Annotated in this window: 46 protein-coding genes, 1 tRNA gene and 2 pseudogenes (2 of these 49 cut by a window edge); 6 read left to right on the forward strand and 43 right to left on the reverse strand. The window is 69.1% G+C overall.

Features of this window, described 5'->3' with window-relative positions; genetic code table 11:
* Window positions 1-630, forward strand: the 3' portion of a protein-coding gene (locus NW198_RS02460; RefSeq protein WP_258339874.1) for a Fic family protein. 420 nt of this gene lie to the left of the window's left edge; 630 of the gene's 1,050 nt are visible here — the last part of the coding sequence; its start codon lies off the left edge, out of view; it ends in the stop codon at window positions 628-630.
* Between the two features lie 159 nt (window positions 631-789).
* Here NW198_RS02460 and NW198_RS02465 read toward each other — a convergent pair whose 3' ends face one another.
* The 5 genes from NW198_RS02465 to lepA form a co-directional block, all read right to left on the reverse strand.
* Window positions 790-1,584 (reverse strand): hypothetical protein, encoded by a 795-nt coding sequence (locus NW198_RS02465; RefSeq protein ID WP_258339875.1) that lies wholly within the window; start codon window positions 1,582-1,584, stop codon window positions 790-792.
* 83 nt (window positions 1,585-1,667) lie between these two features.
* Window positions 1,668-2,843 carry a radical SAM family heme chaperone HemW gene (gene hemW / locus NW198_RS02470; RefSeq protein ID WP_258339876.1) on the reverse strand — a complete coding sequence of 392 codons (1,176 nt, stop codon included), beginning with the start codon at window positions 2,841-2,843 and terminating at the stop codon, window positions 1,668-1,670.
* The gene (locus NW198_RS02475) at window positions 2,840-3,214 is read right to left on the reverse strand and encodes a hypothetical protein (protein ID WP_258339877.1); all 375 of its coding nucleotides are present in this window, start codon (window positions 3,212-3,214) and stop codon (window positions 2,840-2,842) included. Before NW198_RS02475 ends, hemW begins: the two co-directional genes overlap by 4 nt.
* Window positions 3,215-3,600: 386 nt before the next feature.
* Entirely contained in the window at window positions 3,601-4,632 is a 1,032-nt protein-coding gene (locus NW198_RS02480) for a tRNA-dihydrouridine synthase (protein ID WP_258339878.1), read from the reverse strand.
* On the reverse strand, window positions 4,629-6,440 hold the full coding sequence (lepA, locus tag NW198_RS02485) for a translation elongation factor 4 (RefSeq protein ID WP_087315956.1): 1,812 nt from the start codon (window positions 6,438-6,440) through the stop codon (window positions 4,629-4,631). The genes NW198_RS02480 and lepA overlap by 4 nt, the downstream gene beginning before the upstream one ends.
* Before the next feature lie 109 nt (window positions 6,441-6,549).
* Between lepA and rpsT the strand changes: the two genes are divergently transcribed.
* Window positions 6,550-6,813, forward strand: a complete 264-nt coding sequence (gene rpsT / locus NW198_RS02490) for a 30S ribosomal protein S20 (RefSeq protein WP_087315954.1) — start codon at window positions 6,550-6,552, stop codon at window positions 6,811-6,813.
* A 96-nt stretch (window positions 6,814-6,909) separates the two neighbouring features.
* Here rpsT and holA read toward each other — a convergent pair whose 3' ends face one another.
* The 18 genes and pseudogenes from holA to NW198_RS02580 all read right to left on the reverse strand — a co-directional run bounded on the left by holA (window position 6,910) and on the right by NW198_RS02580 (window position 22,793).
* Window positions 6,910-7,872 carry a DNA polymerase III subunit delta gene (holA, locus tag NW198_RS02495; RefSeq protein ID WP_258339879.1) on the reverse strand — a complete coding sequence of 321 codons (963 nt, stop codon included), beginning with the start codon at window positions 7,870-7,872 and terminating at the stop codon, window positions 6,910-6,912.
* A gap of 18 nt (window positions 7,873-7,890) precedes the next feature.
* Window positions 7,891-8,196: a type II toxin-antitoxin system RelE/ParE family toxin gene (locus NW198_RS02500; protein WP_258339880.1), complete on the reverse strand. Its 306-nt coding sequence runs from the start codon at window positions 8,194-8,196 to the stop codon at window positions 7,891-7,893.
* Window positions 8,186-8,455 (reverse strand): type II toxin-antitoxin system prevent-host-death family antitoxin, encoded by a 270-nt coding sequence (locus NW198_RS02505; protein ID WP_158094581.1) that lies wholly within the window; start codon window positions 8,453-8,455, stop codon window positions 8,186-8,188. The genes NW198_RS02500 and NW198_RS02505 overlap by 11 nt, the downstream gene beginning before the upstream one ends.
* Window positions 8,456-8,508: 53 nt before the next feature.
* Window positions 8,509-10,848 (reverse strand): ComEC/Rec2 family competence protein, encoded by a 2,340-nt coding sequence (locus tag NW198_RS02510; RefSeq protein WP_258339881.1) that lies wholly within the window; start codon window positions 10,846-10,848, stop codon window positions 8,509-8,511.
* Window positions 10,841-11,584: a ComEA family DNA-binding protein gene (locus NW198_RS02515; protein WP_258339882.1), complete on the reverse strand. Its 744-nt coding sequence runs from the start codon at window positions 11,582-11,584 to the stop codon at window positions 10,841-10,843. Before NW198_RS02515 ends, NW198_RS02510 begins: the two co-directional genes overlap by 8 nt.
* Before the next feature lie 231 nt (window positions 11,585-11,815).
* Entirely contained in the window at window positions 11,816-13,063 is a 1,248-nt protein-coding gene (thiI, locus tag NW198_RS02520; protein WP_258339883.1) for a tRNA uracil 4-sulfurtransferase ThiI, read from the reverse strand.
* Between the two features lie 6 nt (window positions 13,064-13,069).
* Window positions 13,070-13,354 (reverse strand): DNA-directed RNA polymerase subunit omega, encoded by a 285-nt coding sequence (locus NW198_RS02525; RefSeq protein ID WP_087315941.1) that lies wholly within the window; start codon window positions 13,352-13,354, stop codon window positions 13,070-13,072.
* Window position 13,355: 1 nt separating this feature from the next.
* Complete coding sequence (gene gmk / locus NW198_RS02530) at window positions 13,356-13,934, reverse strand: guanylate kinase (protein WP_087315939.1); 579 nt, start codon at window positions 13,932-13,934, stop codon at window positions 13,356-13,358.
* Complete coding sequence (mihF, locus tag NW198_RS02535) at window positions 13,935-14,243, reverse strand: integration host factor, actinobacterial type (RefSeq protein WP_087315937.1); 309 nt, start codon at window positions 14,241-14,243, stop codon at window positions 13,935-13,937. It lies immediately after the preceding gene.
* A 464-nt stretch (window positions 14,244-14,707) separates the two neighbouring features.
* Entirely contained in the window at window positions 14,708-15,430 is a 723-nt protein-coding gene (pyrF, locus tag NW198_RS02540) for an orotidine-5'-phosphate decarboxylase (protein WP_204204677.1), read from the reverse strand.
* Complete coding sequence (locus NW198_RS02545; RefSeq protein WP_258339884.1) at window positions 15,424-16,353, reverse strand: dihydroorotate dehydrogenase; 930 nt, start codon at window positions 16,351-16,353, stop codon at window positions 15,424-15,426. Before NW198_RS02545 ends, pyrF begins: the two co-directional genes overlap by 7 nt.
* Entirely contained in the window at window positions 16,353-17,141 is a 789-nt protein-coding gene (locus NW198_RS02550) for a dihydroorotate dehydrogenase electron transfer subunit (RefSeq protein WP_087315935.1), read from the reverse strand. Before NW198_RS02550 ends, NW198_RS02545 begins: the two co-directional genes overlap by 1 nt.
* A complete protein-coding gene (locus NW198_RS02555; protein WP_258339885.1) occupies window positions 17,138-18,451 on the reverse strand; it encodes a dihydroorotase in 1,314 nt (437 codons plus the stop codon). Before NW198_RS02555 ends, NW198_RS02550 begins: the two co-directional genes overlap by 4 nt.
* Window positions 18,435-19,370 carry an aspartate carbamoyltransferase catalytic subunit gene (locus NW198_RS02560; protein ID WP_087315931.1) on the reverse strand — a complete coding sequence of 312 codons (936 nt, stop codon included), beginning with the start codon at window positions 19,368-19,370 and terminating at the stop codon, window positions 18,435-18,437. Before NW198_RS02560 ends, NW198_RS02555 begins: the two co-directional genes overlap by 17 nt.
* Before the next feature lies 1 nt (window position 19,371).
* The gene (gene pyrR / locus NW198_RS02565) at window positions 19,372-19,941 is read right to left on the reverse strand and encodes a bifunctional pyr operon transcriptional regulator/uracil phosphoribosyltransferase PyrR (RefSeq protein WP_258339886.1); all 570 of its coding nucleotides are present in this window, start codon (window positions 19,939-19,941) and stop codon (window positions 19,372-19,374) included.
* Window positions 19,942-20,105: 164 nt separating this feature from the next.
* A complete protein-coding gene (locus NW198_RS02570; RefSeq protein ID WP_258340006.1) occupies window positions 20,106-21,068 on the reverse strand; it encodes an S-layer homology domain-containing protein in 963 nt (320 codons plus the stop codon).
* Window positions 21,069-21,101: 33 nt separating this feature from the next.
* Window positions 21,102-21,800: pseudogene (locus tag NW198_RS02575) on the reverse strand (ABC transporter ATP-binding protein); the annotation flags it as partial.
* A 177-nt stretch (window positions 21,801-21,977) separates the two neighbouring features.
* Entirely contained in the window at window positions 21,978-22,793 is an 816-nt protein-coding gene (locus tag NW198_RS02580; protein WP_087315925.1) for an ABC transporter permease, read from the reverse strand.
* Between the two features lie 528 nt (window positions 22,794-23,321).
* On the opposite strand from NW198_RS02580, the gene NW198_RS02585 reads away from it, so the two are divergent.
* Window positions 23,322-23,396 (forward strand) — tRNA-Asn (locus NW198_RS02585).
* Window positions 23,397-23,595: 199 nt separating this feature from the next.
* On the opposite strand, the gene rpoD is transcribed toward NW198_RS02585, so the two are convergent.
* From rpoD to NW198_RS02650, 14 genes and pseudogenes are all read right to left on the reverse strand, one after another.
* Entirely contained in the window at window positions 23,596-24,954 is a 1,359-nt protein-coding gene (gene rpoD / locus NW198_RS02590; RefSeq protein WP_375378025.1) for an RNA polymerase sigma factor RpoD, read from the reverse strand.
* Window positions 24,955-24,997: 43 nt separating this feature from the next.
* Complete coding sequence (gene dnaG, locus NW198_RS02595; RefSeq protein ID WP_258339887.1) at window positions 24,998-26,950, reverse strand: DNA primase; 1,953 nt, start codon at window positions 26,948-26,950, stop codon at window positions 24,998-25,000.
* The gene (locus NW198_RS02600) at window positions 26,947-28,218 is read right to left on the reverse strand and encodes a riboflavin kinase (RefSeq protein ID WP_309147700.1); all 1,272 of its coding nucleotides are present in this window, start codon (window positions 28,216-28,218) and stop codon (window positions 26,947-26,949) included. The genes dnaG and NW198_RS02600 overlap by 4 nt, the downstream gene beginning before the upstream one ends.
* A complete protein-coding gene (gene truB, locus NW198_RS02605) occupies window positions 28,218-29,135 on the reverse strand; it encodes a tRNA pseudouridine(55) synthase TruB (RefSeq protein ID WP_258339888.1) in 918 nt (305 codons plus the stop codon). Before truB ends, NW198_RS02600 begins: the two co-directional genes overlap by 1 nt.
* A 2-nt stretch (window positions 29,136-29,137) precedes the next feature.
* Complete coding sequence (locus NW198_RS02610; RefSeq protein WP_087315816.1) at window positions 29,138-30,166, reverse strand: bifunctional oligoribonuclease/PAP phosphatase NrnA; 1,029 nt, start codon at window positions 30,164-30,166, stop codon at window positions 29,138-29,140.
* An 8-nt stretch (window positions 30,167-30,174) separates the two neighbouring features.
* On the reverse strand, window positions 30,175-30,603 hold the full coding sequence (gene rbfA / locus NW198_RS02615; RefSeq protein WP_258339889.1) for a 30S ribosome-binding factor RbfA: 429 nt from the start codon (window positions 30,601-30,603) through the stop codon (window positions 30,175-30,177).
* A gap of 78 nt (window positions 30,604-30,681) precedes the next feature.
* Entirely contained in the window at window positions 30,682-33,321 is a 2,640-nt protein-coding gene (gene infB, locus NW198_RS02620; protein WP_258339890.1) for a translation initiation factor IF-2, read from the reverse strand.
* Window positions 33,322-33,387: 66 nt separating this feature from the next.
* Window positions 33,388-34,632, reverse strand: coding sequence for a transcription termination factor NusA (nusA, locus tag NW198_RS02625; RefSeq protein ID WP_087315822.1), 1,245 nt, complete (start codon window positions 34,630-34,632; stop codon window positions 33,388-33,390).
* A 10-nt stretch (window positions 34,633-34,642) separates the two neighbouring features.
* Window positions 34,643-35,140: a ribosome maturation factor RimP gene (gene rimP, locus NW198_RS02630; RefSeq protein WP_258339891.1), complete on the reverse strand. Its 498-nt coding sequence runs from the start codon at window positions 35,138-35,140 to the stop codon at window positions 34,643-34,645.
* Between the two features lie 336 nt (window positions 35,141-35,476).
* A complete protein-coding gene (locus NW198_RS02635) occupies window positions 35,477-38,242 on the reverse strand; it encodes an S-layer homology domain-containing protein (RefSeq protein ID WP_258339892.1) in 2,766 nt (921 codons plus the stop codon).
* A gap of 183 nt (window positions 38,243-38,425) precedes the next feature.
* Window positions 38,426-38,866 (reverse strand): annotated as a pseudogene (locus NW198_RS09655) (carbohydrate-binding domain-containing protein); the annotation flags it as partial.
* A 160-nt stretch (window positions 38,867-39,026) separates the two neighbouring features.
* The gene (locus NW198_RS02640) at window positions 39,027-39,641 is read right to left on the reverse strand and encodes a nucleotidyltransferase domain-containing protein (RefSeq protein WP_258339893.1); all 615 of its coding nucleotides are present in this window, start codon (window positions 39,639-39,641) and stop codon (window positions 39,027-39,029) included.
* 184 nt (window positions 39,642-39,825) lie between these two features.
* Window positions 39,826-42,387: a leucine--tRNA ligase gene (leuS, locus tag NW198_RS02645; RefSeq protein ID WP_258339894.1), complete on the reverse strand. Its 2,562-nt coding sequence runs from the start codon at window positions 42,385-42,387 to the stop codon at window positions 39,826-39,828.
* 224 nt (window positions 42,388-42,611) lie between these two features.
* Entirely contained in the window at window positions 42,612-44,123 is a 1,512-nt protein-coding gene (locus NW198_RS02650; protein ID WP_087315828.1) for an IMP dehydrogenase, read from the reverse strand.
* A 175-nt stretch (window positions 44,124-44,298) separates the two neighbouring features.
* On the opposite strand from NW198_RS02650, the gene NW198_RS02655 reads away from it, so the two are divergent.
* Window positions 44,299-45,165 carry a helix-turn-helix transcriptional regulator gene (locus NW198_RS02655; RefSeq protein ID WP_258339895.1) on the forward strand — a complete coding sequence of 289 codons (867 nt, stop codon included), beginning with the start codon at window positions 44,299-44,301 and terminating at the stop codon, window positions 45,163-45,165.
* A gap of 107 nt (window positions 45,166-45,272) precedes the next feature.
* On the opposite strand, the gene NW198_RS02660 is transcribed toward NW198_RS02655, so the two are convergent.
* From NW198_RS02660 to ileS, 6 genes are all read right to left on the reverse strand, one after another.
* A complete protein-coding gene (locus tag NW198_RS02660; RefSeq protein ID WP_258339896.1) occupies window positions 45,273-46,865 on the reverse strand; it encodes an ABC transporter ATP-binding protein in 1,593 nt (530 codons plus the stop codon).
* Window positions 46,866-46,969: 104 nt separating this feature from the next.
* Window positions 46,970-48,580: an ABC transporter ATP-binding protein gene (locus tag NW198_RS02665; RefSeq protein ID WP_258339897.1), complete on the reverse strand. Its 1,611-nt coding sequence runs from the start codon at window positions 48,578-48,580 to the stop codon at window positions 46,970-46,972.
* A 228-nt stretch (window positions 48,581-48,808) separates the two neighbouring features.
* Window positions 48,809-50,101 carry a glycosyltransferase family 2 protein gene (locus NW198_RS02670; protein WP_087315895.1) on the reverse strand — a complete coding sequence of 431 codons (1,293 nt, stop codon included), beginning with the start codon at window positions 50,099-50,101 and terminating at the stop codon, window positions 48,809-48,811.
* Window positions 50,102-50,214: 113 nt separating this feature from the next.
* A complete protein-coding gene (locus NW198_RS02675) occupies window positions 50,215-51,231 on the reverse strand; it encodes an RluA family pseudouridine synthase (RefSeq protein WP_258339898.1) in 1,017 nt (338 codons plus the stop codon).
* Window positions 51,232-51,236: 5 nt separating this feature from the next.
* On the reverse strand, window positions 51,237-51,809 hold the full coding sequence (lspA, locus tag NW198_RS02680) for a signal peptidase II (protein ID WP_258339899.1): 573 nt from the start codon (window positions 51,807-51,809) through the stop codon (window positions 51,237-51,239).
* A 2-nt stretch (window positions 51,810-51,811) separates the two neighbouring features.
* Complete coding sequence (gene ileS / locus NW198_RS02685) at window positions 51,812-54,595, reverse strand: isoleucine--tRNA ligase (protein WP_258340009.1); 2,784 nt, start codon at window positions 54,593-54,595, stop codon at window positions 51,812-51,814.
* A gap of 766 nt (window positions 54,596-55,361) precedes the next feature.
* On the opposite strand from ileS, the gene NW198_RS02690 reads away from it, so the two are divergent.
* Complete coding sequence (locus NW198_RS02690; RefSeq protein ID WP_258339900.1) at window positions 55,362-57,248, forward strand: fructose-1,6-bisphosphatase; 1,887 nt, start codon at window positions 55,362-55,364, stop codon at window positions 57,246-57,248.
* A 181-nt stretch (window positions 57,249-57,429) separates the two neighbouring features.
* Window positions 57,430-57,671 carry the 5' end (the start) of an ATP-dependent zinc metalloprotease FtsH gene (gene ftsH / locus NW198_RS02695; RefSeq protein ID WP_204204673.1) on the forward strand. The gene runs 1,663 nt beyond the window's last position, so only the first 242 of its 1,905 coding nucleotides appear in the window; it begins with the start codon at window positions 57,430-57,432; its stop codon lies off the right edge, out of view.

Genomic DNA, 57,671 nt, shown 5'->3' on the forward strand with positions numbered 1-57,671 from the left:
ACGCGCAACGCAGACGGCAGCACGTCGTTGCGCTTTCGACCCACTCCGGCCCACCTCACGCCCGACGCCGTGGCGAGGCTCTGCGAGACATACGACGATGCCTTTCGCTCCGAATCGTGTGACCCGGCCCTTCTCGCCGCACGGTTCACGTTTGACTTCGTGAGCATCCACCCGTTCAATGACGGCAACGGGCGTATGAGCCGTCTGATCACGGTTCTTCTTCTTGAGCGGGCAGGCTACCTGGTGCCGCAGTTCATCAGTATCGAGCACCTCATAGAGCGGAGTCGCGACCAGTACTATGAGGCGCTCGCGCAGAGCTCGACGGGCTGGGCGGAGGGGACAAACGACGAGGCTCCCTTCGTGCGCTATCTGCTCGGCATCATCCTCGCAGCTTACCGGGAGCTTGAGGGGCGCATGGGCGCCGCCCGCCCCGGAAGGGAGCGAGCGGTTGACCGAGTCCGAGACGTTTTTAATCGACACGTTGGAAAAGTCACCAAGGCGATGGTCCTCGATGAGTGTCCCGACCTCAGCGAGGTGACCGTCAAGCGATCGCTCTCTGCGCTGCTGGCAGACGGCGTCATCAGGAAGGTCGGCGCCGGCAGGCAGACCGGATACGTGCGCGCGGAATGAGCGTCGCGGCACCGACGGGCGCGACGGCCCGAGAATCGTAAGCAGAAACCCCGCCCGTCGCGCGACGAGCGGGGTTTTGTAAGCAAGTGGCGGTCACCAGGCGCGACGGGCGGGGTTTTGCAAGCAGGAAAAACCCAACGCCCGCCCGCGCGCGGCGCGCTACGAGCAGTTCCTGCAGACGCGGCCCTTGCCGGCGGCGATGGCCTGCTGGATGGAGCCGGACTGGATGTTGTGCGAGCGCTTGAGCGACGGGCAGTCGGGCGTGGTGTGGTACACGCTGCCGCCGGACACCCAGTAGACCACGGCGGGGGTGGGGTTGGTCGCCCCGCCGCCGGAGCCGGACCCGGAGCCGCCGGAGCCGGATCCGCCGGGGTTGGACGGCTGCTGCGCGGGCGGCTTGGGCAGCGACGCGAGCTCGTCGGCCGTCGGTCCGCGGCCGGCGCCCTCGGCGTACCAGCCCACGCCCTCGGCCCTCCAGCCGGCGGCCACGAGCTGGTCGTTCTCGGCCGCGGAGGTGGTGTAGTTGTGGCTGCCGGAGTTGTTGGTGGGCGCCGCGGGGTTCACGTTGGGGTTGAACTGGCGGTAGACCGGGACGTCGCCGCCCGAGTACCAGCCCACGCCCTCGTACTTCCAGCCGGCGGCCACGAGCTGGTCGCGCTCCTCGGCGGAGGCGGTGTAGTGGTGATCGGTCCCGGAGTAGAGGCGGTAGACCGGGACGTCGGACGACTCGGGCGCGACCCAGCCAACGCCCTCGTACTTCCACCCGGCGGCGGCCAGCGAGTTGCGCTCGGCGGCCTCGGCGGTGTAGAAGTGCTCGCCCGAGTTGGGGTTGTACATGCGGTACATGTCCCGCGTGCCGGCAGCGAGCGCCGTGACGGGGAAGAGCGCCCCGGCGAGAAGGACCGTCGCGACAAAGGCGAGCAGCCCTCCCCTACGTGCAGAGATTCTCTTCATGCAAAGCTCCTCTCTCCTTGTGCTGGCCCCATCATAGCCGCGGGCCGACGCGCAGGCGCCAGGGAGCTGGCGGACGGCCGCTATTAATCCGCGGCGAGGTCCCACATGAGGCCGTAGAGCTCGTTGCCGAGCAGCCATCCGCGCTCCGTGGGCGCGAGGCGCCCCTCGGGTGTCCAGGCGGCAAGCCCTCGCGAGAGCGCCCGCCCCACCGCGGCGTCCACGTTCTTCTCGCCCGCCAGGGACCGCGCCCGGCCGAGAAGCGCCGGGGGGACGCCGCGCGTCATGCGCATGCCGAGCATGAGGTCCTCTGCCACGGCCTCGCGCGCGGTGAGGCGCTCCACGTCAAAGCGGGTGGCGGCGTCGTCTGCCTGCACGTAGCGCACGCGCGCCGTGCCCGCGCCCGCCGGCTCGCCGCCCAGGAGCTCCGCGAGGGCGTCCCACTCCCCCGCCGCGAGCATGCCCGCGGCGGACCGGCCGATCCCGAGGTAGCTCTCGCCCGTCCAGTACGCGATGTTGTGACGGCACTCGTGGCCGGGCCGCGCGTAGCTCGCGACCTCGTAGGGCCCGTAGCCCGCCGCCGCGAGCGTGCGGCGCGCCTCCTCCATGCACCAGGCCTGGAGGTCGGGGTCCGGCTCGAGCGCGGGGTCCTCCTCGGCCCGGCGCGCGAGCGGCGTCCCCTCCTCGAGCGTGAGCGGGTAGACCGAGACGTGGTCCGACGCGGCGGCGGCGATGCCGGCGAGCGTGCGCCGCCAGCTATCCTCGGTCTGGCCCGGCAGGCCGCACATGAGGTCGCAGGACGTGTCGAGCCCCGCGGCACGGGCACGCGCCACCGCGGCGAGCGCCTGCCCCGCCGTGTGGATGCGCCCGATGGCGGCGAGCTCGGCGGGCTCGAGCGTCTGCACCCCAAGCGAGACGCGCGTGACGCCGGCGTGGGCCAGCGCGTCCGCCATGACGTCGTCGAAGGACTCCGGGTTGGCCTCGCACGTGAGCTCGATGGGATCGCAGGCGGCGCGAACGCTGGCCACCAGCTCAGCCAGCCGCGGCCCCAGCGCCGTGGGCGTGCCGCCGCCCACGTAGACCGTGCGCACGCCCGCGAGCGCCCCGGCCTCGCCAAAGGCGTCCAGCCGTACGACGAGCGCGTCCACGTAGCGCGCGGCTGCCACGTCGAGTGCCTCGCCGCAGAGCGCCCGCGAGTCGAAGTCGCAGTACGCGCACTTGGCGTGACAAAACGGTATGTGCAGGTAGAGTGCAGAGATCATCGGTGCGTGCCCATCAGCTCAATCGCCCGATCGATGTCCACCGCAAAACGCGGGCGCCCCTCAGCCTCGTATTTCTCCAGATATGCCTGGCACGCACTCACGATATCGCGAGTATGCATATACATCATTATGTAGTGGATGCCATGCCGGTGGCGCGGCTTCGTCGAGGGGCGCGGCGGCAGTGGGAAATACTGATCACGCGGCACGTTCGGCGCGATGTTCGACCTCAGGGGAACGGCAAAGTTGACCTTTCTCCCTCGGAAGCGAAGTCTCAGCACGAGAACACAGGGACGACCGTGCTTGCGCATGAACTCACGGTCATGGGAGGACAGCAAGTCGAGGTAGTCTGGGTCAATTGAAACGAGCCTCATCAAGCCTCCCTACGAAACGGCGGAACCCGCCTCAGCGAGTCCCGCCAACAAGTGGGCGATATTCTACGCTTGCGCGCCCCGTCGCCCGCGGAGGCTATACGTACACGTGAGCCAGTTCTATGCCGTGGCTCTCGGCACCTCTATTGTACCCGGCGTGGAAAACTTCTATCAAGCGGGTTAAGGCGAGGGGCCTTTCAGACACGCAACCCTTGAGGGTATGTACACCGCCCCTCAGGGTATGTACACCGCACGAACTTGGGCGATTTGTGTTTCCGCTGGTAGAAGGGCTGCCGAGAAGAACGGACGGCTCGGGAACGTGTACATACCCTCAGGGGGCGGTGTACATACCCTCAAGGAGCCGCCGGGCCGAGCCGGCGGCCGGCCCCTCACGCGCCCAGCGCGGCGCGCACCTCAGCCGCCACCGCCAGGAACTCCTCGGCCGTCACACAGCTCATCGCCGCGTTTCTCCAGCGCGCCGCGTCGGGCATCCCCTTGAAGTACCAGCCCGCGAGGCTGCGCGCCCGCTTGAGGTGGGCGCCGGTGGCCTCGAGCAGCCGCACGTGGCACTCGAAGGCCGCGATCTTCTCGCCCGCGCTCGGCTCGTGGCCCGAGAAGACCCACGGGTTGCCGTAGGTCCCGCGCGCCACCATCACGGCCGTCGCGCCGGTCTGGGCCAGCGCGCGCTCCGCGGCCTCGTGCGAGAGCACGTCCCCGGAGGCGATCACGGGCACGCCCACGGCGTCCGCCACGCGGTCGATGACGCCCCAGTCGGCCTCGCCGTGGTACATCTGCGTGGCAAAGCGCCCGTGCACGGCCACCGCGGCCGCCCCGGCGGCCTCCATCGCGCGCGCGAACTCCGGCGCCACCTCCTGCCCGGCGTAGCGGCCGCGGCGAATCTTCACCGTCACGGGCACGCCCGGCGCGCCCTCGCGGCAGGCGCGCACGATCTGCGCCGCGAGCGCCGGGTCCTCCAGCAGCGCCGAGCCCTCGCCCTTGCGGGTGACCTTGGGCACGGGGCAGGCCATGTTGATGTCGAGAAGCGCCAGGCGCTCCCCCAGCCGCGCCGCCACGCGCTCGGCGGACTCGCGGAAGAGCTCGGGCTTGGAGCCAAAGAGCTGCACGGCGATCTCCGGCTCGGCCGGATTGGGGTCCACGAGCTCCCAGCTCTTCTCGCCGTAGTGGAGCCCGGCGCAGGAGACCATCTCGGAGTAGGCCAGCGCCGCGCCGCCCGCGCGCGCCATGACGCGGTACGCGGCGTCGGAGACCCCGGCCATCGGCGCCATGAGCAGCGCTCCGGCGAGGCGCTCCGCGAGCGGACGGTCCTTCTCGCCCGCCGCGAACGGCTCCACGCGCGGCGCGAGGCCCGCGACCGGCCCAAACGAGGCCAGGACCTCGCCGGCCGTCATGCGCGGGCTCACTGGTCGTCCACCTTGAGGACGGCGAGAAACGCCTCCTGCGGCACCTCCACGGAGCCGATCTGCTTCATGCGCTTCTTGCCCTCCTTCTGCTTCTCCAGGAGCTTGCGCTTGCGCGAGATGTCGCCGCCGTAGCACTTGGCCAGCACGTCCTTGCGCACCGCCTTGACGGTGGAGCGCGCGATGATCTTGTTGCCGATGGCGCCCTGGATGGGGACCTCGAACTGCTGGCGCGGGATGATCTCCTTGAGCTTGTCGCAGAGCCCTCGGGCGAGCGCGTAGGCCTTGTCCTTGTGGACGATGAAGCTGAGGGCGTCGACCTCGTCGCCGGAGAGCAGGATGTCGAGCTTCACGAGGTCGCTCGCGCGGTAGTCGGAGAACTCGTAGTCCAGGCTCGCGTAGCCCTTGGTGCGGCTCTTGAGCTGGTCGAAGAAGTCGAGGATGAGCTCGGCCAGCGGGATGTCAAAGTGCATCTCCACGGACTTCTCGGTGAGGTAGATCATGTCCTGGGTGATGCCGCGGTGCTCGATGGCGAGCTGCATGACGGCGCCCGTGTACTCCGGCGGCACGATGACCTTGGCCTTGAGATAAGGCTCCTCGATGTGGTCGATGCGCGTGACGTCGGGCAGGTCCTGGGGGCTGCGGACCTCGATCATCTCGCCGTCGGTCTTGTAGACGTGGTAGTCCACCGAGGGAGACGTCGCGATGAGCGAGAGCGAGAACTCGCGCTCCAGGCGCTCCTTGACGACCTCCATGTGCAGGAGCCCCAGAAAGCCCACGCGAAAGCCAAAGCCCAGCGCCACGGAGGTCTCGGGCGTCCACGTGAGCGAGGGGTCGTTCACGCGCAGCTTCTCGAGGGCGTCGCGCAGGTTCTCGTAGTCCTTGTTGTCCACGGGGAAGATGCCGGTGTAGACCATGGGCTTGGCCTCGCGGTAGCCGGGAAGCGCCTCGGTGCAGCGGCGGTCGCGCCCGGTGAGGGTGTCGCCCACGCGCACGGCGTCGGGGTCCTTGAGACCCGTGACCACAAAGCCCACCTCGCCCACGCCCAGCTCGTCCACGAGCTGCTCGGCCGGGCGCTTGACGCCCACGCCGTCGGCGAGGAAGTCCACGCCCGAGCGCATCATCGTGAGCTGGTCGCCCTTGCGCACGTGGCCGTCGAAGACGCGCACCGTGGCGATGACGCCGCGGTACTCGTCGAAGTAGGAGTCCAGGATGAGGGCCTTGAGCGGCGCGGCGGCGTCGCCGGCGGGCGGCGAGACGAGAAACACGATGGCCTCGAGCAGATCGTGGATGCCCTCGCCCGTCTTGCCGGAGACGCACACGGCGTCCTCCGCCGGGATGGCGAGGTCCTCCTCGATCTCCTCCTTGACCTCGTCGGGGTGGGCGCTCGGCAGGTCGATCTTGTTGATCGCCGGCACGATGTCGAGGTTGGCGTTCATGGCCAGGTTGGCGTTGGAGACGGTCTGGGCCTCCACGCCCTGGGTGGCGTCGACCACGAGCACCGCGCCCTCGCACGCCGCGAGGCTGCGGGAGACCTCGTAGGTGAAGTCCACGTGGCCCGGGGTGTCGATGAGGTTGAACTGGTAGGTCTGCCCGTCGTCGGCGTCGTAGGTCACGCGGACGGCGTTGGACTTGATGGTGATGCCGCGCTCTCGCTCGATGTCCATCGTGTCGAGCAGCTGGGCCTCCATGTCGCGCTCCTCCACCGTGTGGGTGAGCTCGAGGATGCGGTCCGAGATGGTCGACTTGCCGTGGTCGATGTGCGCAACGATCGAGAAGTTGCGGATATGTGAGGTATCATTGGTAGCCATGTGGTGAATAATAGCGAAGTCGCGACCGATATGCTATATTCGTCGGGTTGACCTCGCCGTGTCTCAGCACAGAGGCCTCACATGTATTGGGAACCGAAAGGAACTGCACGTGGCTAACATCAAGTCTCAGAAGAAGCGCATCATCACCGCTGAGAAGGCGCGTCAGCGCAACCGCGCGGTCCGCTCCGAGCTCAAGACCGCCGTCAAGAAGGTCCGCCTTGCCGTCGAGGCCAAGGACGTCGACGCCGCCCAGGACGCTGCCAACAAGGCCAACCGCCTGCTCGACAAGGCCGCTTCCAAGGGCATCATCCACAAGAACCAGGCCGCTCAGCGCAAGAGCGGCGTCCAGAAGCTCGTGAACACCATCAAGTAGCTTCTCCCTCAGAGCGCGTTGGAACGGACCCGGGGTGCTGCCCGGGTCCGTTTTTTTGCGCGCGGCGGGTGCGGGCGCAAGAAGAACCCGCGGCCCTTACGCCACGCCGCAGACGTGGGCGACGAGGCGCACCATCTCGGCGTCCTCGTCGGCGCCGCTCTTGAGGGCGCGCTCGACGGCGGCGCACTCCCCGAGCAGCCGCTCGAGCTCGTCGTCATCGAAGGCGCGCGACCAGCGCACGTAGTTTCTGACCTGCCAGTCCTGCTTCTTGAGCTCCGCGGCTACGGCGTGGCCCTGGCCGCGGGCCGCGAGCGACCGGGCGCACACGAGCTCGCGCAGCCGCCCCGTCACCAGCAACAGCAGTCCCAGCGCCGACCCGTCGAGCAGCCGGTAGAGCGCGAGCGCGCGATGGGCGTCGCGCTCCGAGAGCCGGTCGAGGAACTCCCAGGGCTTGACCTCGGCCACGCGCGCGACGTTGGCCTCGACGAAGGGCACGGTGATGGTGCCCTGCCCGCCCATCAGGGCGGCCAGCGTGGCGATCTGGGTGTCGAGCATCGTCGTGGACTCGCCGACGCGCGCCACGAGCTCGCGGGCGGCATCGGCCGCGATGGAGACCCCGTGCGCGGCGGCGAGCTTCTGCACGTAGGGCGGCAGGTCGCGGCCCTTCTTGGCGGCGCACTCGATGACCGAGCGCGGCCCGACCTTGGCGACGGCCTTGTAGAGGCGCGTGGTCTTGGCGAGCGTCGCCGCGGCGAGCGCGAGCGTGCAGCTCTCGTTAGGGTTCCCGAGATACTCGACGATGGCTTCGGAGACGGCCTTAGGCAGCTTCTCGGCGTTCTCGATCACCACGACGCGGCGGTCGCCGCCCATGGGCAGCGTGTTGAGCGAGGCGAGCACCGGCACCACGTCGGTGTCCCCGCCCGCCACGATCTCCTCGAGGTTGAAGGCCGAGAAGGGCCCGTCCACGCGGGCGCGCAGGCGCGCGAGGGCCTGCTTGCGCTTGAGCTCGTCCGGCCCCACGATGAGGTAGGCCGGCAGCAGCGCGGGCTTGTCTGCCATGAAACTCCCCTCCCGCGGCTAGAGCAGCCGCGCGTAGTCCTGCTTGGCGTGGAAGACGCGGTCGACCTCCACCACGTCACCCACGATGCGATAGAGCGCGACGTAGCTCCGGAAGCCGGCCTTGCGATAGCCGGCCTCCGCCGCGCGCCCGTCCGCCGCGCGCGGGTACATCTCCGGCATGCGCGAGAGGTTCTCGACCAGGCGGTCGAGCTCCGCGAGGAAGCGCTGCGCGTCGCGGGGGCTCTCCCGTTCGTAGAGCAGGTAGGCGACTATACGCTCCTTGTCTCGCTCCGCCGCCTTGGTGTAGGTGACGTCACAGGCCATAGCGCTCACGCGTCCTTCTGTTCGACTCGCGGGCGTCGACCACGCGCCCCGCCCGAGAGTCTTCCTCCGCCTCATCGATGAGCCGGTAGAGCTCGGCGCGGGCGCGCTCCATGCGCAGCGAGTCGAGCAGCTCGATCGACATCGCGGCGAAGGCCTCGCGGCCGTTGCGCGTCACGATGACGGGCTCGGGCGACTCCTCGACGATGCGCGCGAACTCGGTCGTGTTCTTGATGTCCTTGATGGGGACGCATCTTGGCATTTCACACCCCCTTTGGGCCACAATCATGGCCTCTAGGGTAGCATACGGGACGCTCATGGCTCCCCTCCTTTCTGACAGCTGACCACAGGCCCCTCGACGCCGGGCTCCACGGTGACGTCGCCGGTGTCGATCGTGCAGAGAAAGACTGACCCGGCGCCCTCGAGGACCTCCACGCAGGCGGGGTCGGGGTGCCCGTAGGAGTTTCCCTCCCCCGCGCACGCGACGCTCACTTCCGGGTCCAGCGCCGCCGCCGTCTCCGCGTCGAGCGAGGCGGCAGAGCCGTGATGGCCCACCTTGAGGAAGTCGACGTCACCCACGTCCCCGCGCCCCACGGCGGCAGACGTCTCCTCGACCTCGGCGTCCGCGGCGAGAAGCCCCGTGAGCGATCGCTCGCCGTCGTCGAAGGCAAGCAGGAGCTCGAGCGAGCCCTCGTTGCCCTCCCCTCCCGCCGGCTCGACCGGCGAGACCACCTCGAGCGAGAAGCGCCCGACCCTCAGGCGGTCCCCGTAGCCAATCTCCTCGACCGCGCACCCTCCCGGGAGCGCCGCGGCGTCCGTGTCCTCCGGCACGACGACGCGACCCACCGAAACCGCGCCGAGGACGTCCTCGAGCCCGCCGGCGTGGTCGGCGTGCAAGTGCGTGAGGATAACGGCGTCCAGGCGCAGGGCGTTCGCGCGCGCCAGTGCGCCGACCACCGCGTCCCCCGGTCCCGTGTCCACCAGGGCCGCGGCGGCGCCGTCCGTGACCAGGATCGCGTCGCCCTGGCCCACGTCCAGCACGACGACGCGCGCCGGGGCAAAAAGCCCCCAGCGCGCCGCCCAGGCGAGCCCCAGGCAGAGCAGGGCGGCAAGCGCGCCTGTCGCCGCGACCCGCGAGACCCGCGGCCACCAGGCGAGGAGCAGGGAGAGAAGGACGGCGAGCACGGCCAGCGCCGGCCCCTCCTCGACGCTCACGGGCACGCACGCGAGAGGGAGCGCCGCGAGCAGGCGCAACAGCGCCATGAGCGCACCTCCCACGGCGTCGCACCCCGCGAGCGCGACCGCCTGCAGCGGCGGCGCCCACACGAGCGCCGCGGACGGGAGCCCCAGGGCGAGAAGCACCGAGAAGAGCGGGCCGAGCACCACGTTGGCAAGCGGCGCCACGAGCGAGAGCTGAGAGAACGTGGCGCAGGTGACGGGCGCCGTGACGGCCTGCGAGACGAGCGTGAGCGAGAGGGCCTCCTCGGCGTCGGCCTGGGCGCGCCCGAGCGCGGAGCCAAGCCGCGAGCGCGGCCGAGGTGCCGCCCGCCGGGGCAGCAGGGCGCGCACCGCGTGGCGCGCGTAGGAGCCCAGCGCGCAGATGCCGCACACGCACAGCACCGAGAGGAGGTAGCCGAGCTGGCCCGTCACGCCCGGGTCGAGCAGGGCCATGGCAATCGCCACCGCGCACGCCGAGGTGAGCGGGTGCGAGCGTCGCCCCGCGAGCCGGGAGAGCTCCGCCACGGCGGACATCGCCCACGCGCGCACCGCCGAGGGAGGCGCCGCGCAGAAGGCGACGAAGCCCCCGGTGACCGCGAGGAGCAGCGCCGCGCGCAGGCCCGCGGGAAGCCGCGAGCGCCCGAGCAGCCGCGAGAGCATGCCGGCCACGAGCACGAGGTGCCCTCCCGAGACGGCCACCAGGTGCGAGACGCCGCAGGCAGCGAAGACCTCGTCGAGCCCGCGAGCGGACATCGCGCCGGTCCATCCGCAGATGGTCCCGGCGAGCAGCGCCCGGGCGTCGGAGGAGGAGGCGTCGATGCTCTCGAGCACGGCGTCGCGCAGCCGCACGACCGCGCCGCGCAGGCCCTCGGGCGGGCGGCTCTCGAGCACGCGGACCGCCCGCACCGTCCCGGCGAGGCCCTGTGCCCGGGAGCTCGCGCCCCAATCGTCCTGGCCGTTGGGCTCGAAGCGGCCCACGCAGCGCAGCGCGATCCCCATCCCAAGGGGCTCGTCCGCGAGCAGCCAGACGCCGCTCGCGCGCACGCCGTCGCGCACGGCGGTCGCGCGCCCCCGCCAGCCGGAGGCGCCCTCCCTGAGGTCGCCCTCGACCACGAGCTCCCAGCTTGAGACCGGGCTCGACGCGAGGGCGTCGGCGAGCGCCTCCTGGGCGCGGAGCTCCCCCGCGCATGCGAGCCCCGCGCAGGAAGCCGAGACCGCCACCACGAGCAGGGACGCCGCGACGGGCCGCGCGCGGGTCCGCAGCAGGGCGAGAAGAACCGCGACGGCAGGCACCGCGACGACGGCCGTGACCAGCGCGACCTCTCCCGCCCCGGGCCCGGCGAGAAGCACGGCCCGCGAGAGCGCGAGCGTCGCGACGAGCGCCCATAGCGCCGGCGGCAGCAGCGGGCGGTCCGGCCGCTCGGGCGCCTCAGACACAGATGAGCCCCTCGAGCCGGGCGAACTTCTTCTCGCCGATCCCCGAGACCCGCATGAGGTCCTCCGGTGACGTGAAAGGGCCGTTCTCCTCGCGGTCCTCGATGATCGCGCGGGCCGTCGCCTCGCCCACGCCGGGCAGCTCGTCGAGCTCCTCGACGCCGGCGGTGTTGAGGTTCACCGGTGCGGGATCGCCCTCGTCGCCCTCCCCCGCCGTCACCTCCCCGACCGCCGGCGCGACGTCCTCGCCCTCGAGGGGCACCCTGACCTTCTCGCCGTCCGACACGGGTGCGGCGAGGTTCACCCCAGAGGTGTCGGCCCCGGCGGCGAGCCCGCCCGCGGCGAGCACCGCGTCGTTCACGCGCGACCCCGCGGGCAGCTCGTAGACGCCCGGCGCCGCCACCGCCCCGTCGACGTGCACGAGCACCGTCTCCGGGGGCTCGTCGGCAGCGACGTCCTTCTCGCCCGCGTCCTTCTCGCCCGCGTCCTTCTCGCCCGCGTCCTTCTCGCCCGCGTCCTTCTCGCCAGCCTCGCCCGCGTCCTTCTCGCCCGCCTCGTCCGGCTCCGCGGGGGCCTCCGCCGGATCCGCCCGCTCGATCACAACGGCATCCCTGCCGGCGACGCCGAGCAGCGTCACGCCCGCGAGCACGGCGCAGAGCGCGACCGCCGCCGCGACGCCCCACGCGACGCCGTATCGGCCCGCCAGACGTCGGGCCCCTCCCCTTCGCTCCTGTGCCATGAGACCACCCCCTGCCCGGCGAAGGGGCCGGCCCCCTTCGCCCCCCGCGGTTTTGGAGCACCCTCTAGCATGGGGGCGGATGGGTCGCAGGGCGGCGAGAACCTGAGAAACCTCGACACGCAGCTCCCGGGGAGCTTTCCACCAGCTGACACAGCAAACGGCACCCCCGGTGACCGAGGGTGCCGTTCATAAGATCTTTAATTGGGTGCTCGCCGCTCGCGGCTCGTTGCGCTACCGCTCGGCCGGATTTGCCCCACGGAGCTCGCGATGGTGCTCACGGAAGGACCCCTTGGGCGCGTGATACGACGGGCACTGGGAAAAGTCGCGCCACTCCACGCTCTCCACCAGGTCGCGGACCATCCCCTCGTGGTCGAAGCTCTCCCAGGCCTCGAGCACGTCGCGCAGGCGGGCGTGGGTCTCGGGCCGACGGGGCATGAAGAGGGTGCAGCAGTCGGGCGCGGTCTCGCAGCAGATGTCGTAGGTGCCGATCTGGTGCGCCCGCGCGATGATCTCCTGCTTGTCCGACCCGATGAGCGGGCGCAGGACGGGCATGGTGACGGCCTCGTTGACCGCGGCGATGTTGTCGAGGGTCTGGGAGGCCACCTGGCCGAGCGACTCGCCCGTGACGAGGGCCTTGGCGCCCTCGATCTGCGCGATGCGCTCGGCGACCTGCAGCATGACGCGACGGTACATGATGATGCGCAGGCCCTGGGGGACGGCGAGCGAGATCTCGCGCTGGCGCTCGCCGAAGGGCACCACGTAGAGGCGGCCGACCACGCCAGAGGGCGCGAGGGCCTCGACGATGTCCTGGCAGAGCCACTCGCTCGTATCCGCCGTCATGGGGCGGCCCGAGAAGTGCACGGGGACGCAGGTCGCGCCGCGGCGCCCCACCATCCAGGTGGAGACCGGCGAGTCGAAGCCGCTCGAGAGCAGCGTCACGACCTTGCCGGCGGTGCCCACGGGAAGCCCGCCCACGCCCGGTGCGGAGGCGGCGTAGACAAAGACGCTGCCCTGGACCACGTGGACGATGACGGTGACGTCGGGGGTGTGGACGTCGACCTTCTTGTCGGGGAAGGCCTCGCACAGCGCCGCCCCCACGAGGCGGTTCATCTCGAGGCTGTGGAGCTCGTAGGTGGTCGAGGAGCGGCGGGCGTGGACCTTGAAGGTGGCGAAGTCGCCCGCCTCGCCGAGCGCGCGGATGGCCGCGGCGCAGTACTCGCCCTCGTCGAGCCCGCACTTGTAGGCGAGGCTGACGCGCGCCACGCCCGGCACGCACCGGATCGCGGCGGCGAGCTCCTCGCTCGCGCGGCGGTCGCTCGTCTCCACGGCGATGTGGCCCGAGATGCGGGCGATGCTCGAGACCGGGAAGGCCTGGAGCGCGCGATGCAGGTTGGTCACGAGCTGGTTCTCAAAGGTCGAGCGGTTCTTGCCCTTGAGGCCGATCTCGTGGTAGTGGACGAGGCAGAGTCTCTCGGTCATGCGCGCCTACAGGACGATCGTGTTGGCGCCGCGGATGTCCTCGTCGAAGTCCTCCTTGACGAAGCCGAGCGTGTCGTCCTCGATCTCCTGCATGGCGATGGACACGGGGTCCTTCCCGGAGACGACGGTGGTGATGTCGTCGAAGTCCTGGATCGCCGCCACGCGCAGGTGCTGGCCGCGAACCATGTTGTTGATGTCGCAGGCGCGCTTGGAGGCGATGGAGCAGAGCAGGAAGGGGTTGTGCTCGGTCTTGTCGAGCAGGGTGTCGATCTCAGGCTTGATCACAGACATCTTATGAGAGACCTCCGTTGTTCTCGTAGCTCTCGATGACGCGCGCCAGCTCGTCACAGGCGCGCTCGAGGTCGTCGTTGACTATGCGAACGTCGTAGCGGGGCGCGCACGCCAGCTCCTCGCGGGCGTTGGAGAGGCGGCGCTCGATCGACGCCTCGTCCTCGGTGCCGCGTCCGCGCAGGCGACGCTCGAGCTCATCGGCGCTGGGCGGCTCGATGAAGACGAGCACGGCGTCCGGAAGCGCCTCCCGGACGTTCAGGCCGCCCTGGACGTCGATCTCGAGCACGACGGAGCGACCCTCGCCCGTGACGCGCTCGACCTCCTGGCGGAGGGTGCCGTAGCGGTTGCCGTGGACCCAGGCCCACTCGAGGAACTCGCCGGCCTCGACGCGGCGGTCGAACTCCTCGTTGGAGAGGAAGTAGTAGGCGACGCCGTCCCGCTCACCGGGACGGGGCTCCCTCGTAGTCGCAGAAACCGTCAGGCCCAGGCGCGGAAGACGCTGTCGCAGCAGCGCGACGAGCGTCCCCTTGCCCACGCCTGACGGTCCAGAGACGACGAAGAGCCGGGCTCTGCGCGTCACTTACTTGGTCAGAGCCTCGACCAGCTGCTCGCGCTGACGAGCGCCGAGGCCCTTGACGCGACGGGTGGCGGAGATGCCGAGCTCGTCCATGATCTTGGCGGCCTTGGCCTTGCCGTAGCCCGGGAGGGACTCGATGAGGGTGGAGACCTTCATGCGGCTGGCGATGGGGTCGTCGGAGTCGAGGACGTCCTCGAGGGCGACCTTGCCGCTCTTGATCTTCTCGCGCAGCTCGGCGCGCTCGTGACGGGCCTGGGCGGCCTTCTCGAGAGCGGCCTTGCGCTGCTCGTCGGTAAGCTGAGGTAGAGCCATGTGATCCTCCAATTCGCGTTACTTTCTGCCGTCGAGCCGGACCGGCGGCATCGCAAGAATTAAGTTTGCCCATTCACCTTGAGTTTTGCAACCCCTCTTCACCAAAGGTGCAGCTCAGGGGCAATCCTCCACAAAACGGCCCGTGAGAGGTGCGGCAACCGGACGCTTTGACGAGAAGAACCGTCCGGACGCCGCACCTTGTTGGGGTGGGTGCGGCAAACGGTCGATTTGACGAGAAGAACCGTCCGGACGCCGCACCTTGTTGGGGTGGGTGCGGCAACCGGACGCTTTTCGGGCCCAAACCGTCCGGACGCCGCACCTTGTTGGAGTGGGTGCGGCAAACGGTCGATTTGACGAGAAGAACCGTCCGGACGCCGCACCTTGTTGGGGTGGGTGCGGCAACCGGACGCTTTTCGGGCCCAAACCGTCCGGACGCCGCACCTTCCCCGGGAAGACGACCCGCCCTAGGCCATGAGCTCGGCGCAGATGGCGTCGAAGGCGGCCACCGGGTCCTCGGCGCCCGTGATCGGACGGCCGATGACCAGCTTGGACGCGCCGGCGGCGACGGCGGCCGCGGGCGTGGCGATGCGCTTCTGGTCGCCCACCTCGGCGCCCGCGGGGCGGACGCCGGGCGTGACGATCAGGGCGTCCGGACCGAGAAGGGCGCGCATCTCGGCGGCCTCCTGCGGGGAGCACACGATGCCGTCGGCGCCGGCGCCGTAGGAGAGGCTCGCCAGCCGCGCGACCTCCTCGGCGACGGGTGACTCCACGCCGATCTCGGAGAGCGCCGCCTGGTCCATGCTCGTGAGGACGGAGATGGCCACGAGGCGGGTGCGGTCCCCGCCGCGCTGCTCGGCCGCCTCCTCGGCGCCCTTGCGGGCGGCGGCGATCATGGCGGAGGAGCCCAGGCCGTGGATGGAGAGGATGTCCGCTCCGGTGAGCGAGGCGGCGCGCACGGCACCCTGGACCTGGAACGGGATGTCGTGGACCTTGAGGTCGAGGAAGACGCGCAGGCCGCGCTCGCGCATGGCGTCCACGATCGAGGGGCCCTCGGCGTAGAAGAGCGTCATGCCCACCTTGACCCACGTGGCCTTGCCGCCGAGAAGGTCGGCGAGCTCGAAGGCGCGCTCCTTCGAGCAGTCCAGCGCGATGATGACCTTGTCGCTCGCCTGTTCGTACGTCAGCATTCGAAGGCTCCAATCAGCTCGTTGATGTCGGAGACGCCCTGCTCGGCCGCCCAGGCGGCAAGGCCGTCGACCACGTCGGCGGCGCAGCGGGGGTCGTAGAAGCTCGCGGTGCCCACCGTGACCGAGGTGGCGCCCGCGAGGATCATCTCGGCGGCGTCTTGCCAGCTCGCGACGCCGCCCATGCCGTTGACCGGGATCTTGACGGCCTGTGCGGCCTCCCAGACCATGCGCACGGCGATCGCGTGGATGGCCGGGCCCGAGACGCCGCCCGTGGGCTTGGAGAGGCGGCTCCTGCGGGTGCGCACGTCGATGGACATGCCGTTGATGGTGTTGATGAGCGAGAGGGCGTCGGCGCCCTCGGCCTCGCAGGCACGCGCGATCTCGGGCACGCGCACGGGGGCCATCTTCACGAGCAGCGGCCGGCGCACACGCGGGCGCACCGCGCGCACGACCTCGGCGGCGCTCTCGGGCGTGCCGCCCACCAGGGCCCCGCCGCGGGCGATGTTGGGGCAGGAGATGTTCATCTCGACGCCGCTCGCCCAAGGGCAATGCTGCTCGATGAGCTCGACGGCGGCCACGTACTCCTCGACGGAGTGGCCCGCGGCCTGCACGATGACGCGGCAGCCGCGCTCCTCGAGGCCAGCGAGGTACTCCCCGTACTGCTCTGCCATGCCGCGCACGCCGGGGTTGGCCAGGCCCACGGTGTTCATCATGCCGCTCGGCACCTCGCACATGCGCGGCGCGGGGTTTCCGGCCCAGGGCTCGGCGGAGCAGCCCTTGAGCGTGATCGCGCCGAGGCGCGCCACGTCGAAGAAGTCCTCGAAGACCGAGCCAAAGCCGAAGGTGCCCGAGGCGGTGTTCACGGGGTTTTGCATGCGGATGCCGCCGAGGTCGACGGCCATGCTCACGTTCTTCTGTCCCATTACCACGCCACCTCCTCGGCGTCGAAAACCGGGCCGTCCTTGCAGCAGGACTTGTAGGTGCCGTCGGCCATGGCCACGTTGCACGTGGCGCACGCGCCAAAGCCGCAGCTCATCATCCGCTCCATGGAGACGCGGCAGGCCACGCCGGCCTCGCGGCACAGGCGCGCGACGCCGGCCATCATGACCTCTGGGCCGCAGGCGTAGACCACGTCGTAGCCTCCGGAGGCGAGCAGCTCAGACAGGGCGTCGGTGGTGAAGCCGCGCCGCCCGGCGGTGCCGTCGTCGGTGGTGACGGCGACGGTGCGAGCGCCGAGGCCCTCGAGGACGTCGACGCCCCAGAGCCTGCCGGCGGTCTGCGCGCCCACGACGGCGTCGAAGGAGACGCCGCGCTCGGCGAGCATGCGCGCGCAGGCCACCACGGGGGTGATGCCCACGCCGCCGGCCACCACGCAGGCGCGGCGGGCGCCCTCGACGGCCGGCCAGGGGTTGCCGCAGGGGCCCACGGCCGTGGAGGCCTGCCCCGGCGCCATCGCGGCGAGCCGGCGCGTGCCGTCGCCCACGACGGCATAGACGATCTCGACGGTGCCGGCCGCGGCGTCCGCGTGGCTGAAGGACAGCGGGACGCGCAGGATCTGGCTCGCGTCCCCGGGCACGCGGACGTTCACGAACTGCCCCGGCGCGAGCGCGGCGGCGAGCTCGGGCGCGGAGAACACGATGCGCATGAGCCCGTCTGCTGCCGGCTCGTTGGAGACGACGGCGAAGTCGTGGACGTCAAGCCCGGCGCTCATCGAAGCACCCGCTTGACCGGCGTCACCACGCCGTCCGTGAGCGTGTGGCGGCCGGCGACGAAGACGTCGCACGCGGCGCCCGTGAGCGTGGCGCCGAGCCACGCGGAGTTCTTGGAGCGGCTCTGGAGCCAGTCCGGGGTGACCGTGACCTCGGCGGCCGGGTCGATGAGCGTGAGGTCGGCGGTGGAGCCGGCCTCGAGCTTGACCTCGGGCAGGCGCAGGCAGCGACGCGGGTTCACGGCCATGACCTCGACGAGGCGAGACCAGCTCATCTTGCCCGGCAGCACGAGGTTGGTGAGCATGAGCGGCAGCGACGTCTCGAGGCCCACGATGCCAAAGAAGGCGATCTCCCACTCGCAGTCCTTCTCGTGCGGCGCGTGCGGGGCGTGGTCGGTCACGACGCAGTCGATCGAGCCGTCGAGGATGCCCTCGCGCAGCGCCGCGGCGTCGGCGGCCGTGCGCAGGGGCGGGTTCATCTTGAGGTTGGTGTCGTAGGCGTCGGTGATGTCCTCCTCGCTGAGGAACAGGTGGTGCGGGGTGACCTCGCAGGTCACGGGCAGGCCCTCGGCCTTGGCGGCGCGCACGAGCTCGAGGCCCTTCTCGGTGGAGATGTGGGCGATGTGCAGCGAGCAGCCCGTCATGCGGCAGAGCTCGATGTCGCGGTAGATCTCGAGCTCCTCGCCCAGCGCCGGCCAGCCGAACATGCCCATGCGCGTGGAGGCGCGGCCCTCGTTGATCACGCCGTGCGTGGTGAGCGACTCGACCTCGCAGTGCGCGGAGACGACCTTGTCGAACTGGCTCACGTACTCCATGCAGGTGCGCATCATGCCCGCGCTCTGGACGCCGTGGCCGTCGTCGGAGAACGCCACGGCGCCCTCCATGACCATGTCGCCGATCTCCGCGAGCGTCTCGCCCTTCTCGCCCACCGTGAGCGCGCCGATGGGGCGCACGTGGCACAGGCCGGCGTGGCGCGAGCGGTCGATCTGGTAGCGGACCTCGGCGCCGTTGTCGGTCACCGGGTCGGTGTTGGGCATCGTGGCCACGTCGGTGAACCCGCCGTGGGTCGCGGCGCGCGCGCCGGTCTCGATGGTCTCCTTGTACTCGAAGCCCGGGTCGCGGAAGTGAACGTGCATGTCGACGAGGCCGGGCACGAGGTACTTGCCGGAGGCGTCGATGACCTCCGCGCCCTCGGGGGCCTCGAGGGACTCCCCCACCTCGGCGATCTTGTCGCCGTCGATAAGAACGTCGCGGACGTCGTCGAGGCCCACCTGCGGGTCGACGACGTGGGCGCCCCTAAGCAGATACGCCATTGTTCTCTCCTCCCAGAAGCAGGTACATCTCGGCCATGCGGGTGAGCACGCCGGCGTTCACCTGGTCGAGGATGCGCGAGCGCGCGCAGTCCGCGACGTCGGCGTTGATCTCCATGCCGCGGTTCATGGGGCCGGGATGGCAGATGATGGCCTCGGGCTTCATCCTGTTCACGCGGGCCATGTCCAGGCCCCAGAGGCGGTTGTACTCGCGGCGGGACGGGATGGCCGCGCCCTCCATGCGCTCGAGCTGGACGCGCAGCATGTAGACGACGTCCATCTCGGGGATGACCGCGTCGAGGTCGGCCGTCTGCGGGACGCCGTAGTAGTCGGGGTCGTCCACCTGGAAGGTGGGCGGGCCCACGAGCGTGACGTCGGCGCCCATGGTCTTGAGCGCGGGCACGAGCGAGCCGCACACGCGGCTGTGGGAGAGGTCGCCCACGATGGCGACCTTGAGGCCGTCGAGGTGGCCGAAGTTCTCGCGGATGGTGTAGAGGTCCAGCATCGCCTGGGTGGGGTGCTGGTGCTTGCCGTCGCCGGCGTTGATGACGATGGCGTCGGTGTGCTCGGTGATCTTCTGCGGCGTGCCGGCGAGCTTGGCGCGGCAGATGAACATGTCGACGTTCATGGCGTCGATGGTCTCGATGGTGTCGGCGAGGCTCTCGCCCTTCACCACCGAGGACGTGGCGCCGCCCATCGAGAGGCTGTCCGCGGAGAGGCGCTTCTCGGCGAGCTCGAAGGAGCTCTTGGTGCGGGTGGACGGCTCGAGGAAGAGGTTGACGATCGTGCGGCCGCGAAGCGCGGGGACCTTCTTGATCGCGCGCTTGTTGACCTCGGAGAACGAGCGCGCCGTGTCGAGGATCTGCGTGATGTCGTCGGCGGTCAGGCTCGTCGTGTCGATGAGGTGCTTGACTGACAGCATGTTAGCGGTCGCCTCCGTTCTTCTCGGCGGGCTTGGTCCAGATCTCGACCGCGTTGGCCTCGTCGTAGGGGACGATGGTCACGCGGACGTCCTCCTCGTGCGAGGAGGGGACGTTCTTGCCCACGTAGTCGGCTCTGATGGGCAGCTCGCGGTGCCCGCGGTCGATCATGACGGCGAGCTGGACGGTCCTGGGGCGCCCGAGGTCGATGAGGGCGTCGAGCGCGGCGCGGATCGTGCGGCCGGTGTAGAGGACGTCGTCCACGAGCACGATGTCGCGGTCGTCGACGGCGAAGGGGATGTCGGTGCCAAACTCGACCGGCGCGATCTTGCGGCTCACGTCGTCGCGGTAGAAGCTCACGTCGAGCGTGCCCACGGGCGGTCGGGTGCCCTCGATCTTGGCGATCTCGTCGGCGAGCAGCGGGGCGAGCGCGGCGCCGCGGCGCACGACGCCCACCAGCGCGATGCTTCCCGCGCCCTCATTTCTCTCGATGATCTCGTGGGCGATGCGGGTGAGCGCGCGGCTCATGGCCTGCTCGTCCATGATCTGGGCCTTGAGCTGTGGCTGTTCCATGGGACTCCCTTCTCACAAAAAGACGTCCTGCCGGGATGCCGGCGAGGACGTCGAGATAAGGCTATGAGAAGCGTCCCGAGGGACCGACCTTGCTGGCGTCTCGCACCGGCTTAAAAATCCTCCCCAGTGTACACCATGTGGGGGCCGGCGTGGGCGCAGAGCCGCTAGCGGGGGTTGGTGAGGCGGTTGTGGCCGTCGAGGGCCTGCGGCTGGTAGTTCACCGCCATCGACGCCGCCTCGGCGCGGCTGACGAGCGCGCCGCTGCTGACGGTGCCGCCGTTGCCCATGACCTTGCCGGCGACCGCCCAGGCCACCGACTCCAGGGCCCAGCCGGAGATGGCGTCGGCGTCGGAGATGCTCGCGAGCGCGTCGAGCGAGGGGGCCACGTAGGCGCCGCGCGAGCGGGCGAGGCGCGCGAGCATGCAGGCGAAGGCCTCGCGGGTGACGGGGTCGTCCGGCCGGAAGGGGCCGGGCTTCTCCGGGGCGAGGACGACGCCCGCGCGCAGGGCCCAGGCGAGCGCCTCGGCGAAGGGCTCGCCGCCGGAGACGTCCGTGAAGGCGCGCTCCGGGGAGACGGAGCAGGCCGGACCTCCCACGGGCTCGGGCGCGCCGAAGGACATGCGCCACATGAGCTCCACCACGTCCGCGCGGCTGACCGGCTCGTCGGGGCGCAGGCGGTTGTCCGGGGTGTCGTCGAGGAAGTAGAGGTCGTAGGCGCGCTCCACGGCGATCGAGTACCACGCCGCCGAGTCCACGTCGTCGTAGTGGCCAAAGTCGCGCACCGTGAAGGAGAAGGACGTCGAGACGAGCTGGTAGCGCGTCCGGGCGGCGTCGGCGAGGTCGATCTCGACGGTGTAGGTGCCCTCGTCGACGGCCTCGCGCACGATCTTGCCCTCCTCGTTTCTGATGTAGACGACGGAGTACAGGGACGGGTCGAGCACCGGGTAGAGGTAGGCGTTGCCGCGCTTGACCTGGTAGCGCACGGCCGGGACGGCGATGGGCGCGCCGGTGTGGGCCACGAAGAAGCGGTTGGCGTTGCCGGCCTCGTCGCGCTCCGGGATGAGGCCGGTCGTACGGTCGGCGTCGAGAAGGGCGTCGGGCGCGTCGGCGACGAGCCGCTCGACCACGACCTTCTCGCCCCCCTGCCCCGCCGCCGGGTCGAACTGGGCGCTGTACTCGCCGAGGACCTCCTTGGCCGGGCCGTCGCGGCGCATGACGCCCTTCTCGATCCAGATGACGCGGTCGCAGATGCGCGCCACCTGCGACATGGAGTGGGAGACAAAGAGCACGGTCACGTTGCCGGAGTCGATGAAGCTCCTGATGCGGTCCTCGCACTTCTGCTGGAAGAAGACGTCGCCCACCGAGAGGGTCTCGTCGACGATGAGGACGTCGGGCTCGGTCACCGTGGCGATGGCAAAGGCGATGCGGGCCACCATGCCCGAGGAGTAGTTCTTGAGGGGCATGTCCATGAAGTCCTCGAGTTCGGCGAAGTCGATGATCTCCTGGAGGTGCTCGTCGATGAACTCGCGGGTGTAGCCGAGAAGGGCGCCGTTGAGGTAGATGTTCTCGCGCGCGGTGAGCTCGAGGTCGAAGCCGGCGCCGAGCTCGATGAGCGGCGCGATGTTGCCGCGGACCACGATCGAGCCCTCGGAGGGCTCGAGCACGCCGGCGATGCACTTGAGCATCGTGGACTTGCCGGAGCCGTTGGTGCCGACGAGGCCCACGACCTCGCCGCGGCCCACCTTGAAGCTCACGTGGTCAAGGGCACGGAACTCCTTGAAGAACAGCTCGTGCCTCATGATCTTGATGAAGTACTCCTTGAGGTTGTTGAGCTGCTCGCTGGCGATGTTGAAGATCATCGAGACGTCGTTGACCTCGATGGCGTAGTCGGCGGCCTCGGTGGCGGCGGCCTCGGTGGCGGCGTCCGCGGCGGCGGCGTCTGCGGCGACGGCGTCCGTGACGTCCTCGGTGACGGGGGCGTCCTCGGCTGCGATGGGCTCTGCGATGGTGTCAGACATGGGTCCCGTCCTAGCGTCCTAGATGAAGAGGATGAACTTGTGCTCGGTCTTGCGGAAGACGAGAAGGCCGAGCGCCAGGGCGAGCAGCGCCCAGAAGACGGCGAGCAGCAGCACCGTGGCGCCGGGGCTTGCCTGGTACACGATCGCGCAGCGCATCATGTCGAGGTAGTTGTACATGGGGTTGAGCTTCACGACCCAGATGACAAACTGCGGCGCGCCGGCATTGGTGAGCAGCGAGAGGTCCCAGAAGATGGGCGTGAGGTAGGTCCAGGCGGTGATGGCGACGCTCCAGAGGTGGATCATGTCGCGGAAGAAGACCGCCGCCGCGCCGATGAGCAGGCTGATGCCGATGCAAAACACCATGAGCAAGAGCAGCGCGGGGATCATCCAGACGATGTGCCAGGTGGGGACCACCTGGAAGAAGAGCATGACCACCACGACGGCGATGAGCGAGAACCCAAAGTTCATCATCGCGGAGAGCACCTTCTGCACCGGGAAGACCCAGCGGTCCACCTTGACCTTCTTGAGCAGCGGCGCCGCGCCGATGATCGAGCCCAGGCCGCCGGTGGTGGCCTCGTTCATGAGGCCAAAGGTGATGTTGCCCACGATGAGGTACAGCGGGTAGTTCTCGACCGAGGAGCCGCGCAGGAAGTACGAGAAGACGAAGCTCATGATGATCATCATGAGCAGCGGGTTGAGCACGCTCCAGACGACGCCCAGCACGGAGCGGCGGTATCTCAGCTTGAAGTCCTTGGTGACGAGCTGCTGGAGGATGAAGCGATCCTTTGCCACGTTGTCGGAGACGTGCGTGACCTTCTCTGCTGTTGAGGACATATGGCTGGACGTACCTCCCAGGTAGCCTCGGTGCATTTGCCTGTCCAGAAATCCTATCACAGCACGTAGGCGGTCATAGAAACGGCAGAGGCTGCGGAAGGGCGGGGACCGGCCTCGAGCGCCTCGATGATGCGCGTTGCACCTTTTGCGGTCAGGGCACAGATGGCGAGAAGAGCATGGCGATTATTTGGGTCGTGGCAGAGGCGCGGCGTCTGTGGCCTTCCCCCGCGGGAAGGCCGAGGTCGAACGGGGTTCAAATGTTGCCTGATTGGGGCCTATGTCAGGACTTTGGGCCCCTTCCGGCTCCATATCGCCAACATAGACGTGAGCCCATTTGCCACAGCCCTCAATTTGGAAACGATCAGAGCTCCCCGGCGCGCCCTGGCCCCCATTCCCGCAACGCTCTCCTAGTCCCATTGACCCCATACCCACGCACCGCGCCACCCGACGAGAAGAAATCCAAAATCTCGCTTGCAACTCGTCGCGGCATCTGTATACTCTTCTCTTGTGCAAACGCACCCCACCAATTCCCCGGTGGCGCAGTGGTAGCGCAGCTGACTGTTAATCAGCGTGTCGTAGGTTCGAATCCTACCCGGGGAGCCAGTAAACTCGCAGGCCATCGGGCATTTCCCGGTGGCCTGATTTGTTATGCGCCGCCGCAGGAGATAAGGTCGCCCCCCACCGTCGGCGCTGCGCACATCCCCCGCCGTTGGGCGCGCACCATCCGGGCGGGCGGGTTCGCGCCCTTCTCGCCTACCCGCGGCAAAAAGCGGCCCCGGTCGAAGCCGGGGCCGTAAGCCGCTCAGTCTTCCATGTAGTCCTTCAGGCGGCCGCTGCGGCTCGGGTGGCGCAGCTTGGCCAGCGTCTTGGACTCGATCTGGCGGATGCGCTCGCGCGTGACGCCAAACTCGCGGCCCACCTCCTCGAGGGTGCGCGGGTGCCCGTCCTCGAGGCCAAAGCGGAACTTGATGACCTTGCGCTCGCGGTCCGCCAGGCCGTCGAGCACCTGGTCGAGCTGCTCGCGCAGCATGGAGTCGGACGCGGCCTCGGGCGGCGCGACGGCGCTCGAGTCCTCGATGAAGTCGCCGAGCTGGGAGTCCTCCTCCTCGCCGATGGGCGTCTCGAGGGAGACGGGCTCCTGCGAGATCTTCTGGATCTCGCGAACGCGGTCCGGGCTCATGCCCATCTCGGCGCCGATCTCCTCGGGGGTGGGGTCGCGCCCGAGGTCCTGCAGCAGCTGGCGCTGGACGCGGATGAGCTTGTTGATGGTCTCGACCATGTGCACCGGGATGCGGATGGTGCGCGCCTGGTCGGCGATCGCGCGGGTGATGGCCTGACGGATCCACCACGTGGCGTAGGTGGAGAACTTGAAGCCCTTGGTGTAGTCGAACTTCTCGACCGCGCGGATGAGGCCGAGGTTGCCCTCCTGGATGAGGTCGAGGAACAGCATGCCGCGGCCCACGTAGCGCTTGGCGATGGAGACCACGAGGCGCAGGTTGGCGGAGATGAGCTGCTGCTTGGCGTCGAGGCCCACCTGCTCGATGCGCATGAGGCGGCGCTGCTCGGCGCGGGTGAGCTCGAGCTCGCCGGCCTCGGCGGCCTCGAGCTTGGCCGTGGCGTCGGTGCCCGCCTCGATCTTCATGGCGAGGTGGACCTCCTCGGAGGCCGTGAGCAGGTCGACCTTGCCGATCTCCTTGAGGTACATGCGCACCGGGTCGCCGGTAAGCATGACGGTGGAGGTGTCCTGTCGGCGCGCGCGGGCGCGGCTGGAGCGCTTGGGCTTGGCGGCCTTGGCCTTGGGGACGGAGCGCAGGGCCTCCTTCACCGCCTTGGCCTCCGCGGCGCTCTCGGACTCGCCCTCCTCGTCGTCGGCGAAGTCTCCCTCGACGTCGTCGTCGAAGTCGTCGTCGACCGAGGCGTCGTCATCGTCGACGGCAAACTCCGGCGCGGCGCTCGCGGCGCCCACCTCGACCCCCCGCGCGCGCAGGGCGTCCATGAGGTCGGAGAGCTCGTCGGCGTCGACGTCGATGTCATGGAGCGCCGCCTGGACGTCCTCCTCGCTGACGCTGCCGGACTTGGCGGCGTTCGAGATCTCGTCGGCGGCCTTGGCCAGCTCCTCGGAGAGCTTCACTTCCTGCTTGGTCTTCTTGGTAGCAGCCACGTATGTCCCTTCGACGCAATAACGGTCAGAAGTATACCCAAAATCAGTCGGCGGAAACCGACGATATCTTCCTCGAGAGCTCCCCCACCCGGCGCTGCAGCTCGGTCGCCTCCTGGAAGAGGGCCTCGGAGCGGTCGTCGGGCACGGCGGAGCCCGAGAGCTCCACGCGGATCTGGCGGATCTTGCGGCGGCACGAGCACAGCTCGGCGTTGTCGACGATGAGATCGAGCTTCTCGGTGTCCGTGAGCTCGCTCTCGTCCATCACGCGCCCGCCCGAGAGGATCTGCGGTGCGTCGGGCGTGACCGTCGTCGCGGCGGCGACCACCTCGGCGGGGCTCGTCCCGCGCGGCGTGGACAGCATCGCCCACGCCATCGCCTCGTGCCGGGCGTCCGACCAGCAAAGCGACGCGATGCGCTCCTCGTAGGCGCGCAGGGCGTCCGGACGCTGCGCCATCGCGCAGAGCAGCTCGCGCTCGGCCGTCACCTGCATGCGCTCGTCGGCCGAGAGCGCCCGCATCGAGGTCGCGGGCGGGGCCGGGGCGGCGGACTCGTAGGCCTCGGCGGGCACGTAGTCGTCGGGCGCGGCGTCCTCGTCGGCGTCGGGTGAGAAGGTCGTGGCGTCGCGGCCCGCGCGGCGGGGCTCCCCTCTCCTCGGGCGCTCGGGCGCCTGCGAGGCGCGCGCGGGGCGCTCCTCGTCGAGCTCCACGACCTTGGCCTCGCGGATGGCCCGCTTGGTCTCGGCGACGTCCATGCCCAGGGTGTCCGCCAGGCGCGTGGCGTACTCGTCGAGAAGGACCGAGCGCTTGAGCGGCGCGAGCAGCGACGCCATGTCCTCGAGGGCGCGCACGCGCCGGCCGGGAGAGGTGAGGTCGTGGCCCGCCAGGCGCTTCTCGAAGACGAAGTCCATGAGCGGGCGGGCGCCGGCGAGCTCGCGGCGCAGCGCCTCGGCGCCGTGGTCGGCCAGGTACTCCATCGGGTCCTGCCCGCCCGGCAGCACCACGCACAGAAGAGCCGCCGAGGTCTTGTCGAGGTAGCGCACCGCCCGCTCCGCCGCGCGCTGGCCGGCGGCGTCGCCGTCGAACATGCAGATGATCCGGCTCACGCGCTGGCGCTCCATGAGGCGCACGTGGTCGAGGCGAAAGGCCGTGCCGAGCGCGGCCACCGCGTTGGTGAAGCCCGCCTCGTGCATGGCGATGACGTCGGTGTAGCCCTCGCAGACGATGGCCTCTCCCGTGGCGGCCATGCCCTCCTTGGCGCGGTCGTAGGCAAAGAGGTGCTTGCCCTTGTTGAAGGCGGGCGTGTCGCGCGTGTTCACGTACTTGGCCACGCCGTCGCGCTTGGCGCCCAGGATGCGCCCGCCAAAGGCGATCGTGCGGCCCAGCTCGTCGTGGATGGGAAACATCACGCGGTCGAAGAAGCGGTCGGCGATCCGGCCCGAGCGCTCGTAGGCGAGGTCGGCCGAGACGAGCTCGGCGGTCGAGAAGCCCTTGGAGCGCAGCTGCGCCACGAGCTGGCCGTGCCCGGGCGCAAAGCCCAGGCCCCAGCGCCGGCACACGTCCGAGCCAAAGCCGCGGCCCGCGAGGTAGCGGCGGGCGGCGTCGGGCCCCTCGCCGCGCCCGCGCATGAGCATGAGGTGGTAGTAGGCCTCGGCATCGCCGAGGGCCTCCATGAGGCGGGTCTTGCGGGGCCCGCGCCGAGCGCCGCGCTCCTCGGAGATCTCGATGCCCGCGCGGTCCGCGAGATAGCGGATCGCGTCCGGGAACTCGAGGTTCTCGCGGCGCTGGACGTAGGAGAAGACGTCGCCGCCCTCCCCGCAGCCAAAGCAGTGCCAGAGCCCCGTGGCGGGGTTCACCTTGAACGACGGGGTCTTCTCGCCGTGGAAGGGGCAGCAGCCCCAGAACTCCTGGCCCCGCTGGCGCAGCTCCACGGTCTCGGAGACCAGCTGCACGAAGTCCGTGGCCTGGCGGACCCGCTCCTTGTCCTCGTCGGTGATCACGACGCCACCTCCCCTGCGAGCTCGACGTTCTTCTCGCCCAGCGTGCTTCGCACCCAGTCGACGTTGCCCAGGACCACGCGCTCCAGCTCCTCCACGGAGCCAAAGGTGCGCGGGGCGCGCAGCCAGCGCGCAAAGACCACGCTCACGCGCGAGCCGTAGAGATTCCCCTTAAAGCCAAGAAGCGTGGCCTCCAGGAAGGGTTCGCCCTGCTCGCCGGGCGAGAAGGACCTGGGCTTGCCCACGTTGATCGCGGCCGGCCAGGCGACGCCCCCGCAGGCGACGTAGCCCGCGTAGACGCCCTCGGCCGGGAGCGCGACGCCCTCCCCCACGCGCACGTTGGCCGTGGGGAATCCAAAGCCCGTGCCCTCGCCGCGGCCGTGCTCGACCGTGCCGCTCACGTAGTGGCAGCGGCCGAGCAGCCCGGCGGCCTCCTCGACGGCGCCCTCCGCGAGCAGGGCGCGGATGCGCGTGGCGGTGATCGGGGCGCCGCCCTCGTCGGCGAGCTCCATGCCAACGACGTCAAAGCCGTCAATGCGTCCCAGCTCGGAGAGGGCGGCGACGTCTCCCGCGCCGGCGGCGCCCAGGCGAAAGTCAGCGCCCACGACGATGCAGTCGAGGTCGACGAGCTCGCCCAGCGTCTCCCGCACGAAGCGGTCGTACGGGAGGGAGGCGAGCCCCGGCGTGAAGTCCAGGACGACGAGGCGGTCGACGCCTGCGGCCGACCCCAGGGCGCGCAGGCGCGCCTCGTCGTCCAGCAGCATGCGCTGGGGATGGCTCGGGGCGAGGACGACGGACGGGTCGGGCGAGAACGTCACGACCACGAGCTCGTCGCCGCGCGCGTCCGCCTCCTCGCGCGCCTGGGCGATCAGGGCGCGGTGGCCCAGGTGCACGCCGTCAAAGGCCCCGATCGCGCACACGGCACGGGGGCGCGTCGCCTGGTCGAGGGTATGTACACCCCGCCCAGAGGGTGTGTACACCCCGCGGCTCGTCGGTTCTTCTCGTCCAAGGCTTTGACCTGCGGTTTTGCGAGAATAACCTTGAAGCCGGGTGTACATACCCTCCTGGGTGGGTGTACATACCCTCGCGAGGGGCCGGGCGGCCACGAGGGCGTCGCGCACGAGGTCGCGGGAGGCGGCGTCGTCGAGCGGGCGCTCCGGCGAGAGCGCGCGGAGCGCCGACGCGAGGTCCTTCTCGCCGCCGTCGAGCGACGACGGAAAACCTGTCCCAAAGCGTCTGCACGAAATAACACGTCCCCTTTGTGCAGGCATCAGCGCACCCCCTCGATGGCCTGGGGGAAGTTGGTCTCGCACACGAGGTGGCGCCCGTCGCAGCGCCAGATGCCGGCGAGCCCGCCGCCCAGGGTGAGGGCCACGCGCGTGCCGTGGGCGACGCCGGCCGCGTCGATGCGCCGGCCGTTGGAGACGTCGGCGATCTCGTCGAGCGAAAGCTCGCGCGCGGGCAGGCCGAGCACGGCCACCGGCTCGAGGCAGCGCTCGCGCGCGAGCTCGGCGCCGCCGGCCTCGAGCTCGTCGAGGCTCATGCAGTCGGCGAGCGTGACGGGCCCGGCGAAGGTGCGCTCGAGCGCGCAGACGTGCGCGAGGCAGCCCAGGTCGCGGCCCAGGTCGCGCGCGATGCTGCGCACGTAGGTGCCCTTGGAGACGTCGAGTTCGAGCTCCCAGGTGCAAGCCTCGGGGTCAACGCGCTTGAGCTCGGCGCCATAGATGCAAACGCGCCGGGCCTTGAGCTCGAGCGCCTCGCCGGCGCGCGCGGCGTCGTAGGCGCGCCGCCCGTTCACGGAGACGGCCGAGAAGGACGGCGGGACCTGGTCGTGCTCGCCCACGAGGGCCGCCACCGCTGCAGCCGCCCGCGCCGGGTCGAGCAGCTCCGCGGCCACCTCGGCGGCGCGGGTGATCTCGCCCTCGGCGTCGTCGGTCGTGGTCTCGGCGCCCAGCTGGAAGGTGGCGCGGTAGCCCTTGCGGTCGAGCGTGAGCAGGCCCAGGAGCTTGGTCGCCTGGCCGATGCCCACGACGAGCACGCCGGTTGCCGCCGGGTCGAGCGTGCCGGCGTGGCCCACGCGCTTCTCGCCCACCGCGCGGCGGACGCGGGAGACGACGTCGTGGCTCGTACATCCGGCCGGCTTGTCTATGGCGATGAGCGCGGAGAACGCGCTCGGACGGCGGGCCAAGGTCAGAGCCCCGCGGACGCGGGCACCTCGGCGTAGAGGGCGCGCAGCTTGGGCAGGACCGTGGAGAGGGCCTGGTCGATGTCACCCTCGACGGTGAACCCGGCCGCCGCCGGGTGCCCGCCGCCGCCCATCTCGCGCGCGATGGCGGAGATGTCGCGGGCGGACTTGGCGCGCAGGTTGCCGCGCACCTTGCCGCCGGGCACCTCCTTGAGGAAGAGCGCCACCTCGCAGCCGTCCACGCGCCGCACGAGGTCGACGAGGCCGTCGCACTCGGCCACGGGCACGCCCGTGGCCGCGAAGTCGGCCGAGGTGGCGTAGCTGTAGGCGATCTTGCCTCGCTCGAAGGTGACGATGCGGCCCATCACCGTGGCGGAGAGGTGCAGGTAGCTCAGGCGGTCGCTCTGGTAGACGTGCAGCGAGACCTCGGAAGGAGAGCCGCCCGCCTCCACGAGCGCGCTCGCGACGCGGAAGGCCTCGCCGTCGGCGTTTTGGTACTGGAAGCAGCCCGTGTCGGTCATGAGGGCGCAGAGCAGGTTCTGCGCCATCGTGGGCGTGAGCTCGCAGCCCGCGTGGCGCGCGAACTCGGTCACGATGACGCCCGCGGCGGCAGCGTCCGGGCGCACCACGCCGGCGTCCCAGCAGGGCTCGTCGCAGGGATGGTGGTCGAGGACCGCCACGTGCGCGGAGCGCTCCAGGACGGCGCGGGCGTCGGCGAGCCGGCTCGGCTGGGAGAGGTCGACGCAGATGAAGAGGTCCGGCGCTCCCTCGTAGTCGCAGGCGCGCACGAGGCGCTCGACGCCCGGGAGAAACTCGTAGATCCTCGGCACCACGTCGTTGTCGGCCAGAAGGCCCGTGACCTCGCGGCCCGGCCAGGTGCGCTCGATGACCTCGGCCAGGGCGAGGCCCGAGCCGAGCGCGTCGCCGTCCGGCGAGGTGTGCGCGCAGATAGCGATCGTGCGCGCCCCCTCGATGAGCCGGCAGATGGCGTCGAACTGCGCGTCCTGGCCGGCGCGCTCGCAGCTGCCTCCCATGCGGCCCCCTACTCCTCGTCCTTCTCGGCCGGCCCGGCCTCGTCGGCCCTCTCGGCCTGCCCGACCGGGTAGCCAAACTCGTCCTTCTCCACAAAGAGCGTGGGAGGGACCTCCTCGAGGGCGCGCGAGATGCGCTCGGCCTCGTCGGTGGTGGTGTCGATGCGGAAGTCCAGCTCCGGCGTCACGCGCCAGCTGAGCGAGCGGCCCAGAAGCGAGCGGATGCGGCCCTTGGCGCGCGCCAGGGCGGCCGTGACCTCGTCGTAGCGGTCGGCGTCGCAGCTCACGTAGGCGCGCAGGTAGGACTTGTCGATCGAGACCTCCACGCCCGTGACGGTCACGAGCGCGAGGTCGGGGTCGGAGACCTCAAAGAGCAGGATGCTCGCGAGCTTCTCGCGGGCGAGCTCGTTGGTCCTTCTCGAGTGCTGGTTCTGCTTCATGCTATGCCCCCTGGCGGGTCGGGGCGGGCCTGACGCCCGCCCCGCGATGTCCCAAAAGTATCCTGTCCCTACTTGGGACTACTCCGTGCGCGCGACCTGGTCGATGCGGAAGCCCTCGATCTGGTCGCCGGGCTTGACGTCCTGGAAGTTCTCCAGGCCGATGCCGCACTCGAAGCCGGCCTTGACGCTCTTGACGTCGTCCTTGTAGCGGCGCAGCGAGGCGATCTTGCCCTCGTAGACGACGATGCCGTCGCGCACGAGGCGGACCTGGTCGTCGCGGGAGATCTCGCCCTCGACGATCATGCAGCCCGCGGCGATGCCGACCTTGGGCACCTTGAAGGTGTCGCGAACCTCGGCCGTGCCCGTCTGGACCTCGATCTCGGTGGGCTTGAGCATGCCGATGCGGGCGGCGTCGATCTCCTCGATCGCCTTGTAGATGACGCTGTAGGTGCGGATCTCGACGCCGTCGCGCTCGGCCGCGGCGCGGGCCTTGGCCTCCGGGCGCACGCCAAAGCCGATGATGATGGCGTTGGAGGCGTCCGCGAGGACGACGTCGGTCTCGGTGATCGCGCCCACGGCGGAGTGGATCGTGTTGATGCGCACCTCGGACTGGTCCATCTTGTCGAGCGAGTCCTGGAGCGCCTCGATCGAGCCCTGGACGTCCGCCTTGATGATGAGGTTGAGCTCCTTGACCTCGGCGTCGGCCATGGTGTCGAAGAGGTTCTCGAGGGTGACGTGCTTGACGCGGTTCTGCTCCTCGATGCGGGCCTTGAGGGCGCGCTGGTCGGCGAGGTCGCGGGCGTCGCGGTCGTCCTGGAAGACGCGGAACTCGTCGCCGGCCATCGGCACGCTCTGCAGGCCCAGGATCTCGACGGCGTCGGAGGGGCCCGCCTCGGTGACGGAGTTGCCCTTGGGGTCGAGCATCGCGCGGACGCGGCCGTAGGAGAGGCCCGCCACCAGCGCGTCGCCGATGCGCAGCGTGCCGCGGGTCACGAGCACCGTGGCCACCGAGCCGCGGCCGCGGTCGAGCTTGGCCTCGAGGACGTTGCCGGAGGCGAAGGTGTCCGGGTTGGCCTTGAGCTCGAGGACGTCGGCCTGGAGAAGGACGGTGTCGAGAAGCTCCTCGATGCCGATCTTCTGGCGCGCGGAGATGTTGACGAACATGTTCTGCCCGCCCCACTCCTCGGGGATGATGCCGTACTCGGTGAGCTCCTGGCGGACCTTGTCGGGGTTGGCGCCGGGCTTGTCGATCTTGTTGACGGCCACGATGATGGGCACGCCGGCGGCCTTGGCGTGGTTGATCGACTCGACGGTCTGCGGCATGACGCCGTCGTCGGCCGCGACGATCAGGATGACGATGTCGGTCACCTTGGCGCCGCGGGCGCGCATGGCCGTGAAGGTCTCGTGGCCCGGGGTGTCGATGAAGGTGATCTTGCGGTCGCCCACGGTGACCTGCGAGGCGCCGATGGCCTGCGTGATGCCGCCGGCCTCGCCCTCGGCCACGCCCGTGTGGCGGATGGCGTCCAGAAGCGAGGTCTTGCCGTGGTCGACGTGGCCCATGACCGTGACCACCGGCGGGCGCGGCTTGAGGTCGGCCGGGTCGTCGTAGAACGTGAAGGAGTTCTCCTCCTCCTTGGTCATGACCTTGACGTCGCGCCCGAGGTCGTCGGCCACGAGCTCGATGAGCTCGTCGGACATGGACTCGGTGAGCGTGAGCGGGGTGCCCAGGAGGAACAGGCGCTTGATGATGTCGTTGGCGGGCACGCCGAGAAGCTCGGCGAGGTCCTGGACGGTGGAGCCCTGCGGGACCTTCACGGTGTCGAGCTGCGAGAGGTCCTGGTCGTTGGCGATGGCCTCCTCGATGCGCTGCTCCATCGCCGCCTCGGCCGCCTGCTTCTGGCGGCGCTCCTTGCGCCTCTTGCGGCGGCCGGTGGACTCGCGGGAGGCCTCCTCGACGGCGACGCGCGCCTCCTCGAGGACGCGGCTCCTGTTGTAGGCCTCGGCCTCGCGGGCCATGCGGCTGTAGCGGTCCTCGCCGCCCTCGGAGCCGCGGCGGCCCTTCTTGCCGCGGCGACGGCCGTCGCCGGAGTCGCCGGCGGGCGCGGAGCCCGGGCCGGACGCGGGGCCGGAGGCGGGGCCGGAGGCGGCGGCGGAGCCGCGGCGCGCGGGGGCCTCGGAGCGACGGCGGCCGCCCTGGCCCTCGGCCTTCTTCTGCGCGGCCTCCTCGGCCTGGCGCTTGAGGACCTCCTCCTGCTGCGCGATCTGGTCGAGCAGCGACGAGAAGGACGGGACGGACTTGGGCGCGTTGTCGCGCACGCGGTTGCGCTCGGCCTCCTCGCGGGCGAGGCGCTCCGCCTCGGCCTTCTCGGCCTCCGCCTTCTTGCGCGCGGCCTCGGCGGCGGCGCGGCGGCGCTCCTCCTCGGCGCGCTCGCGCTCGCGGCGCTGCTCGGCCTCGATGCGCTCGGCCTCGGCCTTCTCGGCGGCGATGCGCGCCTCCTCGGCCTTGGCGGCCTCCTCGGCGGCCTTGGCCGCCTCGATCTCGGCGGCGCGGGCCTCGAGGATGGGCTTGAGCTTCTTGCGGACCATGGACACGTAGGCGTCCTCGAGGGTCGACGAGGCCGACTTGGCCGGGATCTTCATGTCCTTGAGGTGGTCGAGCATCTCCTTGCTCGACATCCCGTATTCCTTTGCGAGGTCATGTACGCGGGTCTTTGCCATGTGACCTACCTTCCCACGCCGGGCGGCGCGCCCGGGTTCTTCTCGATGTGCGCTGCGACGGAGGGGCTAGATGAGCGAGTCGGGGTCGTCGGAGACCTCGACGCCGGCCATCTGCTCGTGGACGCCGCAGAAGCGCGAGCCGGGACGGGCCATGTTGCGGCACTGGATGCCGTTCTCGCCCACGTACTCGCAGCGGTGGGACTCGCCGTCGTCGACGAGGTCGTCCTCGGCGACCACGTGGGAGAGGTCGCGCAGGACCCCCGCGGCGAGCGACTCGTTCTTGATGTCGATGTGAAGCCCCGTGAGGCGCGCGGCGAGGCGGGCGTTCTGGCCCTCCTTGCCGATGGCCAGGGAGAGCTGGTCGTCCGGCACGATGACGGTGGCGTAGCTGTTCTCCTCGTCGATGAGCACGCGGCTCACGCGCGCCGGCGAGAGCGCCGCGGCGACGCGGCGGGCCGGGTCGTCGCTCCACAGGACCACGTCGACGCGCTCGCCGCGCAGCTCGGAGACGACGGTGCGCACGCGGCTGCCCTTGGGGCCGACGCAGGCGCCCACCGGGTCGAGGTGCGGGTCGTTGGAGGAGACGGCGACCTTGGAGCGGACGCCGGGCTCGCGGGCGATGCTGCGGACCTCGACGATGCCGTCGTAGACCTCGGGGACCTCGAGCTCGAAGAGGCGACGGAGCAGGTCCGGGTGGGTGCGGGAGACCACGATGGGCGGACGCTGGCGCTCGCCGCGGACGGCGGGCTGGGTCGCGTTGGGGTCGCGGACGTCGATGATGATCGCGCGGAGGCGCTGGTTGTGCATGTAGCGCTCGCCCGCGGGGCGCTCGTTTCGCTCCTCGGGGTAGCGGCGCTGGTCGAAGTGGGGCAGCTCGGCCTCGACGCCCTCGCGGATCTTGATGATCGTGAAGTCGGGCGTGGTCTGCAGCACCGTGCCGGTGATGATGTCGCCCACGCGCTGCGAGAACTCCTCGTAGATCTGGACGCGCGCGGCGTTGCGCACGATGGCCTTGATCTCGGCCTTGGCGTGCTGGGCGGCGATGCGGCTCGTGTCGGGCGGGGTGACGTCGACCTCGTCGAACTCGGCGTACTCGCCGGTCTCCGGGTCCTCCTCGCCCTTGGGGACGAGCTCGTAGACGTAGACGCGACCGGTCTGGCGGTCGATGGTGACGCGGGCGCCGAAGGGCAGGTGCAGCACGTCGGTGTAGCTCTTGGCGAGCGACTGCTCGAGGCGGTCGATCAGGTAGAGCTGGTCGATGTGCTTCTCCTGGCACAGGAGCTCGAGGGCTTCCATCATCTCAGAGGCCATGGTTATCCTTTCACGCTTGCTTCTTCGCGTCCGACGCGGTGAAGTCGGGCTTGATCGTGCACTTCCTGATGTCATCGAAGGGGAGCTCGACGCGCTCCCCGTCGCACTCGAGGGCCACCGTGGCGTCCTCGATGCCGAGCAGGGTCCCGGTGTAGCGGCGCCTGCCCTCCCCCGGGGCCAGCGAGACCTGGACCGTCTGCCCGGCAAAGCGCGCGAAGTCGCGCGGCTTGCGCAGGGGGCGGGCCATCCCCGGGGACGAGACCTCGAGCGTGAAGCTCGAGGGGATGGGGTCGAGCTCGTCGAGGGCGTCGGAGATCCAGGCGGTCTCCGCGGTGACCTCGTCGAGCGAGATCGTGGGCGCGCCCTCGTCGGCGTGGTCGATGCGCACGCGGACGCACGGCGCCTTGCTCGCGCCGACGACCTCGACGTCGACGACGTCGATGCCGCGCTCGGCGGCGAGCGGCTCCAGGGCGTCGATGATCTTCTGCTCGAGGCCTTGCTTTGGCATGAACCCTCCTCACCTGCATACAGAAAGGAAGCGGGGCGAAAAGATCCACCCCACTTCCTACGATTACAGCTTCGAATACACAGGTAGTTTACGGTGTTTCTCGTTTTGCGTCAAATGGGGCTCCACGAGATTCCCACAAGCCGCGGGCGGACACGGGGCGGCGGGCTGACCCGTGAGGGTATGTACACCGACCCGCGGCGCCCGTCCTTATTGGCAGCCCATCTACCTGCGCAAACGCAACTCCGCAGATGTGGCGCGGTGTACATACCCTCGCCGGCTCGCGCCAAGTGCGCTCCGCGGGCGAGAAGGGCGCGGGGCCCGGGGCCCGGGCCTCCCCTACCCGCGGAGCTCGAGGCTCATGAGGGTCGCGCAGAGCTCGGAGCGGGCGATCGCCCGGCCGGGCTCGAGCAGGCCGTCGCCGGTGCCGGAGATGACGCCCTCGGCCACGGCCCAGGACATCGCGTCGGAGGCCCAGGCGGAGACGGAGGCGGCGTCGGCGAACTCGGAGAGGTCCGCGCGGGCGGAGACGTCCTCCCCCGCCGCGCGGGCGCGGTTGTGGAGCACGCAGGCGGCCTGCTCTCGGGTGAGCTCGCCGGAGGGCGAGAAGGACCCGTCGCCGTTGCCGGCGAACGTGCCGGAGGCGAGCGCCCAGGCGACGGGCGCCGAGTACCACTCGCCGGAGGGCACGTCGGCCGGCGGCGCGGCTGCGTCGGACTCCGGCTGGCCGGCCGCGTTCCAGAGGACCGCGGCGGCCTCGGCGCGGGTCACGGCGCGCCCGGGGCCCATCGTGCCGTCCCCGTAGCCGGCCACGACGCCCGAGAGCCACGCCCAGCGAAGGGGCTCGGAGTACCACTCGCCCTCCGCGGCGTCGGGGAACGGGAGGGCGTGCGAGCGAGAGTCGAGCGCCACGGCCCACTGGGAGGCGTGGTCGAGCCTGAGCCTGGCCGTGCCGTCGTCGGAGACGACGCCGGAGGTCTCCCACCGCAGCAGGCCGGCTGCCTCGTCGTAGCAATAGAGGTTGGCGTGGAGCCCCTCGTTCTTCTCGCCCAGGGGCGCGACGAGGGTCATGGCGAAGCCGAACTCGCCGTCGTGCGCGAGCGTCACCTGCACGACGCCCGCCTCCCCCGTCACCAGGTTGGTGACCTCGACGGGGATGCCGTCGGTGCCCGTCTCGACGCCCATGTCGAGGTCGTCGAAGGGGACGCCCGCAGGGACGTCGCCGCCCCAGATCTCCCACGAGACGCCGCCCTCCATCTCGAGCACGAGCGTCACGTCGCGGCCGGCGAGCTCCCCCAGCACCTCGCCGGGCAGCACCGTCTCGCCGTCCATGTCCACGACCACGCGGCCGCCCCTCTCGGCGCCCGCGAGCTCGTCGTCCACGTCGCCCCAGTCGGGGCCCGAGGGCGAGACGGGCGGGACGTAGGGCCTCGCGATGGAGAAGGAGACCGGCTCGCTGGTGGCGCCCGTGTGGGTGGCCGTCTCCGCCACGGTGGCGGTGACGGCGTAGGTGCCGGGCGCGGTGGGCGCGGCGGCGCTCGGGCCGTAGCTGGTGCCGCCCGTGCCAGCGTACGAGAAGGTCACGTCTGCGCCGGTGTTGGTGGTGCTGCTCACGATGGGTCGGACCGCCTCGCCGTAGGCCACGCTGTCGCAGGAGATCTCGATGCCGCCCGGGGCCTTGGAGACCATCCGCTCGGTACTCCGTATCCTTCCTCCGTGCCATTCGTCGGTCGCAATAACCTCTACAAGGATGTTCTTGCCAATGTCCTCCGCCGTCGGTGTATAGGAGGCCTCTGTAGCGCTGGAGATTATCTCACCGCTCCGGTACCACTGGTAGGTCACCGTCTCGTCGTCCTGCTTCCTATAGTTCGCCGTCAGGGTCTCGCCATACACGAAGTTGCCGCTGACCGAGGGGACGTTCTTAAGTATCGCCTTGTCGAGGGTGAGGGTCACGGTCTCCTCCGCAGGGTTCAGCGCGCCGCTGCCGCCGTAGGTGACGGTGAGGGTCAGGTCCTCCCCGATGGGGAGCCTCTTCTCCTTGGTGTCATAGGTCAGTTTGAAGGAGCCGTCGGCGTCGGCCGTGCCGGCGCTGGCAAGCACGGCGTCGCCCATCTTCAGCTCCACCGTGCCCTGGGCTGTGTCCAGGGCGCCGACCCCGTTGGACGTGGCGATGCCCGGCGTGACCTTGACGGTCAGGGTGTCGCCGTAGGTCAGCTTGGCGCTGGAAGGCTCGACCGTCAGGGCGCTGTCGGCGCGCTCGGTGGTGATCTCCGCGCTGGAGGTTGCCTCGTCGTAGTACTCGTCCGCCGCGCAGCGCGCGAAGAAGGTGTAGGTCGTGCCGGGCTCCAGGTCGGTGAACTTAGGCGACGCCTGCCACTCATCCGAGTCGGACGCCGGGGTCGGCGCGCCCTTCCCCTTCACGCAGGCGTAGGTCACCTCGCCATAGCCTGTGCCCGTGACCGCGTTCAGCGTCACGCTGGTGGCGGTCACCTGGCTGGCGGTGGGCGAGGAGAGGCTCTGGCCCGCCTTGGTGACGGTGATGGTGCAGCTGCCGCTGCTCTCGATCATGGTGCTGGTCTCTGGGGGCGTGTAGACGGCGATGATGGTGTAGGCCGTCTCGCTGGGCTTCCAGCCCTCCTCCGTCAGCTGGATGGACGCGCGTGCGTAGCCATAGCCGTTTACCGCCTCTGGCTCTCCCAGCTGGTTTTCCTCTGCCACCGTCCCCCGATAGAACGTCACGGTGCGGCCAGACATCGGGCCGCCCGCGGGTTTGGTGACATCAGCGTACAGGTAAACGCCGTCTCCGTAGGCGGCGCTGCTGTCGGATGTGTGCGCATAGACGCTCGCCATGAACTCGTTATGCGCGACGGACATGGTGCCGTTGTTGGTTACGAAACCTTCTCCCTTGAGGGAGCCGTCCCCGGTGACCGTGCCGTTATTGGTTAGGGAGAAGGACGGCGGCACCGTGATGCTCGTCCCCCAAGGGACGTTCACCGTGGCCCCTTCCGGGATGGTGATGCCACAGGGCAGGCTCAGGTCGCCCCAAACCGTATAGGTATTGTTGCCGCTGGGCCGGATGCCCTGGCCGTCGCCGCCGTCAGTCACTGTTCCTTGCCCGCCACCAATGTCGGCCCCGTAATAAGAACCAGCGCCGCCGGATACAACAACACCCTGGACGAGAATGATGACCGTTCCACAATCTTCACCAATTGCATTATTGCCCTTAGAAGCTGATTTGCCACCTATCCCTGTACCATTAAAGCCGGTTACTGATGATCCTCCAGCAACAGACAGGGAACCAGCGCCTTGAATGATGAGAGCGGCATTACCCGGCACATGAATCCCGGGCGCACCGTCGCTATTCCCTCCTGCGCCACCCATAAGGGTGTTGGTTGAGTTGTCGCTCAGGACCAGGGTCAGCGTTGCGCCGTCGGCAAGGTCAATGGGGCTTGTAGCCCGTGCGCCACTAGCATCATCGTAATTTGCGCCGGTAATGTTTGCGCCATCCAGAGTGACGGTCGCCGTCACGTTTTCCTCGACAACGATCTGGTTGCTCGCGCTCGTCCCGGTGACGGTGTAGCTGCCATTCTGAGAGATGGTGAGCGAGCCCGTGGAGATGTTGTGGGACACATCCGCCGCCCGCGCGGCGGCGGGCGTGGCGCTAACGGCGAGCAGGGCGCCCAGCGCTAGAGCGACCCCCCCCCTGAGCATCTTCACTACCGCACCCATGCGCTGACCTCCTCGTCCAGGGCCGCGGGCGGCCCGTCCTTCTCGGCATTTGAGACAATTATCGGGGAGAGTGGCGCGGAAGCGCAACGCCCCCTCGGCCGAACGGTCGCGACCTTGTCCGAATGGTCGGGCACCAATTCAAATCGAATATGACAGTCCCTTATGGCTCCTCAAGCCCGTGAGTCCTTATGAACTCGGTTGCGTCCGCAAACTCCTTCTTCTCAAGCGCCTTTAAAACTTCATCGAGCTTTTGCCGATCGAGGTATTGCCAGATACCGAGAACGGCCGCAGCGTCTTTCTCGGCTTTGTCAGCACGTTGGGAGTTGATGACCATCTTATGGACTGCAGAGGCCTCCGGAGTTGGAACCCGGACTAAATGACCCAGACAAGGAACCTTGATGGACTCTCTCGATAGGATGTCCGTGTGCCAGAGAGACTGTGCCGTCACTCCGACGTTGGTCTTAAGTGCATACTCAGTTCCTGACCCCCCCTTACCTATCAGGAACTCCACCTCGAGGCCCGATGGATCGAACAGCTTTGTCGTCCCGTGCATCACATCGGACTCCACAATAAACCCGCGCTCACGGGCTAGAGGGACAAGACTCGCAGCGGGCGTCGGGCGACGGAGATTGCAGACGAGGAAGTCGACGTCCATGGTCCTGATGTTTGGGTCAAATCCCCCGAGAAGTTTGCCCTCTCGATAGGCAAACTCAGCCCATGAGCCAACTAGTATCACATGGGGTAGACAGCCTGCTTCCTCGACAAGATCAAGCACCCTTCCATCCGACGCTTGTCGTCAAGTGCCCTCCGACGCCTGCGATCGGCCGCGGATTCTAAGCAACAAAAAACGGCCATCTACCTGCGCTTTCTTGCGTCTGCGCAGGTAGATGGCCGCTTAACAATCACGGGGCGTCGCAAACGACGGCAGCAACGGGGCGAGGGCCCCGCCCTCGGGAGCCCTACACGGCGACGATGTTCACCAGGCGGCCCTTGATCACGATGACCTTCTTGATCTGCTTGCCCTCGAGCTGGGCGGCGACGGCTGCCTTGGCGGCCTCCTCGATCTGCTCGTCGGAGGCGTCGGCCGGGACGGTCACGCGGCCGCGGACCTTGCCCTTGATCTGGACGGCGATCTCGACCTCGTCGGCCTTGGCCGCGGCCTCGTCGAACTCGGGCCAGGCTGCGTCGTAGACCGAGCCCTCCTGGTGCAGGGCCTCGTGCCAGAGCTCCTCGGCCCAGTGCGGGCAGATGGGCGCGAGCATGGTCACGATCGCGTTGGCGGCCGCGAAACACAGCGCCGCGTCGCGCTTCTCGGGCGCCACGTCGTTCACGTACTTGGACGCGGCGTTGGTGATCTCCATGACGGCGGAGATGGCGGTGTTGAACTGGCAGCGGTCGAAGTCGGCCGTGCACTTGAGGCCCATGGCGTTGACGGTGCGCCAGAGCTCCTTGCCCGCGGCGTCGAGGGTGCCCGCGCTCACGGCGCCGGCGGCCCCGCCCTGGGAGAGCAGCCACACGACGCGCCAGGCGCGCTTGATGAAGCGGTTGGCGCCGGCGACGGCCTCCTCGTCCCAGTTGAAGTCCTTCTCGGGCGGGGCGATGAAGAGGATGGCCAGGCGCATGGTGTCCGCGCCGAAGGGCTCGATCACCGAGGACGGCGGCACGACGTTGCCCTTGGACTTGGACATGGTGTCGCCGTTGGCGTCCTTGACCATGCCCTGGCAGAGCAGGTTCTCGAAGGGCTCGTCGCAGTCGATCATGCCGAGGTCGCGCAGGACCTTGGTGAAGAAGCGGCTGTAGAGCAGGTGCAGGATGGCGTGCTCGATGCCGCCGATGTAGTTGTCGACCGGCATCCAGCGGTCAACGGCCTCCTTGGAGAAGGGCAGCTCCTCGTTGTGGGGGTCGCAGTAGCGCAGGTAGTACCAGCTCGAGCACGTGAAGGTGTCCATGGTGTCCGTGATGCGGCGGGCCGGCTTGCCGCACTTGGGGCAGGTGGTCTCGTAGAAGGGCGCGTACTCCGCGAGGGTCTCGCCGGCGCCCAGGTCGAGGTTGTCCGGCAGCGTGACGGGCAGCTGGTCGTAGGGCACGGGCACGTCGCCGCAGCAGTCGCAGTGGATCATCGGGATAGGGTTGCCCCAGTAGCGCTGGCGGGAGATGAGCCAGTCGCGCAGGCGGAACTGCACGGTCTTGCGGCCGAGGCCCTGCTCACCGAGCCACTCGATGATGGCGTCGACGGCCTCGGAGTGCTTGCCGCCCTTCATGCCGGTGAACTGGCCGGACTGCACGAGGTAGCCCTCGGCCTCCATCGCGCAGGTCCAGTCGACGGAGGTCACGCGGAGCTCGCGCTCGTCCTTGAGCTCCTCGTAGAGCGGGTCGTCCTTCTCGCAGATAATCGGGGCGATCTCGAGGCCGTACTTCTTGGCGAAGTCGAAGTCGCGCTGGTCGCCGCAGGGCACGCCCATGACGGCGCCGGTACCGTAGTCCATCAGGACGTAGTCGGCGACCCAGATGGGGGCCGGGCGGCCGTTGACCGGGTTGATGACGTAGCGGCCGGTGAAGACGCCGTGCTTCTCGCGCTCCGAGCCCTGGCGATCGACCGAGGAGACCTTCTCCGCGGCTGCCTTGAGCTCGAGGAAGGCGGCCTCGTGCTCGGTGCCGGCCACGAGCTCCGCGGCGAGCGGGCTCTCGGGCGGCAGCAGGAAGAAGCTCACGCCGAAGAGCGTGTCCGGGCGCGTGGTGAAGACGGTGATCTTGGTGTCGGTGGGCGTGACGCCGTCCTCCGCGGCCAGGGCGAAGTCGATCTCGGCGCCCTCGGAGCGGCCGATCCAGTTGGCCTGCATCGCACGGACGCGCTCGGGCCACTTGCCCTCGAGGAGCTTGAGGTCGTCCAGGAGCTCCTGGGCGTAGTCGGTGATCTTGAAGTACCACTGGGAGAGCGGGCGCTTCTCGGGGATCGAGCCGCAGCGCCAGCACTTGCCGTCGACGACCTGCTCGTTGGCAAGGACCGTCTGGCAGCCCGGGCACCAGTTCACCGGCGAGGTGTCGCGGTAGACCAGGCCCTTCTCCCACATCTTGAGGAAGATCCACTGGCCCCACTTGTAGTACTCGGGGTCGCAGGTGTTGAACATGCGGTCGTAGTCATAGGAGAAGCCCATGCGGCGCATGGTCTTGGTGGCCTGCTCGATGTTCTGGTGCGTCCAGACGCTCGCCTGCGTGTTGTGCTTGATGGCGGCGTTCTCCGCGGGCAGGCCGAAGGCGTCGTAGCCCATGGGGTGCAGCACGTCGAAGCCGCGCATGCGGGCCTGGCGGGCCATGGCGTCGCCGATGGTGTAGTTGCGGGCGTGGCCCATGTGCAGGTCGCCGGAGGGGTACGGGAACATCTCGAGCACGTACTTCTTGGGCTTGCTCGGGTCCTCCTCGGTCTTGTAGAGCTCGTCGGCCTCCCAGGCCGCCTGCCACTTGGTCTCGATGGCCTCGGCGTCGTAGGCCGGGACCTCGAAGTTCTTCTCGGCGTCGCTCATCTGCGTGACTCCTTTGTGTGCGATGGTCAACCGTGCCATTGTAACAGCAACTCGCAGGGCCGCCGGGGTGTTCCTCCGAGAAGTGCGCTTCGCGAAACTTCTCTCCGGAACACCCCGGCGGCGAGACAGCCCCATGGGCACTCAATCGGTGAAAAGAAAGTAGGCCGCCCGGGCGCAAGGCGCCGGGCGGCCGACAGGGCTGGGTTCTTCTCGCCAGAAAAGGGCTAGCGATAGCTCACGGAGTGCTGGGAGTCCTTGACCACGACGTCGTGCGCGCCGCCCTCGACGATGGAGGTCGAGCTCACGAGCGTGAGGCGCGCCTTCTCCTGGAGCTCCTTGATCGTGAGCGCGCCGCAGTTGCACATCGTGGACTTGATCTTGTAGATGGTCTGGCCCACGCCCTCCTTGAGCGAACCCGCGTAGGGCACGTAGGAGTCCACGCCCTCGACAAAGCCCAGCTTGGTGGCGCCGCCCTGGTCGTAGCGCTGCCAGTTGCGGGCGCGCGCCGAGCCCTCGCCCCAGTACTCCTTCATGTACTGGCCGTTGACGTTGACGCGCTCGGTGGGGCTCTCGTCGAAGCGGGCGAAGTAGCGGCCGAGCATCATGAAGTCGGCGCCCATGGCCAGCGCGAGCGTCATGTGGTAGTCGTAGACGATGCCGCCGTCGGAGCAGACGGGCACGTAGACGCCGGTCTCCTCGAAGTACTTGTCGCGCGCGCGGCACACGTCGATGACCGCGGAGGCCTGGCCGCGGCCGATGCCCTTGGTCTCGCGCGTGATGCAGATCGAACCGCCGCCGATGCCCACCTTCACGAAGTCCGCGCCGCAGTCCGCGAGGAAGCGGAAGCCGTCCTCGTCGACGACGTTGCCGGCGCCGACCTTGACGGAGTCGCCGTAGTTGGCGCGGACCCACTCGAGGGTGCGCTTCTGCCACTCGGAGAAGCCCTCGGAGGAGTCGATGCACAGGACGTCGGCGCCCGCCTCGACGAGCAGCGGCACGCGCTCGGCGTAGTCGCGGGTGTTGATGCCCGCGCCGACCATGTAGCGCTTGTTGGCGTCGAGCAGCTCGTTGGGGTTGGACTTGTGCTGGTCGTAGTCCTTGCGGAAGACGATGCCCACGAGATGGTCGTTCTCGTCCACCACGGGCAGGGCGTTGAGTTTGTTCTCCCAGATGACGTCGTTGGCGCGCTTGAGCGTGATGTCCTTGTCGCCCACGATGAGCTTCTCGCGCGGGGTCATGAACTCGGAGACCTTCATCTGGTGGTCGTCGCGCGTGGGGCGGTAGTCGCGGCTGGTCACGATGCCGAGGAGCTTGCCGCGGGAGGAGCCGTCGTCGGTGACGGGCATGGTGGAGTGGCCGGTGCGCTCTTTGAGCTCCATGACCTGCTCCATGGTCATGTCCGGCGTGAGGGTGGAGTCGGACTCGACGAAGCCGGCCTTGTGGTCCTTGACGGCCTTGACCATGGCCGCCTCCTGCTCGGGGGTCTGGTTGCCGTAGATGAAGGCGAGGCCGCCCTCGATGGCGAGCGCCACGCCCATGTCCACGCCGGAGACGGACTGCATGATGGCCGAGACCATGGGGATGTTGAGGGAAAGCGCGGGCTCCTCGCCGCGACGGAACTTCACGAGCGGGGTCTTGAGCGAGACGTTGGCGGGAATGTTCTCCGCCGAGGAGTATCCCGGGACGAGCAGGTACTCGGAAAAGGTGTGGGACTCCCCCTCGAAGAACGTGGCCATGTGGTGGCTCCTCTCCCCGCCCGCGGCGGAAACAACCCCGTAACCAGATTTGAGCCATTGTAGCATCCGCTCACGGGTTTTTCAGCGACCGTTTGCCGAGAAGTACCAGCTCACGATAAGGACACGACGAGAAGGACGCGGACCCGTATACTTGACGAGTCGAGAGGGGGTTACCATGGAGAGCGGACGCGTGGCCGCTGCAGTGCGGCAGATCATGGACGAGACCGCGCGGCGCGAGCCGCGGGCCGGACGAAACGTCCTCATGCTGGCGTGGTTCGAGGACGAGATGGGCGCGCTGCCACCCAACCCCGGCGACTACGACATCATCTCGGCAACGGTGCCGCTCGGCGGGCTTTGCGGAGACGCCGCGTGCCCGGACGCCGATCGAAAGGTGCTCCTGGCGCTGTACTTCATGACCGAGCGGTTCGCTCAGAGCCTCATGCCCATCGCGGACGAGGGCTCGCCGCTCTTTCGCATGCTCACGACCGTCGCCACGAAGCGCCACCCCGTGCGCCGCGTCGACACGCCCGACCCCAACAAGGAGCTCATGCTCGACCTCTTTGCCGCTGCGGCGGTGGCCTACGTTGAGCGGCACGACGGCTGGGAGCAGCTGGTGGAGGCGCTCGGCGTCGCGATTATTGCCCTGGTCTCCCCCGTCATCCCCGAAGAGGCGCCGAAGGGTGCAGACGAGGTGCTCGCTGTTATCCTGCAGGAAATCTCCGCGCACCCGGAGTCCGTGAGCCTCTCTGCGCTGGCGCGGCGCTACTCATACAGCACCACGTACCTCTCCGAGCTCATCCATGAGCACTGTGGCATGACGTTCACGGAGCTCGTGGCCAAACAGCGCATGGAGCGCGCGGCCATGCTGCTGCGCGCGACGCAGCTGCCGGTACGCGAGGTCGCACGGCAGGTGGGCTACTCGGGGACGAGCAACTTCTACCGCGCATTCCGGGCGCAGTTTGGATGCGGACCGGCCGAGTGGCGGAGCCTGCACGTTGGGGACAGTCCCCAACAAACATATCGCGCGGGCGCCAAAAAATAACGGACATTGGTTTCCCAAAAATGGCTCGCAGAGAGACGTTTTCCCAGTTGAGCTTTTTCTTTCAGGAAACCAATGTCCGTTATTTTTTGGCGTGGGGCCGTAGCCACCTACTTGACGCGGGCTAGGCGGGCGTCGCGGACCTCGTAGATGCGGTCGGCCGCGGCGTCGAGGTCGCCCGAGTGCATGATGGCCACGACGGTGCGGCGACCGCGCAGGCCTGCGAGGTAGGCACAGAGCCGCGCGCTCGTGGCAGCGTCCAGGTTGGCGAGCGGCTCGTCGAGAAGGACCACCGGCTCCGGGCGCGAGAGGGCGCGAAGCAGCCCCAGCTTCTGGCGCTCGCCGAGCGAGAGGTTGAGCGGCTGGTCGGTTATGGCGCGCTCCGGCAGGTCGCCCAGGCCGAGCACGCGGGCGACCTCGGGGTCGGGCGCGGCGCCGAGGAGGTTATAGGCGAGGTCCCCTGTGAAGACGGGCACGGGATAGGTGAGATAGGCCGCGCGGAGGGCCTCCGGCGCGAGCGCGGCATCACCGTCGAGGTCGGCCGGGTCGGACAGCCCGCGTAGGAAGTCGAGCAGGCGCGACTTGCCCGAGCCGTTGGCGCCCTTGATCACCACGAGCTCGCCGGGACGGACCTCGAACTCACCGGCCCAGAGCCGCTTGCCGTCCGCGCCGCGCGCCGGCGTGGCCCAGAGCGTGCCGTCCACGCGCGCCGCCAGGTCCTTCTCGCCCGCCGTCACGAGCGCCTCGAACCCGGAGGGCTCCGCCGCTGCCGCGGCCACCTCGCGCAGGCGCTCGACGTGCGGCAGGTTGCCGCGCACCTGCGCCACGCGCTGCGCGATGGCAGTGAGCGGCATCTGCACGAGCTGCGCGAGCGAGTACGCCACGAGCACCTGGCCCACGCCCGCCCCGACCGTCAGGCAGCGCCACGCCGCGACCCCCATCATCGCCGCCGCGAGCGCGCAGGAGAGCAGCGCGGGGAGGTTGGAGATGAGCAGCTCGAGGAAGCGGTAGCGCGTCACCGTGCGCAGGAACGCCTCGGAGCGCTCGCGGTAGCGCGCAGAGAAGTACCCCTCGGCTCCGGCCGCGTTGACGGAGCGCTTGTTCTCGACGATGCGCTTGGACTCGCCGAGCCAGGCGTCCTGCACGGGGAGGACGTCACGCTGAAGCTCGGCGAGCGAGCGTGCGGGAAGCCGCAGTGCGAGCCAGAGGACGGGAGCGTAGACGACGACCAGCGCCGCCATCAGCGGGTCGATCAGCGCCGCGATGGCCACGGTCCCCAGGAGCGCCAGCACTGCCCCCGGGATGCGCACGCTTGCCCCGGCATAGAGCGTGCCGTAGGTGTCGGTCGAGTTCATGAGGACGTTCACGAAGTGGCCCTTCTCGTGCCGCGCGAAGGCGCGCTGCGGGGAGGCGAGGATGCCCCTGGCACAGGCCATAGCGCCGTCGAGAAAACGGCGCACCCCCAGCCACGTGGGCACCCACTCGCCGAGAAGGACCGTCGCGGCGGCGGACGCCACTGCGAGGACAAGGGCGACGGCAAGCGGCGCCCCGACGCCCGACGCCCCGCTCGAGAGCAGGTCGACGACATGCCCAACGGCGACGCTCGCTGCCGCCGCGATCAGCGTGGACGCCGCGACGCCCACGGAACGAACGACGTTGCGAATGTCCATGTCAACGAGCGGATATATGTTCTTCTCAATCATGGTCTCACCAATCCGGCGCGCTCGCGCCCTAGGGATGACTCTGTTAATTGGGGACAGTCCCCAATTAACAGAAAAGTTTTATGTGATTTGGGGACTGTCCCCAATTAACAGACGCGAGCGAGGCGAGCGTCGCGGATCTCGTAGATGCGGTCGGCCGCGGCGTCGAGGTCGCCGGAGTGCATGATGGCCACGACGGTGCGGCGACCGCGCAGGCCGGCAAGGTAGTCGCAGAGCCGCGCGGACGTGGCCGCGTCGAGGTTCGCGAGCGGCTCGTCGAGAAGGGCCGCGGGCTCCGGGCGCGAGAGCGCGCGCAGCAGGCCCAGCTTCTGGCGCTCGCCGAGCGAGAGGTTGAGCGGCTGGTCGGTGATGGCGCGCTCGGGCAGGTCGCCCAGGTCGAGCACGCGGGCGACCTCGGGGTCCGCCGCAGCGCCGAGGAGGTTGTCCTCGAGCGTGCCGGGTACCACGGGCACCGGATACGTAAGATAGGCGGCGTCGAGCATCCCCGGCTCGAGCGCGGCGTCCCCGTCGAGGTCGGATGGGTCGGAGAGCCCGCGCAGTAAGTCCAGCAGGCGCGACTTGCCCGAGCCGTTGGCGCCCTTGATCACCACGAGCTCGCCGGGACGGACCTCGAACTCACCGGCCCAGAGCCGCTTGCCGTCCTCGCCGCGCGCCGGCGTCGCCCAGAGCGTGCCGTCCACGCGCGCCGCCAGGTCCTTCTCGCCCGCCATGAGCGCCTCGAACCCGGAGGGCTCCGCGGCCTCCCCCGCGTGATCGCGCAGCAGCGCGAGGTTCGGCCGGTAGGCAACGTAGAAGCTCACAAGCGAGCAGATGTCCGCCATGGGCGACTGGAGCAGCGAGAAGAGCTGCCACGCCGCGACGACGGCCCCGAGCGTCATGCCGCCCGACATCCACAGCGCAACGCACACGGCGAGCGCCGCAACCTGGAGCGCTGGAGAGACGGCCGCGGGAAGCGTCGTCTGCGTGGCATCGGCAAGGCGGTGCCGGCGGAGAAACGCGCGGTACGCGTTCGTGCTCTTCTCAAATCGGTGCTCGTAGAACCCCTCGGCACCGCCGGCGTTGGCAACGCGCTTCTCCTCGACGAGCCGGCGGACCTCCTCCTGCCAGGCCTCGCGCGCGGGCATCATCTCCATGAGCAGGCGCCCGGCTGAGTGCATGGGACCCCAGTTGACAGCAAAGTACACGACCAGCCCGAGGAGAAAGACCGGCACGAGCAGGACGTCGACCGCCGCGGCACAGCCCAGCAGCGCCACGACCGCAATCGCGCACCCCACGACGTTCACGTTCAGGTAGACCGACATCGAGCCGTAGCCAAACGCCGCCGCGTTCACCACGTTGAGGTAGTGACCGGCGTCGTGGCGCTCGAAGGCTCGCTGCGGCATTGCGAGCAGCTGGTCGATCGCCTCGTCCGAGGCGTCCACCTCCGCGCGGAGGTTCGCCTTGAGCGGGAGCCAGTCATTAAGTGAAAACTTCGCGAGCGCTGCCGCGAGCGACACGACCAGAAACGCCGCCAGGCGCGCCGCGATCTCGCCGGGCGCGAGCTCGCCCGACGCCAGCCCGTCCACGATCGCCCCCAGCTGGTACGCGGCGCCCGCCGAGAGCACGGTGCCGGACGCCACGCCGAGCGCTAGCGCGAGGTTGCGCGCGCTCGGCCTGAAGAGCGGATAGGCCTTTCCGCCCGAGGTTCTGCTCTGCATGTTCTTCTCCTTCCACGAGACTGAAGTCATCGTAGAAGCGAGAAGAACGGCGCAGCTCAGGGGCGCGCCACGCCCGAAGCCGCGTCACCCGCAACCCGAAAATCCGGCGCACTCTGCGCAATGGGGACGTGTTTTTTCGTGCAGACGAAAAGGGACAGGTTTGCCCCGTCGCCGCGGGCAAACCTGTCCCAAGCGGTCTGCACGAAAAAACACGTCCCCTTTGTGCAGTTACACGCTGCCGCCGACGACGTCGTCGACGTTGACCACGACGTCATGCTTGGTGGGCACCCACTCGACCTTCTTGAACAGGGCGACCACGGTGATGGGGATGTAGGTCATCATGAAAAGCGGGAAGGTGAAGAGGTTGGTGAAGACGCGCCACTTCTTCTTGGCGTGGATGTGGCTGCGCTCGGAGATCGTGGTGATGATCGCCAGAATGAAGAAGACCACGTACATCGAGGCAAACGTCATGATGAGCGACCCCACGCACATGTCGAGCTCGCCCTGGGTGGCGATGAAGCCGTGGGAGAGCGAGCCCACGATGAGGTAGGTGGCGTTCACGAAGAAGGAGAGAAGCGTCAAGATCATGCCCGGCGCCACCGTCATGAGCATGTCGTAGCTCGCGAACCGACCCTTGGAGATGCCCTTCACCAGGTCGCGCCCGTAGCTAAAGAACACCTGGTAGAAGCCCTTGGTCCAGCGCATGCGCTGCGTCCAGGACGCCTTGAGGGTCACGGGCTGCTCGTCGAAGAACTCGGCAGGCGCGTAGCCGATCTGCACGTTGTTGGCGCAGCAGAAGGTGGAGAACTGGATGTCCTCGGTCAAGGTGTGGAAGCCCCAGCCGTGCATGCCGCGGACGATGCGCTCGGAGACCATCCAGCCCGAGCCGGAGATGGCGCAGCTCGTGCCCATCATCATGCGGGCGTTGTTGAGGAACTTGGCCTCGCGCAGAAACCACAGCGCGTAGGCGGCGCTGATCCAGCTGGAGTCGAAGTTCTTGGAGTTGCGATAGCCCGTGCAGACGAGGTAGCCCGCGTCGAAGGCCTGATTCATGACCTTGATGTAGTCGCGCGAGACGAGGTTGTCGGCGTCCATGACGATGAAGGCCTCGTACTTGTCGCCGTACTCGTTGAGGATGCGGTCGAAGCCGTAGTCCATCGCCCAGCTCTTGCCGCGGCGCGCGAGGTCGTTGCGGTCCCAGACGATGGCGCCCGCCTCCTCGGCCGCCGCGTGGGTGTTGTCCGTGCAGGCGTCGCAGACCACGAAGACGTCCATGAGCTCGCGCGGGTAGTCCTGGGCAAAGATCGAGCGCACGAGGTTGCCGATCACGAGCTCCTCGTTGTGTGCCGAGATGAAGAACGCGTAGCGGTGCTGCTTCTTGGCCTCGGGCAGGCGGACGGTGCCCTTGAACATCACGCGGATGATGTAGACGATCTGGTAGAAGTACGCCAGCGTGAAGAACAGCCAGATGATCAGGTTGAAGACGACGATCGGCGTGAGGCCGAGCCGGTTGAGCTCCATCATGGGCATGTGAGCGCACCCCTTGGGTCTTGTCGGCGGGTCGGACGGGCGGCCGCGTTCGGGCGGGCCGGGCGAGAAGGGCGGGCGGCCGCGTTCGAGCGGGTTGGGCCGGGTCAGGCGCCGAGCTGCGGGCAGATCTTCTCGCCCGCCGCCGTGCGGCCCATCGAGCGGTCCTTCAGAGATTTTAGTACATCGAGCAGGTCGTCCGGCAGCCGGTCGGCAAGCTCCACGGTCTCACCCGTCGCAGGGTGGTCGAAGCGCACGTGCCACGAGTGGAGGAACTGCCGGCGCAGGCCCAGGTTGAGCCGGTCGTCCCCGCGGCCGTAGAGCGGGTCCCCCACCAGGGGGTGCCCGATGTGGCGCATGTGCACGCGGATCTGGTGGGTGCGGCCGGTGTAGAGGTGGCACTCCATCAGGGTGTAGCCCTCGTCGCGCCGGAGCGCCTCGAAGCGCTCGAGCACGCGGAAGGTGGTGATGGCCTCGCGCGCGCCGGGCGCGTCGGAGACCGCCATGCGGATGCGGTCGCGCGTGGAGCGCGCGATGCCCGTCTCGATCGTCCCCTCGTCGTGGGCCACGTAGCCGTGGGTGAGCGTCACGTAGCGGCGATCGAGCACGCGCAGACGGATGAGGTCCTGCAGCGCCTTCTGGGTGGCGTCGTCCTTGGCGGCGAGGATGAGGCCCGTCGTGTCCATGTCGAGCCGGTGCACGATGCCGGGGCGCTCCTCGCCCTGCAGCATGCCCAGGTGATCGTAGCCGCAGTGGGCGACGAGCGCATTTGCCAGCGTGTCGTCCACGTGGCCGGGGCTCGGGTGGCACACGAGCCCCGCCTGCTTGGAGAGCACGATGAGGTGCTCGTCCTCGAAGCGAATGTCGAGCGGGATGTAGGGGTTGGGCGCGAGCAGGCCCCCCGCGGGCTCGGGCTCGTCCACGGTCGCGCGGACGCGGTCGCCGAGAAGGACCTTCTCGCTTTTGCTCGTTGCCGGGGTCTCGTTGATGGTGACCGCCCCGTCCTCGACGAGGCGCGCGCACGCGGAGCGGCTGGGCATGTCCGGGCCGGCCGCGAGGAAGGCGTCGAGCCGCATGCCGTCGGACTCGGGACCCACGAGCAGGTTCACGACGCGCTGGGGCATGGGGGTCACTCCCCCGCCGCGGCGCGCTCGCGGGCGGTGTCCCAGCGCCAGAACAGGACGAGGGCAACCGGCACGCCGCAGGTCACGAAGATGTCGGCCACGTTGAAGATCGCAAAGTCCATGAACGTGGTGGCGAAGAAGTCCGTCACGGCGCCGAGTGCGACGCGGTCGATGGCGTTGCCGATGCCGCCGCCCGCAACCGCCGCGAGCGTGAGGGTGAGCGCAAGCGGCACCTCGCGGCGCCGCCACGCCACCCACGCGCCAAAGGCCGCGATCGCCGCAGCCACGAGCACGAAGAGGGGGCCCGCGCCCTCGCCGAGCGAGAATGCGGCCCCGGTGTTGTAGACCAGCGACAGGTCCATCACGCCCGGGATCAGCGTGACGGGCTCGCCGGGAACGAGCGCGGCGCGCGCCGCGGCCTTGCTCGCCTGGTCGAGCGCCACGACGGCGGCCGCGACCAGGACGAACAGGACGAGCCGGCGCGCGCCCGAGCGCGCGGGCGCGAGCCGGCTCCGGACGGAATCGTCGCCGAGACCGCCCGGAACCCGCGCGTTCTTGTCGTCGAGGTCGCCGGCCACGCCTACTCCGCGGGGTCGAGCGCGGCGACGGCGTCGTGGCAGCGCGGGCACAGGCCGTCCTCGCCGACCTCGCGGAAGTTCCAGCAGCGCGGGCACTTCTCGCCACGGGCGGGCTCGACGGAGCAGGCCAGCTCGTCGCCGGAGACGACCTCGACCTCGGAGCACACGAAGGGCTCGGCGAGGTCGCAGCCCAGCTCGCCGACGAGCAGCTCGTAGGTCTCGGAAGGCACCGTGAGCGCGGCGCGCGCGGCCTGCGTGGTCTTCTCGGCGAGCGCGTCGGCGGCCACCGCGGCCTCGTAGGCCTTGGTGAACGCGGCGCGGGCCTCCACGACGGCGTCGTAGGCGGGCAGGTAGCGCTCGTAGACGTCGGCAGTCCAGGGCGCCTGGTACCAGTCGAGAAGGGCGGCGAACTCCTGGCCGTCGCGCAGGGACGCGGGCAGGTAGGCCATGGCCTCGTCGGTGGTGTAGACGAGGATCGGCTGCAGGTCGTGCACGAGCATCGAGAGGATCTGCGCCCACACCGTGAGGGCGGAGCGGCGCTCGTAGGAGTTCTTCTCGCCGCAGTAGACGCGGTCCTTGGTGGCGTTGAGGTAGCCGTTGGAGAGCTCGGTGATCACGTAGTCGTAGAGCGTGCGGTAGACCACGTTGAAGCGATAGGTCTCGTAGGCGGCGCTCACCTGGTCGTGGACCTGGCAGAGGCGCGCCAGGGTGAGCTTGTCGTACGGGAGGAGCTCATCGTAGGGCACGGCGTCGACGGCCGGATCGAACTGCCCCTCGATCTCGCCCAGGAGGAACCGCAGGGTGTTGCGGAAGCGGCGGTAGGCCTCGCCGACGTGGTCGAGAATCTGGCCGTCGCAGGGGATGTCGTTGGAGGTGTCGACCGAGGTGACCCACAGGCGCAAGATGTCGGCGCCGCGGGTGTCGCACTCGGCGTTGGGGTCGATGACGTTGCCGAGCGACTTGGACATCTTGCGGCCCTGGCCGTCGAGCGTGAAGCCCTGGGAGACCACGGACTTGTAGGGGGCCACGCCGTAGGCGCCCACGGAGGTCATCAGCGAGCTCATGAACCAGCCGCGGTGCTGGTCGGAGCCCTCGAGGTACATGTCGGCCGGGAACTTGAGGTTGTCGCGGTGGCGGCAGACGGCGGTGTGGGAGACGCCGGAGTCCCACCAGACGTCGAGGATGTCCTTGTTGGCCTTGAGGTGGTGCCCGCCGCACTTGGGGCAGACGCAGGCGTCGCCGAGGTAGCTCGCGGGGTCGTCGGTGAACCAGGCGTCGGAGCCCTTGGTGCGGAAGAGCTCGATCACGGCGTCGAGGGTGTCGTCGTTCATGACCGTGGCGCCGCAGTCCTGGCAGGTGAAGGCCGGGATGGGCACGCCCCAGTTGCGCTGGCGGGAGATGCACCAGTCCGGGCGCCCCTCGACCATCGAGCCGATGCGCTTGATGGCGTGACTCGGGTAGAAGCTGACCTTGGAGAGCTCCTCGAGCGCCTGCTCGCGGAGGCTCTTGCCGCCGCGCAGGGGCTTGTCCATCGAGACGAACCACTGGCTCGTGGCGCGGAAGATGACGGGCTCCTTGCAGCGCCAGCAGTGCGGGTAGCTGTGGTTGATGTCCTCGTGGAGGATCAGCGTGCCGCGCTCGCGCAGCCACTCGATGATCTTGGGGTTGGCCTCGTTGACCTCCATGCCGGACCACGGGCCGCCGGTCCCCATGCCGTCGCCCACGAAGAAGCGGCCGTCGTCGTCGACGGGCATGACCGTGGGGATGCCGAACCTCTGGCCGGCGAGGTAGTCGTCGACGCCGTGGCCGGGCGCGCAGTGGACGATGCCCGTGCCGTCGTCGAGCGTGACGTAGTCGGCGTAGATGAACTCGCCCGTCTCGCCCTGGTCGGCAAAGATCGGCTGCTTGTAGCGGTTGTGCGCGAGGGCCTCGCCGGTGGCGCGCCAGGGCTGCCCGTCCGCGCCGCGCACGAGCTCGACCTCGCCGTAGCCAAACTTCTCGCAGCAGCGCGCGGCGAGCGCCTCCGCCACGATCTCGGCGCGGCCGTCGTGGACCAAGGCCACGTAGGTGGCCTCGGGGTGCAGGATGACGGCGTCGTCGGCGGGAAGGGTCCAGGGCGTGGTGGTCCAGATGTCGACCCACAGGCGCCCGGCCCACTCCTCGAGGCCCTCCGGGACAGTGGTCATCTCAAAGCGCACGAAGATGGCGGGGCTGACCTCGTCACCGTACTCGATCTCGGCCTCGGCGAGGGCGGTGTGGCAGTGGGAGCACCAGTGCACCGGCTTGGAGCCCTGGACGATGGCGCCGGCGTCGAAGATCGCCTTGAAGATCTCGACGTCGGTGGCGTCGTAGTCGTTGACGTAGGTGAGGTAGGGGTTGTCCCACTCGCCCAGGACGCCCAGGCGCTTGAAGCCCTGGCGCTGGGTGTCGACCTGCTCGACGGCCATCTTGCGGCAGAGCTCGCGGATCTTCTCGGTGGGAAGCTGGTTGAACTTCTCGGTGCCGAGCATGGTCTCGACCTTGTGCTCGATGGGCTGGCCGTGGCAGTCCCAGCCGGGGACGTAGGGCGTCTGGAAGCCGCGCATGGACCAGTAGCGGTTGATGATGTCCTTGGAGATCTTGTTCTGCGCGTGGCCGAGGTGGATCGGGCCGTTGGCGTACGGGGGGCCGTCGTGCAGGACGAACTTGTCGTGCCCCTCGTTCTTGGCGATCATCTGCTCGTAGACGTGGTTGGCCTCCCACATGGCGAGGCGCTTGGGCTCGTTCTGCGCGAGGCTCGCGCGCATGGGAAAGCCCGTGCTCGGCAGGTTGGTCGTCTTCTTGTACTCGTTTTTCGCCACGCTCTCCTCCTTCGCGACCCAAAGGGGGGCGCCCCGTTGGATCATCTCTCCCGGACACGAAAAAACGCGCCCGTCCCTCCTGCTGGGACGAAGCGCGCCTGCGACTTCGCTTGTGAACCACCCAGCGAGCGGATATCCGCCGTACTCGGCTGGCCTGTCTCGGCGGCCACTCCGGCGACGCCTACTCGCGAGAGGCAGGACCACAGGTCCGGACTCCCCCGCTTTGGGGCCGCGGCTCGGGGGTGATCTTCGCCGGGACGCGACCGCGGGCTCCCACCATCCCCGCTCTCTCTGGGTCGCGCGCCCCCGGGTACTCTCCCCGTCAACGCCTCGAGTCCGTATGGTAGCACGGTTGGGCATGCGGCACGTGCGCGAACCTGCGTTGGCAAAAAACCTGCGAAGTGCGCGACCTCCGGAGGGGAGAGGCCGCGGGGGCACCCCGAGCCGCCTCGTCTGTCCAGCTCGCCGGAAGCCATCGGACCCTCCTGACGCCCGGACCGGGAGGCCGTCGCTCACTTGGGCGCTATTTTGCCAACAGCCCGCCCGTGCGCCGCCCCGGCCGGCTCGCAGGCCTCCGAACCCCGCGCGGAGCGCCCCGCCGCACCCCACTCGTTACTACCACCCGACCGCAAACGCCCCTCTCGCCGAAAAGTGCTCGCGCGCGGCCCGACCGCACATCACAGTGGGACGCGAAGCCACGGAAGGGGGACCCATGCCAGACCGCAAGTACCTCGAGCTCCTCTCGGAGAAGTTCCCCTCGGCGCAGTCGGTCTACACCGAGATCATCAACCTCGAGGCCATCCTCAACCTGCCCAAGGGCACCGAGCACTTTGTCTCGGACGTCCACGGCGAGTACGACGCCTTCAAGCACATCCTCAACAACTGCTCGGGCGTTATCCGCGAGCGCGTGGCATCCACCTTCCGCTTTGAGCTCACCCACGACGAGCAGGCGGACCTGTGCACCCTCATCTATTACCCGCACCGCAAGCTCCGCCGCCTCAAGGCCTCGGGCAACGTGACCGAGGAGTGGTACGCCATCACGCTCATGCGCCTCGTGCGCCTGGCGCGCTACCTCTCCGACTCCTACACCCGCTCCAAGGTCCGCAAGGCCATGCCCGTCGAGTACGCCTACATCATCGACGAGCTCCTCCACGCCTCCCCCGGCGAGGGCGAGCAGCGCCAGAGCTACCACCAGCGCATCATCGACACCATCGTGGACACCGGCTCGGCGGATGACTTCATCGTGAGCCTGGCGTCGCTGATCAAGCGGCTCGCCGTGGACCACCTGCACCTCGTGGGCGACGTCTTCGACCGCGGCTCGCACGCCGACAAGATTCTCGACCGCCTCATGGAGTACCACTCCGTGGACCTGCAGTGGGGCAACCACGACATCGTCTGGATGGGCGCCGCGGCGGGCTCGGCCACGTGCCTTGCCGCCGTGATCCGCAACAACATCCGCTACGACTCCCTCAAGATCCTCGAGAGCGCCTACGGCGTCTCCCTGCGCGAGCTCGCCCTGTTCGCGGAGGCGACGTATCGCGCGGACGACGCCATGACGCCACTCGAGAAGGCGATCTCGGTCATCCTCTTCAAGCTCGAGGGGCAGACCATCCGGCGCCACCCCAACTGGCACATGGAGGACCGGCTGCTGCTGGGCGGCGTGGACCCGGCCTGCGGCGTCGCGTGCGTGGGCGAGAAGGACTACCGGCTCGTCTCGAGCGACTTCCCCACCCTCGACCCGGCCGACCCCTACGCGCTCTCCGACGACGAGCTGCGCGTGATGGACAACCTCCTCGAGGCCGTGCGCACCTCCTACAAGCTCCAGACCCACGTGAACTTCCTCTACGAGCGGGGCAGCGCCTACCTCGTCCACAACAACGACGTGCTCTTCCACGCCTGCGTCCCCATGAACGAGGACGGGACCTTCCACCCGGTCAACCACCAGGGGCAGCTCCTCGCGGGCAAGGCCTACTACGACTACGCCGACCGCCTGGCCCGCCGCGCCTGGCACGAGCACGACGAGGTCTCGCTCGACTGGATGTGGTACCTCTGGTGCGGCCGCTACTCGCCGCTCTCGGGGCGCGTGGTCAAGACCTTCGAGCGCACCTACTTCACGGACCGCTCCACCTGGGCAGAGCCGCGCGACCCCTACTACGCCCTCACGGACAACCCCGAGGTCTGCCGGCGCATCCTCGAGGAGTTTGGCGCGGATCCCGAGCACGGCCACATCATCAACGGCCACACGCCCGTGCACGCCTCCGAGGGCGAGAAGGCCGTGCGCGCCGGCGGGCGGCTCGTGGTCATCGACGGCGGCTTCTGCCAGGCCTACCACAAGACGACGGGCATCGCCGGCTACACCCTCATCTCCGACCCGCGCGGCATGCGCATCAAGGCGCACCGCCCCTTCGGCTCGATCGCCGACGTGCTCGACCTCAACGCCGACATCATGAGCGACGACGACCGCTTCGAGGTGAACCCGCGCCCCCTCACGATCGACGACACCGACACCGGTGCCGACATCCGCGAGCAGCTCGCCGACCTGCGCGCCCTGCTCGACGCCTATCGCTCGGGCGAGCTCCCCGAGCGCACCGCCCACTGACCTGCACGTTGGGGACTGTCCCCAACGTGCTGCTAATTGGGGACTGTCCCCAACGTGCGGGTCCCGGGCGGCGGGCGGACGCGGGAGATTGTCTGGTCGCGCGCGCCCTCGGGGATGAACCATCATTATTTGGGTATCAGAGAACCCAAGTACCGCAACGCATGAAGGGTTACCACGAAAGATGGACATGAACGAGAACAAGCGGCGCCGCTCGATGCTGCTCTACGTGCTGATCGCGATCATCGCGTACCTCGCCATTAGCCAGGCGCTCGGCACCAACCTCACGGCGAGCCGCGTGACCCACGTCGAGTACAGCCAGTTCGTCGACATGGTCGAGAAGAACGAGGTGACGCAGGCGGAGTCCGTCTACGGCAACCCCGAGATCACCTTCACGACCGGCGAGGGCGACTCCCAGAAGCTCTA

It is taken from the genome of Thermophilibacter sp. ET337 (assembly GCF_024733715.1).
In the GTDB taxonomy this organism is placed as follows: Bacteria; Actinomycetota; Coriobacteriia; order Coriobacteriales; family Atopobiaceae; genus Thermophilibacter.

Coding starts and splice junctions, on each gene's coding strand:
- NW198_RS02465 (WP_258339875.1), bottom strand. CDS start 1,584: ATGAAGAGAATCTCTGCACGTAGGGGAGGGCTGCTCGCCTTTGTCGCG.
- pyrF (WP_204204677.1), bottom strand. CDS start 15,430: ATGCTGACGTACGAACAGGCGAGCGACAAGGTCATCATCGCGCTGGAC.
- lepA (WP_087315956.1), bottom strand. CDS start 6,440: ATGGCTACCAATGATACCTCACATATCCGCAACTTCTCGATCGTTGCG.
- NW198_RS02500 (WP_258339880.1), bottom strand. CDS start 8,196: ATGGCCTGTGACGTCACCTACACCAAGGCGGCGGAGCGAGACAAGGAG.
- NW198_RS02650 (WP_087315828.1), bottom strand. CDS start 44,123: ATGGCCACGTTCTTCGAGGGGGAGTCCCACACCTTTTCCGAGTACCTG.
- NW198_RS02580 (WP_087315925.1), bottom strand. CDS start 22,793: ATGTCCTCAACAGCAGAGAAGGTCACGCACGTCTCCGACAACGTGGCA.
- infB (WP_258339890.1), bottom strand. CDS start 33,321: ATGGCAAAGACCCGCGTACATGACCTCGCAAAGGAATACGGGATGTCG.
- NW198_RS02660 (WP_258339896.1), bottom strand. CDS start 46,865: ATGATTGAGAAGAACATATATCCGCTCGTTGACATGGACATTCGCAAC.
- hemW (WP_258339876.1), bottom strand. CDS start 2,843: ATGATCTCTGCACTCTACCTGCACATACCGTTTTGTCACGCCAAGTGC.
- NW198_RS02545 (WP_258339884.1), bottom strand. CDS start 16,353: ATGGGACAGAAGAACGTGAGCATGGCCGTCGACCTCGGCGGCATCCGC.
- NW198_RS02560 (WP_087315931.1), bottom strand. CDS start 19,370: ATGCTGTCAGTCAAGCACCTCATCGACACGACGAGCCTGACCGCCGAC.
- leuS (WP_258339894.1), bottom strand. CDS start 42,387: ATGAGCGACGCCGAGAAGAACTTCGAGGTCCCGGCCTACGACGCCGAG.
- NW198_RS02655 (WP_258339895.1), top strand. CDS start 44,299: ATGGAGAGCGGACGCGTGGCCGCTGCAGTGCGGCAGATCATGGACGAG.
- NW198_RS02600 (WP_309147700.1), bottom strand. CDS start 28,218: ATGCCTGCACAAAGGGGACGTGTTATTTCGTGCAGACGCTTTGGGACA.
- holA (WP_258339879.1), bottom strand. CDS start 7,872: ATGGCAGACAAGCCCGCGCTGCTGCCGGCCTACCTCATCGTGGGGCCG.
- pyrR (WP_258339886.1), bottom strand. CDS start 19,941: ATGGAACAGCCACAGCTCAAGGCCCAGATCATGGACGAGCAGGCCATG.
- NW198_RS02550 (WP_087315935.1), bottom strand. CDS start 17,141: ATGAGCGCCGGGCTTGACGTCCACGACTTCGCCGTCGTCTCCAACGAG.
- NW198_RS02525 (WP_087315941.1), bottom strand. CDS start 13,354: ATGTCTGTGATCAAGCCTGAGATCGACACCCTGCTCGACAAGACCGAG.
- NW198_RS02690 (WP_258339900.1), top strand. CDS start 55,362: ATGCCAGACCGCAAGTACCTCGAGCTCCTCTCGGAGAAGTTCCCCTCG.
- NW198_RS02555 (WP_258339885.1), bottom strand. CDS start 18,451: ATGGCGTATCTGCTTAGGGGCGCCCACGTCGTCGACCCGCAGGTGGGC.
- NW198_RS02610 (WP_087315816.1), bottom strand. CDS start 30,166: ATGGGAGGCAGCTGCGAGCGCGCCGGCCAGGACGCGCAGTTCGACGCC.
- NW198_RS02670 (WP_087315895.1), bottom strand. CDS start 50,101: ATGGAGCTCAACCGGCTCGGCCTCACGCCGATCGTCGTCTTCAACCTG.
- NW198_RS02665 (WP_258339897.1), bottom strand. CDS start 48,580: ATGCAGAGCAGAACCTCGGGCGGAAAGGCCTATCCGCTCTTCAGGCCG.
- ileS (WP_258340009.1), bottom strand. CDS start 54,595: ATGCGCGCGAGCCTCGCGCAGAACGAGCCCAAGCGCCTCGCCATGTGG.
- rbfA (WP_258339889.1), bottom strand. CDS start 30,603: ATGAAGCAGAACCAGCACTCGAGAAGGACCAACGAGCTCGCCCGCGAG.
- thiI (WP_258339883.1), bottom strand. CDS start 13,063: ATGACCGAGAGACTCTGCCTCGTCCACTACCACGAGATCGGCCTCAAG.
- NW198_RS02475 (WP_258339877.1), bottom strand. CDS start 3,214: ATGAGGCTCGTTTCAATTGACCCAGACTACCTCGACTTGCTGTCCTCC.
- rimP (WP_258339891.1), bottom strand. CDS start 35,140: ATGCCAAAGCAAGGCCTCGAGCAGAAGATCATCGACGCCCTGGAGCCG.
- nusA (WP_087315822.1), bottom strand. CDS start 34,632: ATGGCCTCTGAGATGATGGAAGCCCTCGAGCTCCTGTGCCAGGAGAAG.
- NW198_RS02515 (WP_258339882.1), bottom strand. CDS start 11,584: ATGGCACAGGAGCGAAGGGGAGGGGCCCGACGTCTGGCGGGCCGATAC.
- NW198_RS02505 (WP_158094581.1), bottom strand. CDS start 8,455: ATGCCAAGATGCGTCCCCATCAAGGACATCAAGAACACGACCGAGTTC.
- NW198_RS02675 (WP_258339898.1), bottom strand. CDS start 51,231: ATGCCCCAGCGCGTCGTGAACCTGCTCGTGGGTCCCGAGTCCGACGGC.
- mihF (WP_087315937.1), bottom strand. CDS start 14,243: ATGGCTCTACCTCAGCTTACCGACGAGCAGCGCAAGGCCGCTCTCGAG.